43 protein-coding genes and 2 pseudogenes (1 of these 45 running past the window's edge) are annotated in these 57,671 nt (G+C 56.3%); 20 read left to right on the forward strand and 25 right to left on the reverse strand.

Going from position 1 to position 57,671, the window contains the following annotated elements; translation table 11 throughout:
- Nucleotides 1-122: 122 nt before the first annotated feature.
- The 7 genes from B5G42_RS11255 (at nucleotide 123) to B5G42_RS18700 (ending at nucleotide 6,459) form a co-directional block, all read left to right on the forward strand.
- On the forward strand, nucleotides 123-452 hold the full coding sequence (locus B5G42_RS11255) for a DUF5640 domain-containing protein (RefSeq protein ID WP_087270399.1): 330 nt from the start codon (nucleotides 123-125) through the stop codon (nucleotides 450-452).
- Nucleotides 453-511: 59 nt separating this feature from the next.
- Complete coding sequence (locus B5G42_RS11260; RefSeq protein WP_087270403.1) at nucleotides 512-1,564, forward strand: DUF5067 domain-containing protein; 1,053 nt, start codon at nucleotides 512-514, stop codon at nucleotides 1,562-1,564.
- A gap of 99 nt (nucleotides 1,565-1,663) precedes the next feature.
- Nucleotides 1,664-2,800: a hypothetical protein gene (locus tag B5G42_RS11265; protein WP_087270406.1), complete on the forward strand. Its 1,137-nt coding sequence runs from the start codon at nucleotides 1,664-1,666 to the stop codon at nucleotides 2,798-2,800.
- A 19-nt stretch (nucleotides 2,801-2,819) separates the two neighbouring features.
- Nucleotides 2,820-4,190, forward strand: a complete 1,371-nt coding sequence (locus B5G42_RS11270; protein WP_087270408.1) for a TPM domain-containing protein — start codon at nucleotides 2,820-2,822, stop codon at nucleotides 4,188-4,190.
- 15 nt (nucleotides 4,191-4,205) lie between these two features.
- Entirely contained in the window at nucleotides 4,206-5,360 is a 1,155-nt protein-coding gene (locus tag B5G42_RS11275; RefSeq protein ID WP_087270411.1) for a hypothetical protein, read from the forward strand.
- Between the two features lie 47 nt (nucleotides 5,361-5,407).
- Nucleotides 5,408-5,977 (forward strand): DUF6935 domain-containing protein, encoded by a 570-nt coding sequence (locus tag B5G42_RS11280; RefSeq protein ID WP_087270414.1) that lies wholly within the window; start codon nucleotides 5,408-5,410, stop codon nucleotides 5,975-5,977.
- Between the two features lie 104 nt (nucleotides 5,978-6,081).
- Entirely contained in the window at nucleotides 6,082-6,459 is a 378-nt protein-coding gene (locus B5G42_RS18700) for a hypothetical protein (RefSeq protein ID WP_242961208.1), read from the forward strand.
- 367 nt (nucleotides 6,460-6,826) lie between these two features.
- On the opposite strand, the gene B5G42_RS18185 is transcribed toward B5G42_RS18700, so the two are convergent.
- Nucleotides 6,827-7,006 carry a hypothetical protein gene (locus tag B5G42_RS18185; RefSeq protein ID WP_162611092.1) on the reverse strand — a complete coding sequence of 60 codons (180 nt, stop codon included), beginning with the start codon at nucleotides 7,004-7,006 and terminating at the stop codon, nucleotides 6,827-6,829.
- Between the two features lie 443 nt (nucleotides 7,007-7,449).
- On the opposite strand from B5G42_RS18185, the pseudogene B5G42_RS11290 reads away from it, so the two are divergent.
- Nucleotides 7,450-8,394: pseudogene (locus tag B5G42_RS11290) on the forward strand (glycosyltransferase family 2 protein); the annotation flags it as partial.
- A 481-nt stretch (nucleotides 8,395-8,875) separates the two neighbouring features.
- Here B5G42_RS11290 and B5G42_RS11295 read toward each other — a convergent pair.
- The 8 genes from B5G42_RS11295 to B5G42_RS11340 all read right to left on the reverse strand — a co-directional run bounded on the left by B5G42_RS11295 (nucleotide 8,876) and on the right by B5G42_RS11340 (nucleotide 15,005).
- Entirely contained in the window at nucleotides 8,876-9,181 is a 306-nt protein-coding gene (locus B5G42_RS11295) for an RNA polymerase sigma factor (RefSeq protein WP_162611093.1), read from the reverse strand.
- A 598-nt stretch (nucleotides 9,182-9,779) separates the two neighbouring features.
- A complete protein-coding gene (locus B5G42_RS11310; RefSeq protein WP_001255868.1) occupies nucleotides 9,780-10,646 on the reverse strand; it encodes an aminoglycoside 6-adenylyltransferase AadE in 867 nt (288 codons plus the stop codon).
- 156 nt (nucleotides 10,647-10,802) lie between these two features.
- Nucleotides 10,803-11,042 (reverse strand): aspartate/glutamate racemase family protein, encoded by a 240-nt coding sequence (locus B5G42_RS11315; RefSeq protein ID WP_071585656.1) that lies wholly within the window; start codon nucleotides 11,040-11,042, stop codon nucleotides 10,803-10,805.
- Nucleotides 11,039-11,770 (reverse strand): class I SAM-dependent methyltransferase, encoded by a 732-nt coding sequence (locus B5G42_RS11320; protein ID WP_022582627.1) that lies wholly within the window; start codon nucleotides 11,768-11,770, stop codon nucleotides 11,039-11,041. The genes B5G42_RS11315 and B5G42_RS11320 overlap by 4 nt, the downstream gene beginning before the upstream one ends.
- A gap of 96 nt (nucleotides 11,771-11,866) precedes the next feature.
- Nucleotides 11,867-12,412 (reverse strand): AAA family ATPase, encoded by a 546-nt coding sequence (locus B5G42_RS11325; protein ID WP_087270423.1) that lies wholly within the window; start codon nucleotides 12,410-12,412, stop codon nucleotides 11,867-11,869.
- A gap of 199 nt (nucleotides 12,413-12,611) precedes the next feature.
- On the reverse strand, nucleotides 12,612-13,388 hold the full coding sequence (gene ant(9), locus B5G42_RS11330) for an ANT(9) family aminoglycoside nucleotidyltransferase (protein ID WP_002578722.1): 777 nt from the start codon (nucleotides 13,386-13,388) through the stop codon (nucleotides 12,612-12,614).
- A 24-nt stretch (nucleotides 13,389-13,412) separates the two neighbouring features.
- The gene (locus tag B5G42_RS11335; RefSeq protein WP_002578723.1) at nucleotides 13,413-14,183 is read right to left on the reverse strand and encodes a nucleoside phosphorylase; all 771 of its coding nucleotides are present in this window, start codon (nucleotides 14,181-14,183) and stop codon (nucleotides 13,413-13,415) included.
- A gap of 24 nt (nucleotides 14,184-14,207) precedes the next feature.
- Nucleotides 14,208-15,005 carry a helix-turn-helix domain-containing protein gene (locus tag B5G42_RS11340; RefSeq protein WP_087270425.1) on the reverse strand — a complete coding sequence of 266 codons (798 nt, stop codon included), beginning with the start codon at nucleotides 15,003-15,005 and terminating at the stop codon, nucleotides 14,208-14,210.
- A gap of 470 nt (nucleotides 15,006-15,475) precedes the next feature.
- On the opposite strand from B5G42_RS11340, the gene B5G42_RS11345 reads away from it, so the two are divergent.
- The 5 genes from B5G42_RS11345 to B5G42_RS11370 all read left to right on the forward strand — a co-directional run bounded on the left by B5G42_RS11345 (nucleotide 15,476) and on the right by B5G42_RS11370 (nucleotide 19,324).
- On the forward strand, nucleotides 15,476-15,889 hold the full coding sequence (locus B5G42_RS11345; protein WP_007215983.1) for a cysteine-rich VLP domain-containing protein: 414 nt from the start codon (nucleotides 15,476-15,478) through the stop codon (nucleotides 15,887-15,889).
- A gap of 110 nt (nucleotides 15,890-15,999) precedes the next feature.
- Complete coding sequence (locus B5G42_RS11350) at nucleotides 16,000-16,395, forward strand: replication initiator protein A (protein WP_007215984.1); 396 nt, start codon at nucleotides 16,000-16,002, stop codon at nucleotides 16,393-16,395.
- 183 nt (nucleotides 16,396-16,578) lie between these two features.
- On the forward strand, nucleotides 16,579-17,523 hold the full coding sequence (gene mobV / locus B5G42_RS11360) for a MobV family relaxase (RefSeq protein WP_007215985.1): 945 nt from the start codon (nucleotides 16,579-16,581) through the stop codon (nucleotides 17,521-17,523).
- Nucleotides 17,507-17,722, forward strand: coding sequence for a hypothetical protein (locus B5G42_RS11365; protein WP_007215986.1), 216 nt, complete (start codon nucleotides 17,507-17,509; stop codon nucleotides 17,720-17,722). Before mobV ends, B5G42_RS11365 begins: the two co-directional genes overlap by 17 nt.
- Before the next feature lie 90 nt (nucleotides 17,723-17,812).
- On the forward strand, nucleotides 17,813-19,324 hold the full coding sequence (locus tag B5G42_RS11370) for a recombinase family protein (RefSeq protein ID WP_007215987.1): 1,512 nt from the start codon (nucleotides 17,813-17,815) through the stop codon (nucleotides 19,322-19,324).
- A gap of 60 nt (nucleotides 19,325-19,384) precedes the next feature.
- Here the strand turns inward: B5G42_RS11370 and B5G42_RS11375 are convergent, their stop codons facing one another.
- Both B5G42_RS11375 and B5G42_RS11380 read right to left on the reverse strand, forming a co-directional pair.
- Nucleotides 19,385-19,615 carry a sigma-70 family RNA polymerase sigma factor gene (locus B5G42_RS11375; protein ID WP_087270428.1) on the reverse strand — a complete coding sequence of 77 codons (231 nt, stop codon included), beginning with the start codon at nucleotides 19,613-19,615 and terminating at the stop codon, nucleotides 19,385-19,387.
- 21 nt (nucleotides 19,616-19,636) lie between these two features.
- On the reverse strand, nucleotides 19,637-20,398 hold the full coding sequence (locus B5G42_RS11380) for a DUF4367 domain-containing protein (RefSeq protein ID WP_087270430.1): 762 nt from the start codon (nucleotides 20,396-20,398) through the stop codon (nucleotides 19,637-19,639).
- A gap of 376 nt (nucleotides 20,399-20,774) precedes the next feature.
- Between B5G42_RS11380 and B5G42_RS11385 the strand changes: the two genes are divergently transcribed.
- From B5G42_RS11385 to B5G42_RS11400, 4 genes are all read left to right on the forward strand, one after another.
- Nucleotides 20,775-22,199, forward strand: a complete 1,425-nt coding sequence (locus tag B5G42_RS11385) for a glycosyltransferase family 39 protein (RefSeq protein ID WP_162611094.1) — start codon at nucleotides 20,775-20,777, stop codon at nucleotides 22,197-22,199.
- Between the two features lie 338 nt (nucleotides 22,200-22,537).
- Nucleotides 22,538-23,761 (forward strand): YibE/F family protein, encoded by a 1,224-nt coding sequence (locus B5G42_RS11390; RefSeq protein ID WP_087270436.1) that lies wholly within the window; start codon nucleotides 22,538-22,540, stop codon nucleotides 23,759-23,761.
- A 152-nt stretch (nucleotides 23,762-23,913) separates the two neighbouring features.
- Nucleotides 23,914-28,917 carry a choice-of-anchor I family protein gene (locus B5G42_RS11395; RefSeq protein WP_162611095.1) on the forward strand — a complete coding sequence of 1,668 codons (5,004 nt, stop codon included), beginning with the start codon at nucleotides 23,914-23,916 and terminating at the stop codon, nucleotides 28,915-28,917.
- A gap of 36 nt (nucleotides 28,918-28,953) precedes the next feature.
- The gene (locus B5G42_RS11400) at nucleotides 28,954-36,489 is read left to right on the forward strand and encodes an S-layer homology domain-containing protein (protein ID WP_087270442.1); all 7,536 of its coding nucleotides are present in this window, start codon (nucleotides 28,954-28,956) and stop codon (nucleotides 36,487-36,489) included.
- A gap of 414 nt (nucleotides 36,490-36,903) precedes the next feature.
- Here the strand turns inward: B5G42_RS11400 and B5G42_RS11405 are convergent, their stop codons facing one another.
- Nucleotides 36,904-37,599, reverse strand: a complete 696-nt coding sequence (locus tag B5G42_RS11405) for a hypothetical protein (protein WP_087270446.1) — start codon at nucleotides 37,597-37,599, stop codon at nucleotides 36,904-36,906.
- A gap of 376 nt (nucleotides 37,600-37,975) precedes the next feature.
- Nucleotides 37,976-38,434: pseudogene (locus B5G42_RS11410) on the reverse strand (IS110 family transposase); the annotation flags it as partial.
- Between the two features lie 285 nt (nucleotides 38,435-38,719).
- Here B5G42_RS11410 and B5G42_RS11415 point away from each other — a divergent pair.
- Nucleotides 38,720-39,079 (forward strand): metal-dependent transcriptional regulator, encoded by a 360-nt coding sequence (locus B5G42_RS11415; RefSeq protein WP_087270449.1) that lies wholly within the window; start codon nucleotides 38,720-38,722, stop codon nucleotides 39,077-39,079.
- A gap of 90 nt (nucleotides 39,080-39,169) precedes the next feature.
- A complete protein-coding gene (locus B5G42_RS11420) occupies nucleotides 39,170-40,099 on the forward strand; it encodes a helix-turn-helix transcriptional regulator (RefSeq protein ID WP_242961209.1) in 930 nt (309 codons plus the stop codon).
- A 105-nt stretch (nucleotides 40,100-40,204) separates the two neighbouring features.
- Here the strand turns inward: B5G42_RS11420 and B5G42_RS11425 are convergent, their stop codons facing one another.
- From B5G42_RS11425 to dpaL, 8 genes are all read right to left on the reverse strand, one after another.
- Complete coding sequence (locus B5G42_RS11425) at nucleotides 40,205-42,298, reverse strand: NlpC/P60 family protein (protein ID WP_164475023.1); 2,094 nt, start codon at nucleotides 42,296-42,298, stop codon at nucleotides 40,205-40,207.
- Nucleotides 42,299-42,328: 30 nt separating this feature from the next.
- Complete coding sequence (locus B5G42_RS11430) at nucleotides 42,329-44,707, reverse strand: VirB4-like conjugal transfer ATPase, CD1110 family (protein WP_087270454.1); 2,379 nt, start codon at nucleotides 44,705-44,707, stop codon at nucleotides 42,329-42,331.
- Nucleotides 44,700-44,942: a PrgI family protein gene (locus B5G42_RS11435; protein ID WP_242961210.1), complete on the reverse strand. Its 243-nt coding sequence runs from the start codon at nucleotides 44,940-44,942 to the stop codon at nucleotides 44,700-44,702. The genes B5G42_RS11430 and B5G42_RS11435 overlap by 8 nt, the downstream gene beginning before the upstream one ends.
- Before the next feature lie 2 nt (nucleotides 44,943-44,944).
- Complete coding sequence (locus B5G42_RS18705; RefSeq protein WP_242961211.1) at nucleotides 44,945-46,036, reverse strand: FAD-binding protein; 1,092 nt, start codon at nucleotides 46,034-46,036, stop codon at nucleotides 44,945-44,947.
- A gap of 237 nt (nucleotides 46,037-46,273) precedes the next feature.
- On the reverse strand, nucleotides 46,274-46,762 hold the full coding sequence (locus B5G42_RS11445; protein WP_087270456.1) for a winged helix-turn-helix transcriptional regulator: 489 nt from the start codon (nucleotides 46,760-46,762) through the stop codon (nucleotides 46,274-46,276).
- Between the two features lie 115 nt (nucleotides 46,763-46,877).
- Nucleotides 46,878-47,579 (reverse strand): hypothetical protein, encoded by a 702-nt coding sequence (locus tag B5G42_RS11450; RefSeq protein WP_140399849.1) that lies wholly within the window; start codon nucleotides 47,577-47,579, stop codon nucleotides 46,878-46,880.
- 17 nt (nucleotides 47,580-47,596) lie between these two features.
- Complete coding sequence (locus B5G42_RS11455; protein ID WP_087270460.1) at nucleotides 47,597-48,631, reverse strand: ornithine carbamoyltransferase; 1,035 nt, start codon at nucleotides 48,629-48,631, stop codon at nucleotides 47,597-47,599.
- Nucleotides 48,632-48,807: 176 nt separating this feature from the next.
- On the reverse strand, nucleotides 48,808-50,022 hold the full coding sequence (gene dpaL, locus B5G42_RS11460) for a diaminopropionate ammonia-lyase (RefSeq protein ID WP_206406186.1): 1,215 nt from the start codon (nucleotides 50,020-50,022) through the stop codon (nucleotides 48,808-48,810).
- A 134-nt stretch (nucleotides 50,023-50,156) separates the two neighbouring features.
- Here dpaL and B5G42_RS11465 point away from each other — a divergent pair, with 134 nt between their 5' ends.
- Complete coding sequence (locus B5G42_RS11465; RefSeq protein WP_087270466.1) at nucleotides 50,157-50,780, forward strand: TetR/AcrR family transcriptional regulator; 624 nt, start codon at nucleotides 50,157-50,159, stop codon at nucleotides 50,778-50,780.
- Between the two features lie 56 nt (nucleotides 50,781-50,836).
- Here B5G42_RS11465 and B5G42_RS11470 read toward each other — a convergent pair whose 3' ends face one another.
- The 4 genes from B5G42_RS11470 to B5G42_RS11485 all read right to left on the reverse strand — a co-directional run.
- Nucleotides 50,837-51,427: a TetR/AcrR family transcriptional regulator gene (locus tag B5G42_RS11470; protein ID WP_087270469.1), complete on the reverse strand. Its 591-nt coding sequence runs from the start codon at nucleotides 51,425-51,427 to the stop codon at nucleotides 50,837-50,839.
- 123 nt (nucleotides 51,428-51,550) lie between these two features.
- Entirely contained in the window at nucleotides 51,551-52,897 is a 1,347-nt protein-coding gene (locus B5G42_RS11475; protein ID WP_087270471.1) for a transglutaminase-like domain-containing protein, read from the reverse strand.
- Nucleotides 52,898-52,912: 15 nt separating this feature from the next.
- The gene (locus B5G42_RS11480; RefSeq protein WP_087270474.1) at nucleotides 52,913-53,404 is read right to left on the reverse strand and encodes a hypothetical protein; all 492 of its coding nucleotides are present in this window, start codon (nucleotides 53,402-53,404) and stop codon (nucleotides 52,913-52,915) included.
- A 148-nt stretch (nucleotides 53,405-53,552) separates the two neighbouring features.
- A protein-coding gene (locus B5G42_RS11485) for a hypothetical protein (RefSeq protein ID WP_087270477.1) crosses the window boundary here: on the reverse strand, nucleotides 53,553-57,671 show its 3' portion. 372 nt of this gene lie beyond the right edge of the window; only the last 4,119 of its 4,491 coding nucleotides appear in the window; its start codon lies off the right edge, out of view; the stop codon is at nucleotides 53,553-53,555.

A 57,671-nucleotide genomic window follows, 5' to 3' on the forward strand; every position in this document is an offset into this window, starting at 1 on the left:
CCTTTCTTGAGCCATCTTGTGGTAGGAGATGATCACCAATCCACAGCATCCCTTACAGTGTAGCACAGCCCTTGGAGAGGGGCTTTAATAACTACTACTCTATAATACAAGGATATGATGAGATGAAAAAGTTTACAGCCTTGCTCCTGCTTACCGTGACCCTCCTGACCCTTGCCGCCTGCGGCAGCAAAGATCAATTGGCCGGTACCTGGTCGGCTGAATTTGAGTATGACGGCGTGATCACCTGGACCTTTGACGGAAAGGGCAAGTGCAAGATGGAAAACAGCTTTATCGACCAGGATGGCACCTACACCATTGAGGGCGATCAGCTTACGGTGCTACTGGAACTGTGGAGCGAACCTTCCACCTACACCTTCTCCGTGAGCGGCAACAGCCTTACGATGGAGGAGAACCGGGGTTACGGTATCAGCGGCACCTTCACCAAGCAGTAGTCTGCACAGTCTATTTTCAGCTGATTTATCTATCTCAGACCAGATTGGAGGAGAACAGGATGAAACAGAGGAAAAGCAGACTTGTTTGCCTGCTTCTTGCAGGGGTGATGCTGTTCGGTCTGGCTGCCTGCGGAAAAGAGAAGCCAAAAGATCCATCAAAAGATACGCCGCCGCAGCCGACGGAAGATCATCGCCAGCTAACGGTGGGGCCCTTTGAGCTGCGCTACAAGGACGCGAAGATCCTGGAAGCATCTGACGGGAAGGATATCCTCATGCTGACCCTGGATTTTACCAACAACAGCAAAGAGACCATTTCCTACCTCTGGGCGGTCCTTGATTGGGCGGAGCAGGATGGAGCCGATCTGGACTATGCCCACGCCAGCACCTATGCCCTTTATGAGGTGACCGAAAGCCAGGATGAGGAGGTTGCTCCGGGCAAGACAGTTGAGGTCCAATCCGCCTTTATCCTGGCGGATCCCACAAAGCAGGTCAAAGTGAGCTTTGAAGAGATGGACGGCGGCAAGAGCGATACTATTACCATCGATCCATCCTCCCTCAGCCGGGAGCCTGCCAGCGGCGATACCCAGTCCCCCGCCCAGACCGGCGAGACGCTGCTGGACTGGTGGAACGGAGACTGGTACGGCTGGTGGACCATGAATGGCTGCTGGGGTGTTTACGAAGAGCTGGAAGGCCAGCGATGGGATATCTGCGGCACCATCGACATCGATGAGGACTATACGGGTGCCGTGGAACTCTGGGACGAGGACTATGGGCCCGGAGAGGTCATGGCAGCCGCATCGGTCACCCTGAATGAAGCCGGGGTGGGCACCCATGGCACGATCATGTCTGAGAGCGGCTGGTTCTCCGACATGGCGCTGGAACACGCGGACTGGATTGTGGATCCCGGCCTGATGGATTACGAGGACATGATCTGCATCGACGGCTACTATGAAAACGGCGAGGATGAATTCCACTATGAAATCTATCTGCGCCCCTGGGGAACCAGGTGGGATGATGTGAATCCAGAGGATATGCCCAAGCTCTATGATGACTGGTATCTGCCCCTGATCGAGGCATGGGAGCCCATGCCGGACAGCATCATGGGGGGCTGAGGTGTCCCCGGGGATACGCAGGCGTAACACAGATTGCTTCCGGCGCTGCGCCTGGATCGCTGACAGGCGCAGCGCCGGCATGGGAAGCGAGGGAGTCAAATGCCAGCACAGGTAACCAACTATCAATGCCCCGGCTGCACCGGTCCGCTGCACTTCTCAGGCGCTTCCGGCAAACTGGAGTGCGAGTACTGCGGCGCCAGTTACGACCCGGCGGAGATCGAGGCCCTTTATGCAGAGAAGGAAGAAAAGGCGGCGGCCGCCCAGCAGGCGGCAGAGGAAGCCCGGGACCAGCAGGCTCCGCCGTCCGGCGATGAAGCGGCGTGGGATACCTCTGGCTTCAGTCAGGACTGGGGCGCCGAGGGGGACGGTATGCGATCCTACAGCTGCCCCAGCTGCGGCGCGGAGCTGATCTGCGAGGAAAGCACGGCGGCCACCTCCTGTCCCTACTGCGGGAATCCCACGGTGGTGCCGGGACAGTTCTCCGGGGAATTGAGGCCGGACTTCATTCTTCCCTTCAAGCTGAGCAAGGAAGATGCCGTCAAGGCCCTCAAGGCCCACTACAAAGGGAAATTCTTCCTCCCCAAACGGTTTACCGAAGAAAACCATGTGCAGGAGATCCGGGGGATCTATGTCCCCTTCTGGATGTTTGACGGCCAGGCGGAGGGCGACGCCCATTATGAGGCCACCCGTTCCCACATCTACCGCCTGGGCGACTATGAGATCACGGAGACGGAACACTACGACATCTACCGGGCCGGGACTGTCACCTTTGAGAAGATCCCGGTGGATGCCTCCAGCAAGATGCCGGATGACCACATGGACTCCATCGAGCCCTATGACTATCAGGAACTGAAGGTATTTTCCACCGCCTATCTCCCCGGCTTTCTTGCCGATAAATTCGATGTGACCGTGGAGGCGTGCCGGGAGCGGGCGGATCAGCGCTGTGCGGGCACCCTGACCTCCGCCCTGCGCGATACCGTAACGGGCTATGATACCTGTATGCCCACCAGCAACAGCGTCAATCTGAAGCGGGGCAAGGTACATTACGCCATGATGCCCGTCTGGATGCTGAACACCAAGTGGAAGGGGAAGGACTTCCTCTTTGCCATGAACGGGCAGACCGGGAAGCTGGTGGGTGATCTGCCGGTAAGCTGGGGAAAGGTCTGGGGGCTGTTTGCCGCCATAGCCGCCCCCCTGTCGGTGCTGGGTTCGCTGCTGGCGGTCTTTGTGCTGTGAGAAGGAAGGTGGAGCAGATATGAAGAAACCAAGCTGGGTGTTTGCCCTCGTCCTCCTGCTTTCCCTGTCTCTCTGCCCGCCCGCTGCGGCTGTAACGGAATACGGCGTGATCTATGATGAAACAGAGTCCCTGGGCTCTCAGACGCTGGGTATGCAGGGCGAGGAGACCCTGCCCCAGCTTACAGAGGCCCTGGGCATCGACCTGCGGGTGGATGTGCTGACCCTGATCGACGATGACAACATCGGCGATGCCGCCGCGTGGCTCTACGAGGAATACGGTTACGGCTATGGTGCGGATCGGGAGGGCGTCACGCTGACCATCCTGATGGAACCCCTGGATGTGGAGACCTACACATACGCCATGCCCACCCACAACGGCTGGTACGTCTACGCCAATCTCAGCGAAGCCCGGGGCAGCAGCCAGGAGCTGGCCGACGCCGTCAGTGATGCGGTGGCGCCCTATATGGTGGAGCGGGCGTGGAACGGCGAGGACATGACCATGAGCGCCACGGCCCTGACCCAGGCGGTGGACGCTATGGCAGTGGCAGCGGAGGACTATATCCTGACCTACTGCCCGCCAGGCACCTCCGGCGAGGAGCCCGGTACCGAGACAGCCGAACCGTCCAAACCGCCCCAGGTACCCGCTCCCACCGAGGACCCGGAAATACCCGAAAGCCCTGAACAGGGCAGCGTCAAAATGCAATATATCTTTGACATCAGCGACCTGCTCTCCTACGAGGAGTGGGAGGAACTGGAGGCCCGGGCCCAGGATATTTCCCGGCGGCACAACTGCGGCGTCTATTTTGCTCTGGTGGACGACTACACCGACTATGGAGACGGCAGCGTATATGAAGTGACCTGGCAGCTCTACCACGGCAGTGAGCTGGGTATGGGAGAGAGCCGGGACGGCATCATTGTACTGCTGAGCATGGCGGAACGGGACTATGCCATGTTCGTCTACGGCGAGGACGCCGAGTATGCCTTCAATGAATACGGACAGGAGCAGTTGGAGGAAGCCTTTCTGGACGATTTCGGGGACGACGACTGGTATGGCAGCATATCCCACTACCTGGACGCCTGCGATACCTATCTGACCCAGGCCGAAGAGGGTGAACCGGTACGCCCCGCCAGCTGGCCGAAGATCCTCATGGCCACAGGTATCGCCTGCGCGGTGGCAGGGACGATCTGCTTCATGCTTATGCGCAGTATGAAATCGGTCCGTCAAAAGGCGGAGGCCGATACATATCTCACCCAGGGCGGTCTGCAGCTGACAGAACAGTATGACCGGTATACCCACACCACCAAGACCCGCACCAAAATCGAAAAGAATGACTCCGGCAGCAGCCACAGCGAAAGCGGCGGCGGCAGCGGCCGCAGCGGAAAATTCTGAGAAGGAGGACGGACCATGAAGAAGGTGAACCTGCATCGATTCCTCCCGGTGCTTCTGTGCATGGCACTGGCCCTGAGTCTGGCTGCCTGCGGCGGACAGGACAAGCAGCCTGCAGATGATCAAACGGACCAGGCAACCAGTACCCTCTCCGGCAATAAGGGGGAACTGGATGTTGAACCCACGCCGACGCCGGAACTGGAAACGGAAGAAGGGACGCAGTCCCTTGCCATGCTGCGCGACAGCATGACCAACAGCGACCAGATCGCCGGAGCAGTGGCCTACCTGGGCTACTGGGAGCAGGGAGAATTTGGGACGGTGACGGACTGGCTGCAGGCAAATTGCCCCGCGCTGGTAGAGGAGCTGCCCTTTTTGCTGGAGATTCCCCCTGAGCGCATCCTGGGCGGCGGCGTCGGCGAATTGTACTGCACCGTCCCCCGGGATGAAAACACCAGCCTGGCGGTCAACCATGTCACATGGGAGTCTGTGGGCGACGGCAGCCAGCCGGTGGCCGATGAGATCCTCTACCGGGAGGAATTTGCCCAGCCTGTACTGGTGGTGGTAGATTATGAGGAGTGGTATGAGGAGCCGGACACCCAGATCGTCCTTGTGACCAACGACGGTGTGGAGGTGACCTGGTGTCCCCTGTCCGACTTCGACGGTGTTCCCATCATACCCACCAGTGAGGACGGGGTCCCCATGCTGATGGATTTCGCCATTTGGGGATATACCACCGGACTGGACTATCCTGATGGGTGGGACCCCTCGGGGAGCGAGGATCCTCCGGGGGACTGCTGGCCCCTGCCGCCTACCGACCTGGGCCTTGCGGACACCAGCTGGAGCTGCGGCAACTGGATGATGGACCTGAACTGGGGGGACAGCTCCTGGGGGGGCAGCGCCTCTCCGGGCTATTCCGGCAGCGTGGAGCTATACTACCATGAGGACGGGCAGGCCTATGAGCTGACCTATGTGGGCGACTGGTACATGGAGGGTGACTGCCTTCGGCTGGAACTCTTTGACGGCGCGAGCTACTGCATAGAAGGCAATTTCCCGGTACTCATCTCTCCCTCCGGCGAGTATCTCCACATGGAGCAGGACCGGGAGACCGGTGAGTGCCCGCCTTTCTTTGGCGAGGGCGATACTTGTGTGGACCTGGCGCTGGTCTATGGCTGAGGAAAACAGGCCTATGAACCCACTGGGAACCTAAAAGGAGAATTTGTATGGGCATTTTTGACAAACTGAAAAACTCCGCAATGGATACCGTCCGGGCGGCTGCTTCAGCTGTGGGGAATCAAAGCGAGAGCTTTACCTTTGCGGCCCTCCCGGAGAGCCTTGCCGAGATGCAGGCGCTCCCGGAGGCGGCCCTGAACACCCCCTTTCAGACGGCGGCTTTGACTGTTCTAGCTCTGTGCGCCTACGCCGCCGACCGGCAGATCGGGCAGGATATGCTGAATTGGCTGCGGGGGCCCCGCCCTCTGAACGGACAGGACATCTCCTTTCTGAATGACCGTTTCCGGGACGGAAAGATCTACCTGCCCTTTACCTACTTTGCCGGCTCCACCCCTGACAACAGCTACACCCCCACCCAGCCCTATACCATTCGGGTGGAAAGCAACCACGTTTCCGGCGAGGAGCAGGGCTATATGAAGCTGTTTATTCCCTGCGGCGGCGCAGATGCGCCCCGGCCCATCAAGCTGCGCCAGCGGGGGAGCGACGGAAAGTGGTTCCTCTGGGAGCAGTATTTGCTCACCGGTGTCCGTACCCCAAAAGCCGCCGATCCGTGGGCGTAGCCCCCAAGGAATACTGGCGCTGGAACCGGATCTGGTAACGGAAGGGCAAAGCGCACAGCGGACACAGCCGGAAAAACATTCGCATTTGACAGAGGGTGCCCATTATGAAAATAGTTCTGTTTATATCGTCCAATAAAATGCTTGGTCAGGGACTATCGGCGGCCGTTCAGTCAAAATCAAAGCTCGATTTCAAATGGGCGGCCCAACTTAATTATCCCCAAGCCATCGTCGGTGTGGATATTTTCCATGCTGGTGTGGTGATATTGGATGCTGCGGATCAGGCGGATATGGAGCAGGCGGTTGAGATTTGCCGTTCACTCCGGCAGAGAGAGCCGAACGTGAAGATCCTGCTTCTGGTCAGGCCGGAACAAGCCGTTGTGCGCGAAGTGGCTGTAAATGCCAAAAATGCAGGTCTGGCTGATGATTTCGTCTTTTATGACAGTTCCCCGACCTATCTGCTGGCAAAGCTGGAGGCCTTATGAGGACTGTTGACTCAAAGCCGGCTGTGTAAAAATAGCCGATGCTCAATCTGGGGTTCCTGTTGGTACGGGAACCCCAAATAATCCGTAGGCCATTTCTGATGATCCTCCATTCCCGATCGACCTTGACAGCCGGGAGTTTTCCATTCTGGATCATCCTGCGGATCTGATGACGGCTGGTTTTGAGCATGGTAACCGCCTCTTTGTCAGTCAGAATATCGCTTATGCCCAGGGATCCTGCCGGAAGCTGCTGCCACTTTTGGACTGATAGTCTCGCGGCTCTTTATAGATGGCATTGTGCCGTTACCGAACATTTGACTTCAGAAAGCTCCAGTGCACTTGAGTTCAAATTACCGTTCCTTATGTTATCTTATTTTACATCATCCCTGCTTTTTGTTTCAGATGATGCAGAAATCGGTTCCTTTTTTGCGCCTTCCTGGCGCATCTGGTCTGTGACGTGACCGTATGTATCCAAGGGGAAGGATGCTGCATAGTGGCCCAAGTTTTCCTGAACAGTTTTGATATTGCAGCCGGACTGCAGCGACAGCACGGCACAGCCGATTTTACTCCGGCGGTAGTGGTTTCCCTTATAGTTTCCCTTTTAGATAGATTTTTCACAAATAGCACGCAGAACGAAAAGGTTCAATAAGCAAAGCAGGTATATAAAATGAGTTCAGTTCTGCAACAAAAGAAAGAGCTTAAAAACACTTCACACGAATTCGAGTCCCTTCGGGCGTACCACGAAGAAATCCTGTAACCACAAGGGTTACAGGATTTCTTTTTTTGATTTTTTGGAAAAAACGCTTGTTGCTTATCTGCTTTGGTTGATTAGATGATGCCGATCATTTCTTAGCCTTTGCAAAAAAGCGGTCTGGATTTCCTGTGTCCAGGCCGTTTTTTCTGTTCTCACCGACGATGCCGGTTGCACTTTGGACTGCATTTTGTCTTCTTTCATAAAGAACTATTTATGCTGGATAAGGAGACAATCTTAAAATGGCTGATATTCTCTATATTGTAGTGCCCTGCTACAACGAAGAGGCCGTGCTGCCTGAGACCGCCAGGCGACTAAGGGACAAACTGGAGGCTCTGATGGCGGCGGACAAGATCTCGGAGAAGAGCCGGGTACTCTTTGTCAACGATGGTTCCAGGGATAGTACCTGGCGCATCATCCAACAGCTCCACAGGGAGAATCCGCTGTTCAGCGGCGTGGATCTAAGCCGCAACCGGGGACATCAGAATGCCCTGCTGGCGGGACTGATGACAGCGGCTGACCGCTGCGATATGGCCATATCCATGGATGCCGACCTCCAGGATGATGTGGACGCGGTGGATACCATGGTGGAGCAGTATGAGAACGGCTGCGACATTGTGTACGGGGTGCGCTCTTCCAGGCAGAAGGATACCTTCTTCAAACGATTTACCGCTGAGGCGTTTTACCGGCTGATGAATTGTTTGGGTGCAGAGACGGTATTCAATCACGCCGATTACCGGCTCATGTCCAGAAGGGCGCTGGAGGGCCTAAGCCAGTTTCATGAAGTCAATCTGTTCCTCCGGGGCATCGTGCCTATGATCGGCTACCGTACCGGCACGGTGGAATACGAGCGGGGACAGCGGTTTGCCGGTGAGAGCAAATATCCCCTGAAAAAGATGCTCTCCTTTGCCATGGAGGGAATTACCTCTCTGTCGGTCAAGCCTCTCCACATGATCACCGGGCTGGGATTCCTGGTTTTTCTGGTCAGTGTGGCTGTGTTGATTTACTCCGTGATTCGCTGGACTATGGGGGACACCATTCTGGGCTGGGCCAGCGTGATCTGCTCCGTATGGGCTATCGGCGGGCTGATTCTCCTGTCCCTGGGTGTGATCGGGAAGTACATCGGAAAAACCTATCTGGAGACCAAGGGACGGCCTCGGTTTCTGATCCGGGAGGTGCTGGAGGACCGGTATCTTGCCCAAAGATCACCGTTAAAATTACCGTCCTCGATGAGCTCAAACCCATCTGGAACCAAGGAGGGCTTCACATCCTCCAGCGGAGTGGGAATATCATTGGCAGAAGAGGAGAAACCAAAGCTGACCCCGCCATTCAAGTTGTCTTTTATCATATTCAGTGTCCCTGCCCGGAACTCCGGAAAGGCCGCAAAGGCGATGGAGAGGACCAGAATCCCCAGCAGCGCCACCAAAGCCACGGTTTTGAGGATTCTTACTGTGGTGTACCTAGCAGTTTGGGCATTTTTCTTCCGAAATGTTCGGTTGATGGCCTTCAGGCAGGCCCGGTGGATGTCCTGGGGCACCTCCGCGTCCGGGTCCTCACGGAGAGCTCGGTTTTCCTGCAGGGCCTGCTTGCCGTGAAGCTCCGCCACATGGTTCATCAGCAGGGTGAATAATGCGTCTTCGTAGGCCTCCTGCAGTTGTTCCTGCCGCTTCATAGAGAATGATCCGCCTCCTCGTTCATCAGCTGGAAGGCGCGCCGCCGGGCTCTGGTCAGCTTCATGCGGATGCTGCTGGCTTTACAGCCAAGCATATCGGCCAGTTCAGTATCCTCCTGGCCCAAAATGTACTTTCCTTCCAGAAGAAGCTGATCGTCCTCTGGAAGCAGATCCCAAACCTCCGCCAGACGTTCCAGACGCTCAGTCTGCAGAAGATGGTCGTCCAGGGAGGGCCCAGGCATGACCACATCCTCATCCTCCAGATTGCTGCATTTGCCGGTTACCCTACCTTGTTTTCTCAAATGATTGATAGCGGTATTTAGGTCAGTTTACAAGGAACTACACGCAGACCGTGAAACGGGCTGCTGACAACAAACGGCGGTATGCTCCCGGAGAGGGCAGCATACCGCCTGTTTTGTTGTCCGGGGTTTCCAAAGGGGTGCCCCCTTTGGCACACGACTTTGCTTGCAAAGTGTAGTGTGTTATACCTGCTGGCGTGGCTGACGGGGGAAACGGGGTGCGGTGCTTCTTGCGCCCCGTTTGCTCCGGCAGGAAAACAGGCTGAATTTTTGCGAATGGGAATGAGCAAAAAATCGGCCTGTTTTCAGAGAACGGCGGCAGGTATATGAAAGCCCCCGTCCCTCGTCCTACGCTCCGACTTGTGGACAAAGTGTCCCGAAGTTGTGGCCACACTCCCGGAAAAGTAGCAGGACAGCGGGCAACCGTCAAGGCTGAAATGAACGGGGTTACACCCGGCCTTGACCGCCGCCCGCCGCCCCGCTGGATGGGTGGACAAGGCGGCCAATCCCTCAAAGTGCTTGTCCGCGCTCTTTCTGATTTTGAGGTATTCAGTTTTTCAAAATTGAATAATCAAAATAAATTTTTTCGATTGAAAAAATTTTATTTGTTATCATCTTCAATGCCATATTTTTTCTTTTGCCGAATCACATAATTACTGATTTTTTCATCATATAGTGGATACTGGTAATCCAACTGGCATGCCACTTCTGACGAAACCTCCCGGAACAATGCCATACATTGTTCAAAGGATTCCCACATATGGGGATAGGAATCCATATTATAAGTGGACATAAGTCGTTCCCACAATTCCTCTGGGACATATTGCTTCATAAATTTATAGTTTTTTCCCAAACTGAAATGAAATCCCTGTTTGATACCAATCAGCCAGGAAATCATGCGAAGCAATTCTTTTCGTACTATATCATTCATATGGTCAATAGCAAAAAGAATTTCTTTGCGGCATAAGCCCTTTACTACATATGTTGTAGTATTCCAAAATTCATTACAGCAATCGTCAAACATTCTTTGAGTAGGCTTCTGCAAGTGGTAGTCTATATCCGTTGGTATTGGCGGCTTTACGATACGGTTGTCTTTATCCAACAGTAACTTTACCAGTTTATCCCATGTAAAATACTCGTCTATCAGTTCCAGCGGCAGCAAAGTTAAATCTATCTTAACATCATCAGTAAACAGCATTAAATATGAAAATCCCTTTTCTACAGCTGGAAATAATTCCATATCTTCCGGCTTTTGCAGAATCAACCTTTCACCAAATATATCTAGCCATTTATCATCACTTGTGAAGCTGTCCATATCCGTAACAAAAAAAGTAATATCAAAATCCTGAAAATCATCAGGCGGAATATTTGTATTTGTTCTAGATCCTTCCAAAGTAACCATGCGAATGCGTTTGTCTGTTTTTGCAAAATTCAAAACAATATCATAAACTTCCTTTTCTGATCTCATTTTTATCTCCTCCAATTATTGAAATAGGTGTGAAGCCATTTTAGGGCTTTCCCGCCTTGATTACCCTTTAGCAAAGACGGGCGGGGCTGTCAACGGCGGCGCATGAAATGCGCCGTTCATCTTGACCGTTGACTGGCTCGGCTGGCTTTGCTATTTTTATCGAATTGCATATTGGTAAATTGCATTGATATGTACTTGGGTTGTATTCACGATTGGCACATTAACATCTTCGGGCTTTATGGCAAGTGGCAGCTCCGTACAGGCGAGAATGAGTGCATCTACATTTTCTTTTTCAATGTATTTATTTGCCAGTGCAATCATTTTCTCTTTATCACTAGGAATTACTATGCCATTCTCTAAATTGGGGTATATCAGTTTTCCTAATAGAGATATTATTTTTTCGCTATCGCCTTTACAAGTAACATCATCGGGCGGCGAAGTTCATCTTCCATACCCGGAATATCCATCATCTCTTTAGGCGGTTCTGCTTCCTCTACAACTTTAAGCTCAAACCCATTGTTCAGCAATCCCATTATAATCTGTGTAAGTGTGTGATGTTGTTTTACTACATCACATCCTAAAAAATGTGTATTTCGTTCTCCTGTTATAAAGTAATTATCAATCGCCCAATATTGCGGTTTCCCATCATCTGTATAAATCCAATCCTGCCCAACTCCTGCGGTAAAAACAGGGTGTTCGATATTAAAAAGAAAAATTCCACCTGGTTTTAATGTCCTATACACTTTTTGAAATATTTCCACTATGTCCTCTATATAGTGCAGAGCTAAATTAGATATAACACAATCCCATTCATTTTCTGGATAGTCATATTCCTCTAATCCGCTAATACGATATTCAATTTGATTTCCTGAATTGCGCTTTTGGGCTTCCTCAATCATTTTCTTACTTAAATCGATCCCTAATATTTTTGTAGCTCCTTGTTCTTCTGCGAACTTGCAGTGCCAGCCATATCCGCACCCCAAGTCAAGAACAGATTTTCCTTCTAACGAAGGAAACAAAGGTTTTAATTGATGCCATTCACCAGCAGCTTTTAACCCCTCTTTACTGCGGGACATCTTTGCATATTCTTCAAAAAACTTCTCATTATCGTATTCATTATTCATAACCTTAACATCTCCTATTTTATCCTTCGGCACCGCCGCCTCCAGGCGGCTCCCCAACTTCATCTGCTCGATAAATGGGAATTGCACCAAAACAATCTAAGACAACAATGCTGCCCTACTTGCGATTTTTTCTTGTACTGCGGAAACAGTTTCTTGAATGGAATAATTGGTCGTATCTATAACATTCGATTCATATATCCCCAAATTACAAAATTGCTCCCACATTGTTTCTACTAATTCAACATTTGTTTTTCTGTCTAATTTTGAACGTTCCACAGCTCGTTTCATAGTTTCTTCTTTACTGGCTCTTAAAACAATATAGTGTACTTCATAATCTTCTCGAACAAGGGCTCTCCATGGTTCTAAAAACCACGGCCCGACAATTCCATCTACAATTACATCATATCCGCCGCGGGCATAGCGCTTTGCAGCTTCTAAAAAGGCTTCAATGACAACTAAATTTTGTTCGTTGGACTCTGGTAAATGCGGCGGTATTGCTCCTTTGCTTAAATAATGAAAAAAGTCGTCTGTGTGCATATGCACAGATTTATCCATGTTCGATTCTTTTGCGACAATCGACGCAGTTGTTGTCTTTCCTGTTCCCGGCGAACCTGTAATCACAATAATTCTTCCTTGATTCATCTACATTCTCCCTCGCAATTCAGATTTACCGCTCTCTTTCTGATTTTGGAGCGTTTCTTCTCTCAAGATTGAAATGGGCGGGAAGCCATTTTAGGGCTTTCCCGCCTTGATTGCCCATCAGCAAAGACGGGCGGGACTGTCAACGGCGGCGCATTTATGCGCCGTTCATCTTGACCGTTGATTGGCCCCGCTAACTTTGCTACTCTGTTCTAAGTAATTCCTCAATTTGTTTTTTCATATATTCTACAAGTGCCATCGCTTCCTTTTCTACTGTCTCCCATTCATCAGACAAATTTCCCAAATAAGCTTCCTTTGCCGTTGTTAGCAGGGGGGGAAATCTCTCCGGCAATTTTAAAATTACCCATTTTGCGGCAACATCTTTTGTCGTGATTTCTTCTGTTACTAAAGTAAACCACATTCGTGATAAGGTTAATAACACATTTCTTTCATCACCCTTAAAGCTGGAAATCAAACCAGGTAAAGAAAACCGAATTGCTTTTTTAATTTCGTGAAATGGGATAGCGGGAATAAGCTCTTTGCTTTCCGCCCCCTTCAAAGTTATGCTATTTTTTCTTGCTTGCCATAATAAAATCATTATATCTGGGTCATTGCAGGCTTGCGGATATTCTCCTGCTTCCATCTCTCCCCTTAGCCATTCACCATACATATACTGACATTTTGGCGGAAATTGCAACGGAACAATATCAGATTGATTGATAATAGTTACCTCTAAAGGTCTTTTTTCAATACAGCCTACGGAGCCAGAAATTTTCAATAATTGCTTTGTTAGATCTGCTCTGATTGAATTACTCAATTCTTGTTTAGTAATTATCAGTATATCTATATCACTATCTGGACGCAGCCCATTCATTGTTGCTGAACCATATAAATATATCCCCAATATTTGACCTTGTAATATGGTTTCTGCTATTGAAATAACTTGATTTACTTGTTGTGGAAATTCATTTATATTCATTGTAACTCCTATATGTATTTATTTTTACTCCTCAACAACTGATAAAACAGCGTCTAAGGCTAATTCTAAGGCTATGGATATACTTGTTTTTCCCCATTCTCTTTCTTGGTATTTATGAGGGTCTGCAAGAGTATCGGCTGAAAAAAGCAGCATAGCCCATGTAACTTTTCTAAATTTTGCACACGCCGCCAATGCGGAACATTCCATTTCTACTACTTGACATCCCTCTTCTTTCCGATACTGAACCATTTCTACTGTTTCTCGATAAAAACCGTCTGTTGTCCATGTTTTAACTTCCCAATATGGTATATTCTTTTGGCTTAAAGCAGATTCAATCGCATTTATACCAGCCTTTGAAATCTCTACTTCTCGGGAGGGAGGAAGATAATGGTAAGATGTTCCCTCATCTCTCAATGCAGAAACAGGTATCAAAAATCTATTTTCCGGGATGTCTTCCAATACGCCACAGGAGCCGACGGAAATAATCTTTGTTACACCCCCTGCAATTAAATATTCTAAAACTTGGACGGCAGCAGCACTTCCCACAGGAGCCGGACATAGACATATTTTCTCCTGATTATAAAGACATTCATAAATAGGATATCGTCTTGTTGCACTTTCAAATTCATCTATCTGTATTCCATCATGGGTATGTGCATAATTTTCAACCTCGTCTCCTAAAAAAGCAAACACTGCTTTTGCAGGAAAACATTTTTTCCCATTTCCCGGCTGAAAAACAGCTTTTGATGCGGTATCGTACTCTAAAACAGGGTAGTCATGCTTTACTAATGGCATATTATTATCTCGAATAACAGGCTATTATTCTATTCCTTTCATCATCTTTTTTGCCAACTGCTTGAACAGGTCGGCAGTTTCTTCATCCATCGGCGTAAGCTGTCCGATCTGTCCGGCAACCATCGCCGCTACATCGTCAATGGAAAGCGGGTTTTGCTTCTGTTCCGCCAATGCGTCCCGCATGGCTTGGAACATCGCGGCGGTCACAGCTTCTCCCGGCTGTTCCCCGTTGTCAATGTCTTTCTTAATATCCCGCAGGATAGCAAGGAACACATTTTTGATTTTCTCAATCTCCGCCTCATGTTCCCCCATCTTTTGGGCGTTCAAAAGCTGTAAATCCTGCTTCGCTTCTGCCCGGTGTTCCGGGTGTTCTTTCATCAGGTCGGACAGGGAAGCCGTTGCCATCTCGATAAGCTGGTTTCTTGCTGTTATGCCCTTTGCCGCCGTATCCTGAAAATAAATCCGTATCAAATCTATCAGCTTGGGAAAATTCCTGTGTTCCAACAGACGGTTGAGGATTTGCACATCAACAGCACCCGTCACAAGCCCCCTCACGGCCCCCTCTGACAAGCCTAATTCAGAAATATCGTAACTTTTACGGACGCTCACGGTAGACAAGCCCAGTATGTAGTCTGTCGATACCTTAAATTCCTTTGCCACACCTATGAGAATATCACTGCTTACCGTTCTTGTTTCGCCGCTGACAATGCGGCTCAATTGGGAAGCGGAAACGCCTATCTTCTCCGCAAGTTCCTTTTGTGTGATGTGGTTCCCGTTGCATAAATCGGAAATCCGCTGTCCGGGTGTTCCGGGTAAAGCCATAGACACGCACCTCCTCCGCATACTTCCATTATACAAGATAATTGCAAAAATGCAATTTCCAAAGTGTAAACTTCATCAAAATGCAATTCTCGCAAAAAGCCGGGATTTGCATTTTTTTCGTGTAGACTTAGGGTAGTTCATCGATGGACAGCACCTTGAAAACAGAATGACCGTCCGAAAAGAGAATACCACGGCTGGGGAAGCACCGCCAGGAGCCGGACTTTTGGACACTTTGTCCAGAGGTCACTTCGGGACAAAACGTCCCGAAGCTGCGGGGAGCGTGCCAACGCCGGAATACGCCGCTATTGTCGGGGCCCCCGCAAAGCCGCATGGCTTTGTGGGGAGAGGAGGAGCAGCGGAGCGAGTGAGTTTTGCCGCTTGCGGCGAAACGAGCGATACGCAGCTTGCGACGACGAGGCAGGAAACCTTTTCGGGGAGAACGGCAATGGAAAGCAAAATGGAGGGAACGCATGAGAGATAACCCCTATAAAGACTTGCCGCCGCTGGAACGCAGGCCGGACGGTTCCCTTTACCGCATGACACCGGCGCAGAAGAAACAGGCGGCCAGCCTGATACGCCGGGAGTGCTGTTGCTGTGAGGACGGCAACTGCATTGTCCTTGACGATGGGGACGCCTGCACCTGCCCGCAGACGGTTTCTTTCTCGGTCTGCTGTAAGTGGTTCCGCTGGGCGGTCTTGCCGCTGGACGGGACGCTGAAAGCGGAGATTTTCCGGGATAAGGACATGAAACGCTGTGCGGTTTGCGGCGGCGTGTTCGTCCCCAAATCCAACCGGGCTAAATACTGCCCGGACTGCGCCGCCAGAGTTCACAGGCGGCAGAAAACAGAAAGTGAACGGAAAAGGAGGTCTGCTGTGGACAGTTAGGAGCGGAAAAGCCTTGATTTATAAGGCTTCGCAGGCCCCAAACCGGGGCAGGTGGTATAAAGTATCGCCCGCCCCGGAAAACGGGCTTCTAACCGTCCACAAAACACGATATGACAAACACGATTTACATTCACCAGCCGGAACAGGCGTTCAGCTTCACCCGGCTCCCGAATTTTCTCTTTGAAGCCCCTACATTCAAGCCCCTGTCCAACGAGGCAAAGGTGTTGTACGCCTTTATCCTGCGCCGGACAGAGTTATCCCGCAAGAATGGGTGGGCGGACGAGTACGGGCGGATTTACCTGTACTATCCCATCTGCGAGGTAGTTGACCTGCTCCGCTGTGGGCGGCAGAAAGCGGTAAATACCATGCGGGAACTGCAATATGCCGGACTGGTGGAGATCCAGAAGCAGGGCTGTGGAAAACCCAACCGCATTTTCCCAAAATCCTATGAAGCGGTTCCGAACACCGACTTCAAGAAATCCCGTTCTGGTACGCCGGAGGGCTGAAAACCGTACCCATGAAGTACGGAAATCACTCCTGAGAAGTACGAAAACCGGACGGTATATAGAAATACAAAGATTAAAAAGATTGATTTATATTCTATCCATTCCAATCCTATCCGAGCTATTTTCTGCGGGATTTTCCCTGTGGAAAACCCCGGATAGGAAAGGAATGGGGAAAGGAGCAGAATGGCACAGCACGCAATTTTGCGTTTTGAGAAGCACAAGGGCAACCCGGCAAGGCCGCTGGAAGCCCATCACGAACGGCAGAAAGACCAATACGCCAGCAACCCTGATATTGACACCAGCCGGAGCAAATACAACTTCCATATCGTCAAGCCGGAGGGACGCTATTACCACTTCATTCAGAGCCGGATTGAGCAGGCCGGGTGCCGAACCCGCAAGGACAGCACACGGTTTGTCGATACGCTGATAACCGCCAGCCCGGAGTTTTTCAAGGGGAAATCCCCAAAGGAGATACAGGCGTTTTTCCAGAGGGCGGCGGATTTCCTCACCCACCGGGTAGGGCGGGAAAATATCGTGTCGGCGGTGGTACACATGGACGAGAAAACGCCCCACCTGCATTTGACCTTTGTTCCGCTGACAAAGGACAACCGCCTGTGCGCTAAGGAGATTATCGGCAACCGGGCAAACCTGACGAAGTGGCAGGATGATTTTCACGCCTACATGGTGGAGAAATATCCCGACTTGGAGCGTGGGGAAAGCGCCAGCAAGACAGGCCGGAAGCATATCCCCACCCGGCTTTTCAAACAGGCGGTTTCCCTCTCCCGGCAGGCAAGAGCCATTGAAGCCACACTGGACGGCATTAACCCGCTGAACGCCGGAAAGAAAAAAGAGGAAGCCCTCTCCATGCTGAAAAAGTGGTTCCCGCAGATGGAGAATTTCTCCGGGCAGTTGAAAAAGTACAAGGTCACAATCAATGACCTGCTGGCAGAAAATGAGAAGCTGGAAGCACGAGCCAGAGCCAGCGAGAGCGGCAAAATCAAAGACCGCATGGAGCGGGCAAAGCTGGAAAGCGAACTGCACGATATGCAAAGGCTGGTTGACCGTATCCCGCCGGATATACTGGCGGAACTGAAACGGCAGCAGCGGCAGTATGGAAAGGAAAGGTGATTTTATAAGTAACAATATCAGATACAAAAAGGAAACAGAAGTCGTGACTTTTCAGGGAAAGGAAATCACGCTGGAAAACCTCTCCCCGGTGTTCACGCCGGAGCAGGAAGCGACCAAACGCCGGGAACTGGAGCAGCAGCTTTATGAGGTGTTCCGCAAATATGCCGATAAGCGGCAGAAAGAGGAAGCCGGGGCATAAATCCCGAAGCCATCGTTGATTTGCGGGGCTGCTGGCGGTATAATAGAACTGTCAGCAGCTCCGTTTCTTTTTAAGAAAAGGAGCGACAAAATGAATAACAGGATAGACGCGATCTATGCAAGGCAATCGGTAGACAAAAAGGACAGCATTTCCATTGAAAGCCAGATTGAGTTTTGCAAATACGAATTGAAAGGCGGGAACTGTAAGGAATACACAGACAAAGGGTACAGCGGCAAGAACACAGACCGCCCGAAGTTTCAGGAACTGGTGCGGGATATTAAGCGGGGCTTGATTGCAAAGGTCATTGTTTACAAACTTGACCGTATCAGCCGTTCCATTCTGGACTTTGCCAACATGATGGAACTGTTCCAGCAGTACGATGTGGAGTTTGTGTCCTCTACGGAGAAGTTTGATACCTCCACCCCGATGGGGCGGGCTATGCTGAATATCTGTATCGTGTTCGCCCAGCTTGAACGGGAAACGATACAGAAGCGGGTGACAGACGCTTACTACTCCCGCAGTCAGCGGGGCTTCAAGATGGGCGGGAAAGCCCCTTACGGCTTCCACACCGAGCCTATCAAAATGGACGGTATCAACACAAAGAAGCTGGTGGTAAACCCGGACGAAGCGGCCAATATCCGGCTGATATTTGAGATGTACGCCCAGCCCACAACCTCTTACGGGGACATTACCCGGTACTTTGCCGAACAGGGGATTTTGTTCTACGGCAAGGAACTGATACGCCCCACACTGGCGCAGATGTTACGCAATCCCGTCTATGTGCAGGCGGACTTGGATGTGTACGAATTTTTCAAAAGCCAGGGTACGGTTATCGTCAATGACGCCGCCGACTTTACGGGGACAAACGGCTGTTATCTGTATCAGGGGCGGGATGTGAAGCCCAGCAAGAAAAACGACTTGAAAGACCAAATGCTGGTGCTGGCTCCCCATGAGGGCATTGTTCCGGCGGATATATGGCTGGCTTGCCGCAAGAAGCTGATGAACAACATGAAAATCCAGTCCGCCCGAAAAGCCACCCACACATGGCTGGCGGGGAAAATCAAGTGCGGGAACTGCGGATATGCGCTTATGAGTATCTTCAATCCGTCCGGCAGGCAATATCTCCGCTGTACGAAACGGCTGGACAATAAAAGCTGTCCGGGCTGTGGGAAAATCATCACTTCCGAACTGGAAGCGGTGGTTTACCAGCAGATGGTGAAGAAGCTGGAAAAGCACAAGACGCTGACGGGCAGGAAGAAAGCGGCAAAGGCCAATCCCAAAATCGCCGCCCTGCAAGTAGAGCTTCTCCATGTGGACAGCGAGATTGAAAAGCTGGTGGACAGTCTGACGGGCGCGAACAATGTCCTGCTCTCCTATGTGAATGTGAAGATAGCGGAACTGGACGGGCGCAAGCAGGAACTTGTGAAGCAGATAGCCGAGCTGACGGTGGAAACCATCAGCCCGGGACAGGTCAACCAGATTTCCGGCTACCTCGACACATGGGACGATGTATCCTTTGACGACAAGCGGCGGGTGGTGGATTTGATGATTACCACCGTTGCCGCCACAAGCGACAGCTTGAACATTACATGGAAAATCTGACGGGCGGTAATCCTCCCGTCAGACCGTTACCCTGTGTAGTCCCTTGTAAACTGTACTTTCTCACCGTAGAGACCACAAACTGGCTTTGATGCAGTTCTCCTGCTGCCGCAGGAATGAAATTTTAGGAATGAGTTTGAGCACATTTTCCTGCACGATATCCTTGATTAACTCTGGATCGGAAAGATTTTTTCGTGCAGTAGCGTACATCAGCCGCTCGTATTCCAGGTAAAACTGAGTCATAAATTCCCGGTCATCGGGATCCTCGATGGCTGCACAGATCAACGCTAGCATAATAGTTTACACCTCTACATTTTAAAAAATACTTTCTGCAATTCGAATGATGTCTTCACGGTCGATAAGAATGGGAGCATTGATAGCATAAGGCTGTGATACAACGCTGAGTACATATCCCTGGGATTCATTGACGACAATTATTTTGAGAATACCTCTTTTATCGCCGGTGGTATTGGTCTGGTCGATCAGAAATGCAGGAAGGCCACAAATTTGGATATGCTCAACTTCGGTATCCTCCGTATCTACGGTTATATTTGGGCTCAAATCAATATTGAGACGATCTCCATTTTTTGTGCGGTATCGTACCCACGAAGAATGAGCGAGACTGTTTTCCTCTATCAGTTCATATCCATCGGGAATCCAAGCGGGTTGGAGGTCTTCCAACGTGGTCCAGTCCGCTGGGGAAGTGTTTGATATTTCAAAAGTAACGCCATCGTGAAAGGTATCCATAATCATATTCAATGTCCCGGCCCGGAACTCCGGAAAGGCCGCAAAGGCGATGGAGAGGATCAGAATCCCCAGCAGCGCCACCAGGGCTACCGTTTTGAGAATTCTCACCGTGGTACGGCCTGCGGTCCGGGTATTTTTCTTTCGGAAAGCCCGATTGATGGCCTTCAGACAGGCACGGCGGACTTCCTGGGGCACCTCCGCATCCGGGTCCTCGCGGAGCCTACGGTTTTCCTCCAGCGCCTGATTGCCCTGGACCTCCGCCACATGGTCCATCAGCATGGTAAACAGGCTGTCCGCATAGTTTTCTTCCAGTTGTTCACGCCGATTCATAAGAAACTGTCCCCCCTTGGCTGGAGTAAGCTGCGCGGCAAATGATCAAAACATATCCTATTTTGTAATAGACGCATATGGCCCAGTTATGCAACAGGAAAATGTGCTGAGATCGTTCGTTTTGATCCATCATAGCAGAAAGGGCTGTTATCTCAATGCTCAGGCGTTGAGATAGCAGCCCATATTATTTTACTATAAATCCTGCCCTTTGCCTATCTCTTTGTCGGAAAAGAACCATTTCTTTTGCATCCTTATAGGTATCACGGTTCCTTTGTGCAGCAGCAGATCAGCGGATAACCTGTTGCAAAACGGAGAAGAGGCCGTCTTTCTAAAAAAACAAATAGGGTGTGGGAGTATGGGAACCTGGGCAATACGATTGAGCGGATTCTCACAGAGGCTGGTGCTGATGTTTTTCCTGCTGCTGTGCGGACTGGGGCTGCTGGCAGGGGTGATTCAAGATTCCTTCCATGGGCAGGCGTTTCTCCTGGCGGTGGTGTGTCTGGTGCTTACGTGGGTAATTTTGCCCAGAGTGACCGCCCTGTTGGAACGAATGGGAGCTAAACGGTGCTGCCTGCTGCTGATCTGTCTCTGCTTTCTGGTCAAGCTGGCGTGGGTGCTGTTGGTACAGGCTCCCATCGAGGGGGACTATGCCACCTTCTGGGGGTATGCCAATTCCCTTGCCACCCACGAGGTCATTGACAGCGGGCGATATATTGCACTCTTTCCCCATATCTTCGGCTATGCGGAGTTTCTCAGCCTCTTTCTTGCACTGTTCGGCAGCAGCCCCTGGGTTCCTGTACTGCTGAATGTGCTGCTGAGCGTTTGCTCCGGGTATCTGCTCTTTCAGCTCTGCCTGGACTGGTTTGGGCAGAGAGCCGCCTGCGGGGCTATCCTTTTCTGGACCTTCTGCCCCTCACAGACCATGTATAACAGCCTGATTCTGTCCGAACCGCTGTATACCACGCTGATGTTGGCCTTTCTGCTGCTGGTTTCCCGCCTGACTGCCTGCACAAAGCGTGTTCGTATGGCAACAGCGGGGGTGCTGGCCGGCGTGCTGCTGAGGCTGATCCAGGCTACCCGTCCCATCGGTGTGATCTGGGCCATTGCAGTGGTGCTGTGGCTGTTGTTCCTTGCTTTGCCGCACTGGCAGAAGGGGGAGGGGAGAGCGCTCTGCTCGATTTTCCTGCCGGTTATGCTGGCGGTCTATGTGCTGACCGGGCTGCTGTGGCAGGCGCATCTGGAGGCACGGATCGGGGAACAGCCCTCCACGGTGCCCGGCTACAGTCTTCTGGTAGGTTTCAACCAGGAATCCGCCGGATGCTGGAATCGGGAGGACAGCGACCGTCTGTATCAATACAGCGATCAGCCTGGAGCAACAGCCCAGTGGGCACAGGAACAGATGAAGGCGGATGCGCTGGAGCGCATCACTTCGGGAGACATCCAGTATCCGACGCTGATATATGAAAAACTGCGGGGGCTGCTGGGGAGCGACGACAGCTGCGTGGGATATCTTACCAGCGTAGTGCGCCATGTCCAGTTTTTCCGGCTGATTTGCAATGGATACTATTATTTGCTGCTTATGCTGGCACTGGCCGGGGCGGTCCGTCTGTGGAAGGACCGGAGCGGGGGAGCCTGCCTGCTGGTCCCCCTGTACTGCGAGGGCCTGATTCTGGCTCAAATGCTGGTGGAGGTGGCGGGCAGATATCACTATTCTCTGATTCCCATGCTCATCCTGTTGGGCTGGTTCCAAAGGCAAGAACGCCTGGATCAGAAGTTGGTTCGAGCGTTTAAAAGAGCCTAATGAACATCCGATAGACAACATTCGGAGCTAGAAGAAAAGCCCTGTAACCGTAATAGTCCGGCCGCACAGGGGTATCACCGAAACCGTCCGGAGCAAAAAAGACTGTTGCACGAGTGTTAAGCCCATAGGTACACAATGTGTACCTATGGGCTTAAGCCGTGTATGGGGAGAGAACGATTTTGCGGAACAGATGCTACATAATAGCTCTAATATGTCATGTCAAAAGTCAAGAACTAGGGTAGCCTTTTTATTGCCTGACTGTTTTATATAAATTTTACTTATATTTTTCGTCACCTGTATAGATACGACGACAGAGGTGTTTTATACTCATTTTATCTATGACATATACCGTCCCGGCTGGGACGGATTCCGAAAGAACCGGAGAGATTTCCATGACCGACCCCAAATGTGCATCTGTCCGCCAATGGATTCTATGCCTGATCGTGCTGGCGGTCACGGTGCTTTTATTTCTGCCTCAGGGCCGCCAATACTTTCAGGCTCTGGCCACAAACGGCATCTCCCATGAGCCGGGGACAGTGAAGACTGTTTTGTCTGAGGAGCTCTCGGACAGCGATTTGAAAGGCGGGCAGCAGCTTGGGGTTCAGGAGCTGGAGATTCTCATGGACAGCGGCGAAACCATCCGCCTGACCAATTATTTGACCGCTACTCACAATATCCTGGCGCAGACCGGTTCCCGAGTGATTGTCTGCGTGGATGCGCCGGAAAATGTGGAGCCCTACTACACTCTCTACAACTATGACCGGACGGGCGGAGTGGTGGCGATTCTGACGGTATTTCTGCTGCTTATGGCGGCTGTGGGCGGACGGAAAGGACTGGCGTCGGCACTCGCGGTGGTGTTCTCCCTTGCCTTCTTCCTGCGGGTGACGGTGCCGGCTATCTATGAGGGAGCCTCTCCGCTCCTTATGGGCATGACGTCTGTACTGGCAGCCGCGGTGGTGACCATCCTGCTGCTTTACGGTCCAACGTTCCGTGGCGCTATAGCCGTGGGCGTGACGCTGGCCGGAGAAAGCACGGCCTGCCTGTTGTTCTGGGTGTTTTCGCGGCTTCTGCACCTGACCGGTTTTCAGACCTCTGACGCTGAAAGCCTGCTTGTGGTGGCACAGAACACGGGACTTAATCTCTCCACAGTGCTTTTTGCCGCCACTATGATTGCCTCCCTTGGTGCGGTGATGGATGTGGCCATGTCCCTGCTGTCGGCCCTGTGGGAGCTGTGCGATGTGGGAGAACGGACTCCCCGGGAGCTTTTCCGCGCCGGACTGAATATCGGCCGGGATATGATCGGTATCAACTGCAACACGCTGATCTTCGCTTTCGCCGGCAGTTCGCTGATGACCATACTGGTACTCTATTCCTACGGCACCCAGGCCAATCAGCTGCTGTCCTCCGATTATCTGGCCCAGGAGCTGGCTCAGGGGCTGTGCGGCACCTGCGGAGTGATCCTTACGGTACCTCTGGCCGTGGCCGCGGCAGCATGGCTGTTCCCCAAGATAAAAGATCCTGGCACAGCTAGTTTGCATAAAATAAAACCTGCCCGGCGATAATCGCCGGAGCGCGGCCGGACCGGCAAAGGGCGCCCTTTGCGTTGCTCTATTGAAAAATAGAGCAGGGTGTGCGCTGCCTCTGCGGCCGCCCGGCGGAGATGCCCCTGGCGGGAAATCCACAGGAAAGGATGTTATTTGTCTTGAAGAAGTGTGTGAAACGAAATGCGGCCCTGTCCCTGCTGCTGGCGCTGACCCTGACGCTGCAGCTGGCCCCGGCGGCATCCGCCGTTGGGCCCGCCGCCGCTGCGCCCGCCGCCGCTGTGCCGGCGGAGATCAACGCTGAAACGGTATGGCGCTACCTGGACGACGGCTCCGACCCGGCCGCCGGTCTGACCGACCGCACCGACTGGGCCGACCCCACCTATAACGACTCCGGCTGGGAGACTGCCAAGGGCAGCTTCGGCGCCAAGAACGGCGGCGCCGATGGCATGGACGGCGGCCACGCCATCACCACCCTGCTGGACCAGTACAAGGAGGACGGAAAGACCGACAAGGAGGCCTTCTTCTTCCGCACCACCGTCCAGGTGGAGGAGCCGGACGCGGTAACCCAGATCACCGGCAGCCTGCTCTATGACGACGCGGCCACCGTGTACCTCAACGGTGCCAAGATCGCCGGCTTTGACGACAGCGATATAACCAGCAACCTCCAGTACGGCGGCTCCAACGATTCCGCCCCCAAGACCGGCGAAATCAGCGTAACCGCCCCGGAGCTTCTTGAGCTGCTGGTGGAGGGGGAGAACACCGTGGCCGTGGAGCTCCACCAGGGCCGCGCCAGCAGCTCCGACATCTACTTTGCGTTTACCTCCCTGGAGTTCAGCACCGAGCCTCTTCCCGCGGTGGCCGCCCTGCTGGACGGGGAGACGCAGTGGAGTTATCTGGACAACAACACCGACCCCGCCGGCGACCCCGAGGGCGCGGGCTATGACCGCACCAGCTGGACGGCGGCCGACTTCGACGACAGCAAGTGGGAGACGGCCTCCGGCCCCTTCGGCTCCAAGCGGGGCGCCGCGGAACTGGAGAGCGGCTACACCGCCGAGACCGTCCTGGACGGCTGCGACGGCAGCAGCGACACCCCGGCCTACTTCTTCCGCACCACCTTCAGCATCCCCTCCCTGGATGGGATGACCAAGCTGGTGGGCACCCTCCAGCACGACGACGGCGTGATCGTGTACATCAACGGCCAGCGGGTGGCGGCCTTTGACGACGTCGCCTGCGATGCCAGCGGAAACTCCCTGGGGCACGGCTTTGACGCCAACCTCCAGTACGGCGGCGCCAATTCCGGCACCCCGATCACCAGCACCTTTACCCTCACCGACCTGACCCTGCTGCAGGTGGGGGAGAACACCATCGCCGTGGAGCTGCACAACGGACGCCAGAGCAGCTCCGACGTGTGGTTCCACTTCACCGACCTGCACCTCACTGACGAGCCCATCTCCTCCGACGTGACTGACATCTCCCTCTTCGTGGGCGCGGACGAGACCGAGCGGAACCTGACCTGGTATACCGGCTACAGCCAGCCCGGCCAGGTACTGGTGGCCAAGGAGAGCGAGCTGACGGACGGCCAGATGCCCGAGAGCGCCGCCTGCTTTGATGCGGTCTCCAGCCTGTCCAACGACGGCGGCCTGTACTCCAACCAGGCCACCATCACCGGCCTGGAGGCCAACGCCACCTACGCCTATCAGCTGGTAAACGGCGAGGTGAGCAGTGAGATCCACACCTTCACCACCGGCGAAACGTCGGATGGCTTCTCCTTCGCCCTGGCGGGCGACCCCCAGATCGGCGCGGGCAGCACCGCCAGCGACATCGAGGGCTGGGACAAGACCCTGGGCCTGCTGGCCTCCGACCCCGCTTTTGACGGCCTCGACTTCCTCCTGTCTGCCGGCGACCAGGTGAACACCGCCAACAACGAGGAGGAGTACAACGGCTATCTGAACCACGAGGAGCTGACCGGCCTGGCAACTGCCACCGTGGTGGGCAACCACGATTCCTCCAGCGCCGCCTACAGCCAGCACTTCAACGAGCCCAACGTGAGCGGTAAGGGCACCACCACCGCCAGCAGCGACTACTACTTTGTGTACGGCAACACGCTCTTTATGGTGCTCAACAGCAACAGCATGAGCACTGCTGAACACAAAGCTTTCATGGAAAATGCCATCGCGGCCACTGCGGGTCAGGGCATCCAGTGGAAGGTGGTCACATTCCACCACTCCATCTACTCCGTGGCCAGCCACGCGGTGGAGGGCGACATCCTTCAGCGCCGGGAAGAGCTGGTGCCCATCTTTGAGGAGCTGGACATCGACGTGGTGCTCATGGGCCACGACCATGTGTATGTGCGCAGCTATATGATGAACGGCCTTACCCCCATTACCGAGAGCGACAAGTACACCGACGCCGACGGGAATGGCGTGCCCGAGGCGGTTTACGCCCCCAACGGCATCCTGTATGTGACCGCCAACTCCGCCTCCGGCAGTAAGTTTTACAATATTCAGACGAATCTTGAATTTCCCTATGCCGCGGTGATGAACCAGGAGCGGGTGCCCAACATCTCCCGGGTGGATGTGACCGACGACAGCTTCACCGTCACCACCTACCGCACCAGCGACATGAGCGTGGTGGACACCTTCACCATTTACCGCAACGCACGCCCGGCGGAGGATCTGACCCCGGCTAAGGGCTTTGCCAACGGAGAAACCGATCTGAATGTGACAGCGATCGGCCGCTACACCTCCGGACAGTATGACGTGGACGGCGGTGTCATGGAGATCGTGGCCTACAACACCGCCAACCGGCACGCCTACGCCGTCAACGGCAAGAGCGGCGTGCTGGCCATCCTGCCCATGGGCAGGATGGAAGCCGGCGATACGCTAACCAGTCTCAGGGGGCGTACTTTCGACGTGAGGGCCGCAGTGAAGGCGATGGATGAAAGCTTCCAGTACGGGGACATGACCTCCGTGGCCGTCTCCCCTGACGGCAGCACCCTGGCGGTGGCCCTGCAGGCAGACAGCTATAAGGAAGCCGGCCGGGTGGCACTGTTTGCCTGTGACACCGACGGCGATCTGGAGCTCACCCGCGTGGTGGAGGTGGGCGTGCAGCCCGACATGATTACCTTCGCCGACAACAACAGCACCGTCCTCACCGCTGACGAAGGCGAGCCGCGCGAGGGCTATGGCAGCGGCACGTCCGACCCCAAGGGCTCCGTGAGCATTGTGAACGTGGCCGCCGGCGAAGCCACAGTCGTGACCTTTGATGACTTTGATACGCAGCGGGAGGAACTGGCCCAGGCCGGCATCGTGCTCAAGAAGGGAACGGCACCCTCCGTGGACTTTGAGCCTGAGTACATCGCCGTGTCCGGCGGCAAGGCCTACGTCACTCTGCAGGAGGCCAACGCCATCGCGGTGCTGGACATCGCCTCCAAAACCTTCACCGGCGTGTATTCCGCGGGCTTCGAGGACTACAGCGTTACCCCCGTGGACATCGACAAGGAAGACGAGAAATACAATCCCCAGAGATATGAGGGCCTGCTGGGCATCCGTATGCCTGACGGAATCGCTGCCTTTGAGGTAAACGGCACTACCTATCTGGTCACCGCCAACGAGGGCGACAGCCGAGAATGGGGCGATTATCTCAATGAGAACGAAGCCAAAAAGGGAGCTGCCTCCCCCGCCGGCAACATCAAAGAGGATCAGGTAGGCGGCAAGGTGGTCTACTTCGGTGAAGAGGCCGAGAATGAGAGCGCCAAGGGATACGACGGCCTGGACAAGACCAAGGATTACCTGTTCGGCGGCCGCTCTTTCACCGTGTATGAGGTGAACGGGGACGGCATCACCGAGGTCTTTACCAGCGGCGACGATTTCGAGCGCCTTACCGCCCAGTACCTGCCCGAGTACTACAACTGCTCCAACGACAACGCGGTTCTGGACGACCGTTCCGGCAAGAAGGGCCCCGAGGCCGAGAGCATCACCGTGGGCACGGTGGACGGCCGCACCTACGCTTTCGTGGCACTGGAGCGCACCGGCGGCGTCATGGTCTACGATGTGACCGAGCCGGCGGACAGTGAGTTCGTCAATTACATCAACTCCCGCGACTTTGACAGCATCGTTCCCGGCTCCGGGCAGTACGAGGACGGGGAGCTGGACAAGTGGGTCACCGGCGGCGACGTAGCCCCCGAGGGCTTGGCTTTCATCCCCGCCGATGTGAGCCCCACGGACAAGGACCTGTTGCTGGCCGCCTGCGAGGTGAGCGGCACCGTGGCGGCGTATGAGCTCACGCCCAATCAGGCGCAGGAGCCTGACGACGGCAATCAGGGCGGCGGAGGGGGCGGCTCCGGTTCCGCCACCTATTCCGTGACGGTGCCCGGCGACATCGCCAACGGCGCTGTGACGGTGACGCCCAGCCGGGCCTCCGGCGGCCAGACCGTGACCGTCACGGCGACCCCGGAGGAGGGGTACGAGGTGGAGCGGGTCACCGTCACCGACAGCAGCGGCAATGAGATCGCGGTGAGCGAGAAGGGCGACGGCAAGTACAGCTTCATCATGCCCCGGGGCGGGGCGAGGGTGACGGCGGAATTCGCCCCCATCGGCGAGGAGCCCCAGCCCGCCGGCCTGCCCTTCACCGATGTTTCCGAGGGCGCGTGGTACTACGACGCGGTGGAATACGCCTATGAAAACGGGCTGATGAAGGGCACCTCCGCCGCCACCTTCGCCCCCGGCGGCACTCTGAGCCGGGCCATGCTGGCGCAGGTGCTGTGGAACCTGGAGGGGAACCCCGCCGGGTCCGCCGGGGGGTACAGCGACGTGGCCCCCGGGGCGTGGTACTACGGGGCGGTACAGTGGGCCTCCAACCAGGGCGTGGTCAACGGCATCGGGGACGGCAGCAGCTTCGCCCCCGACGGCAGCATCACCCGGGAGCAGATGGCGGTGATGCTCTACCGCTACGCCCAGTACAAGGGCTATGACGTGAGCCAGGCGGGCATGGAGGTCCGGGAGTTCACCGACTACGATCAGATCTCCGGCTGGGCCCTGGAGGGCATGACCTGGGCGGTGAACGCCGGCATCATCAGCGGCGTGGGCAGCAACACCCTCAACCCCCTGGGCACCGCCTCCCGCGCCGAGGCGGCCGCCATACTCATGCGCTTCTTGGAGGCCGCGGAGCGGTGACCCTTTCATCTCTTTTCAAACAAGCGAGGGAATGATATGAATTTTAAACGAATGGCCGGTTTTATGCTGGCACTGGTTCTGATTTTGTCTCAGCTTCCCGCCCAGGTCCTTGCGGCCGGCTTCGTGCCGGCCGCGGGCCCTGCGGCGGTAACCGGCTTAACCGGCGCGGGGACGCAGGAGGATCCCTATCAGATCTCCAGCGAGGCGGAGCTGATCTTCGCCGCGGAGCAGCTCAACGGGAACAATTCCGCCTATACCGGCAAGACCTTCCGGATGACGGCCGACATCACCATGTCGGATGACAGCTTCCCCATGATCGATGAGTTCACCGGGGTCTTTGACGGCAACGGGCACACCATCTCCAACCTGACCATCAAGGACGAGACTACGGGCACCGTCAGCGGGTACGGCGTGGCCTTCATCCGGGTGAACAGGGGCACGGTGGAGAACCTGACCTTCCGGGGGGCGGACATCTCCACCCAGGCCGATTCCAGCGGGGACGGCTATTCCGGCGCCGCCGTGGCGGTGGCCGAAAACCAGGAGGGCGGTGTGATCCGCCGGGTGGCCGTGTACGATTCCACGGTGAACGCCCCAAAAATGAGCAAGGCCGCCGGCATCGCGTCTATCAGCGGCCGGGATCCCGGCGTCCACGCGGAGATCACCGACTGCCTGGTTGCAGACAGCAGCTTCACCGCCGGCCCCCGTTCTGCGGGAAATGGGACCGGTGTGATTCTGGGCGGCATCGCGGGCTACAGCGCCACCAGCGTGCTGGAGAACTGCTACGTCTCCAACGTTACCCTGACCGGGGCCTCCGCCACCGACAGCCCCTTTAACGCGGGTCTTATCTGCGGCTACGCCAACGAGGTGGATATGAACGGCAACGTGGCCGTGAGCGGTGAAATTATCTATGTGGACGGCTTTAACGACATCTACGCCGGCGCCATCTGCCCCCGGATCATAGAAGAGGGCGCCCAGACCCACGACAATCTGGCGGTGAACGGCGGACTGACCATCGAGCCCGCGGGAACCCCTATCTGCCACAAGCCGGGGACGGCTGTAGAGGCGGACGAACTGACCAAGGAGAAGTACGCGGAGATCGGCTGGAACCTGGACGCCACCTGGAAGCTGGAGGACGGCGTGCCGGTTCTCCGGGCGCCCGGCGACATGGCTCCGTTGGAGCTGGCGGGCAGCGGCACGGCGGGCGACCCCTATCAGATCGCCGACAAGGAGGATCTGCTGTACGCCGTGGGCCTGCTGAACAGCAGAGACGTGCGGATCCAGGGCAAGTCCCTTCTGCTGACTGCGGACATCGATATGTCCGGGGAGAACTTCCCCATGATCGACGAATTCACCGGGGTCTTTGACGGCGGCGGCCACAAGATCTCCAATCTGACCATCAATGACGACACCACCGGTAAGCGCACGGAGTACCGGGTGGGCTTTGTCCGCGTCAACACCGGCTCCATCCAGAATATCGTGTTCGATCACCCGGTGATCACCTCCACCGCCGACTGCGGCGAGGACGGCTACTCCGGCGTGGCCGTGGTGGCCGGCGAAAACGGTCACGGCGGCTCCATCCGCGCCTGCGCGGTGATCGACGCGGAGGTGACCGCCCTTAACGCCAGCAAGGTGGCCGGCATCACCGCCCTCAACGGCCGCTATGAGGGGATCAACGCCTCCATCAGCAACTGCTTTGTCAGCGGTGACTTCACCTGCGGCTCCCGCTCCGGCCAGTACGGTCCGCAGCCTGCCGGCATCGCGGGCTACAGCGCCACCAGCAGCATCCTCAACTGCGTGGCCGACGTGGACATCACCATTGAGGGCGACAGCGATCAGGTCTATGCCGGCATCATCTGCGCCTATCCCAATACCGTGACCCTCCGCGGCAACGTGGCCTACGGAGGCAGCATCACCACCACCGGGGAGAACGCGAAAGAGGATTTCGGCCGCATCTACGCCTTCACGGGCTTCCAGAGTTCCCTCACGCTGAGCAATAACCTGGCCTGCGAGGAAATCACCTTCAATGACATCCCCGCCGGCTCGGAAATCCAGAACGGCCGGACGGTCTCCGCGGACGCCCTGGGGGAGCAGGCCACCTATGAGGACATCGGCTATGACTTCACGCTTATGTGGAAAATGGAGAACGGCCACCCCATGCCCCAGCCCTTTTCCTACGGCAATGACCAGGTTAACCGCCTGACCGCCACCATCTACGGCGATCCCGCCACACAGATGGGCTTCACCTGGTACTATGAGAGTGGTGAGGACGCGGTGCTCCGGGTGAGCGCCAGCCCTGACATGAGCGAACCGATGGAATTTGCAGCCGTAGCCCTGGAGACCGAGAACGGCTGGCGCCTCCAGTCCGCCGCCCAGGGACTGCAGCCCGGCACCCGCTACTACTATCAGGTGGGCAGCACCACGGATAATGTGTTTTCCGCCGTGGGTTCCTTCACCACCGCGCCGGAAGACGGCGGCTTTACCTTCCTCAGCCTCTCCGACACCGAGGCCAAGGATTTCACCGGGGCCGAAACCGCCGCCATCTCCATGGCGTCGGCGCTGCAGGCGGCGCCGGACGCGGCCTTCCTGCTTCACAGCGGCGACTTTGTGTCCGCCGGACGCGGCGAGGAGGGCTGGCAGGATCTGCTGTTCCAGAGCGCGGACCTGCTGCTGGATCTGCCCCTGGCCCCCACCGCCGGAGACGAGGACGGCGAGGGCTTTGCCGACCACTTCTATGTGAGCCGGGCGGCAGAGGGGAAGGACTACTACAGCTTTGACTACGCCAACGCCCACTTTGCCGTGCTGGACACCAACGACGACGCCGTGCAGTGCCTGTCCGAGGCTCAGCTGACCTGGCTGAGGCAGGACGTGACGGCCGCCCGGGCGGAGGGTGCTGACTGGATTATCCTCAGCCTTCACAAGGGGCCCTATACCTCCGGTGCCCACGCCGACGATGCGGATATCGCCGCGCTGCGGGATGTGCTGTTGCCAGTGATGGAGGAGCTGGAGATCGACCTGGTGATCCAGGGCCACGACCACATCCTGGGCAGGACCTATCCGCTTGCAAGCGGCGGCGCAGATGACTGCGCCACCTATACGGAGACCGTCAACGGCAAGCGGTTTGAGTACAGCATCTCCCCGGAGGGCACGGTCTACCTGGAGCCCGGTTCCGCCGGGACGGAGCGGGACAGCCAGATCGGCGCCATGACCACTGAGGAACTGGACGCGTATATCTCCGGCTTTGCCCGCAGCGACCAGAGGGGCGTGCCCACTTTCGCTGTGGTGACGGTGGACGGCGGCCGCCTCTGCGTGGGCATGTACGAAATCAAAATGGAGATGTGCCCCACCATGATCGACGGCTTCGGCATCGACAAGGAGGTCTCCACCGTGGAGGCGCAGATCGCCGGCGGGGAGATGGCCCCGGCCCGGCAGGCCTATGACGCCCTCAGCGACGACCAGCGCCGCCAGGTGTCCAACTACCATCTGCTGGTGGAGGCAGAGGCCCCCGGCCTGGCGGAGGACGGCGGACTCTGGCTGGACGACACAGCCGCACAGCGGCGGGCCGTCACCGTCCGAAATGACACGAATCTGACCTTCACCGACGTGCCCGTTCTGGTGCGGCTGGAGCAGGCCCCCTCTGAGAGGATGCAGTTCTATACCGCCGAGGGCGAGCGGCTGCCCAGCGAGGTGGAGACCTACGACGCCGACGGCGTCACCACCGTCTGGGTGCGGGTGCCCGAGGCGGCCGCCGAAAGCGTCACCGGGCTGTGGGTCTACTTCGGCGGCAGCGACGGCGAGGATCCTGCCGCCGTGTGGAACGACGATTACCGCCTGGTGGAGCACTTCGCCGGCTCCTCGGAGGACAGGGGAACGCGGACCGACTCCACCGGCAGTCAGACCGGCACGGTGCGGGGCTCCCTTGCGTCCGTCACCGTGGACGGCGACGCGGCCGCGCAGTTTGACAATGCCAGCATCACCTATGCCAGTATCGGCGATGATTACGACCGGATCAGCGTCAGCGCCGTGTTCTCCATGACGCAGGAGGATCTCCAGAAGATCGAATCCACCGGCGCGCTGGTCTCCAAGTACCTGCAGGGCGACCCCACCGGCCACAATGCCTATCTGCTGGGGGTGGCCTCCGACGGGGATCTCTACACGGACTACACCTGCCGCTGGTGGCGGAGCAATGCCACGCAGCATAAGACCTACCGCAACGACCTCCCCGCCCCGGACGGCACGCCCCATCTGGTGACCCTGACCTACGACGGCTTTACCGTCGGCACCTATCTGGACGGCGAGCCCGTTTCGGAGGAGACGGTGTTTATCGAGAGCGGCACCTTCCTGGACCGATCCATCCCCACGGTCATCGGGGCCTTTTCCGACGGTGCCGAAGGCGGCTTCCACGGCACAATCCATGAGGTGCAGATTACGGGCGAGCGCACCAACGCCCAATGGGAGGCCTTCCGCTACGCCTGCTATCTCGGCGACGCCGTGACAGTTGGCCCAGCCGAACAAAAGGAGGGCGGCCTGACCCTGGCCGCCGATGCCGCCGGACGCGGCGAGACCCTGGCCGCCGGTCAGGTACAGATCGCCGGCGTGGCCGGCCGGTCCGGGGCGCTGACGGCTGATGTGGACGGCACGGCGGTTGATCTGGGAATCGTCCCCGCCGGCGCTTTCAACGTAGAGCTGCCCCTGAACGGCACCGGCAGCCACAGGGTGACGCTCCGGCTTGCCGCAGACGGGCGGACAGCCCAGTGCGCTTTCCAGCTGGAGACCGCCGACACAGCCGCCCCGACTCAGCCCACCCTGTCTACTGAGAGCGGCGAAGACAGCCAAACGCTCACTGTACAGCCGGCGGCGGAGGAGACCGACATCATCCAGGTGGAGTTCTACCAGGCGGAAGCCGCCCCGCTCACCGGCGAAACCCTCCGGGTCTGCGAGGGCAGCACCAGTGATACCGTTCCCGGCAGCGACATCGATCCAAGGCAGATGGAGTTCGCCCCGGCGGACAGTGTGCAGCGGACCACCACCGGCGAGGACGGTAAAAATCCCTATCAGATCTACGAGGTGACGCTGACGCTGGATCAGCTCTCCGCCGGGACCTACCACTTCGCATGGCAGGGCCAGTCCGACCGCCAGGTTCACGCCTACGCCTACAATTTTGACACCGGAGCATGGGATAAGGTGGCCTCCACCACCGGCGCCGGTGCGCTGACCATGGATGTCACCGTGGAGGGCACGGAGTACACCGAGGACAGCAGGCTTTACCTGATGCTCTTCCGGGGCCTTGGCATGGATCCCGCCGACCGGGACGGCTATGCGCCGGAGGAGGGCCAGTACGACTTCACCATGTTCTGGAACTCCGACACCCAGTATCAGTCCCAGTTCTATCCCGAGATGTTCCTGGAGCAGTACCAGTGGATTGCGGACAGCTATGAGGAGCTCAACGGCATTATCACCTTCAACACCGGCGATGTGACCAACCGCTCCAACCTGAACTATGAGTACAACTGGCGGGTGGCGGACGACGGCTACCAGCTCCTGGAGGAGGCCGGGGTGCCCTACACCATCGCATGGGGCAACCACGACTACCGCTACGACGGCAAGCCCAATGAGGAGCGGCTCTACGAAAAATACTTCCCCCTGTCCCGCTTTGAAGAGAACGCCGGGTCCTGGACGCTGGCGGGCAGCTGCAACGGCACCGACGGTATGGCGCTGACCGGTGAATTCCAGGGCAGCAAGATTATGCTCCTGTCCCTGGGCTACTATCTGGATGCGGAGGTGATCGACTGGGCGGCAGACCTGGTGCCGGAGTATCCGGATTACAGCGTCATCATCCTCACCCACAACTTCTCCAGCGGCGGGCAGATCACCGGCCTGAATACCAGCCTGCTCAAAACAAAGGTTATCGACCCCAATGAGAATGTGAAGCTGGTGCTCTGCGGCCACATCGACGGCGTGGATCTCATCGCGCCCTATGGAAGCAGCCGGCAGTTCTACAGCATCCTGCAGGACTACCAGGGTGAGGGAGGCAACCCGCCCCATGGCGGAGACGGCCTGATGCGTATCATCCAGGTGGACCTGGAGAACGATCTGGTCTACTTCCACACCTATTCCCCGGTCACAGGAGCGACGATCTCCAACTGGGGCAGCGGTATGTATAACCAGGTGGACGGCCTGTACCAGAAGAACAAAGATGAGTTTGCAATTCGGCTGGATCTGGGCGGCGGCACAGAGCCCCGCAGCTTTGACACCGAATCCCTGTACCTGTACGCCGGCGACGCCGTGCAGGTGGGCGCGGCCCAGGCGAGCCCCGGGCAGACGGCCTCCTGCGCAGGAAACGGCGCCACCCTCTGGTATGCCGTTCTCACCGACAGCAGCGGAAACCGCACCGTAACGCCGGTTCAGCCGGTTGCCGCTGCGGAGGCGCAGCCGGTTCTCCAGGCTGAGGGTGGCAGCGGGACAGTGACGCTCCGCTGGGAAAATCTACCTCAGATTGCCGCTGGTATCACCGTGGAGATCACGGCGGACGGCCAGCAATGGCATACCCTGTCTGACGCGCCCCTCTCTGCCGAAGACGCCTGCAGCGGCGCTTATCTGGCGGCTGCGGCGGAAGGCGCCTCCGGCACGGTTAAGGTTTTGGGGCTGGCCAACGGCACTCAGTACACTTTCCGTGTGACTGCTGCTGGAGTCAGCTGCATCGCCTCGGCGGAGACTGACAGCCCGTCTGGCGGCGGTTCCGGCTCCGCCACCTATTCCGTGACGGTGGCCGGCGATATCGCCAACGGCGCTGTGGCGGTGACGCCCCGCCGGGCTTCCGGCGGAGCGACCGTAACCATCACGGCGACCCCGGAGGAGGGGTACGAGGTGGAACAGGTCACCGTCACCGACAGCAGAGGCAATGAGATCGCCCTTACCGATGCCGGAAACGGAAAGTATAGCTTTATCATGCCTCGGGGTGGGGTAAGCGTGACGGCGGAATTTGCCCTCGTTGGCGAAGAGCCCGAGCCCTCCGCTCTGCCTTTCACCGACGTTTCTGAGAACGCATGGTATTACGAGGCGGTGAAGTATGCCTATGACAACGGGCTGATGAACGGCACCAGCAGCTCCGCCTTCAGCCCGGAGCGCACCATCACACGGGGCCAGATTGTCACCATCCTGTGGCGGCTCTCCGGCAGCCCTGTGGTCAACTACCTGATGGATTTCTCCGATGTTGATACGGCCACCTACTACGGCGAAGCGGTGCGCTGGGCGGCCAGCGAGGGCGTCGTGGACGGCTACCGCGGCGGGCTGTTCGGCCCGGACGACCCCATCACCCGTGAGCAGCTGGCTGCGATGCTCTACCGCTACGCCCAGTACAAGAGCTATGACACCACCCAGGGCGGCATGGCGATCCGGGAGTATGCGGACTATGATCAAATCTCCGACTATGCGCTGGAGGCCATGGATTGGGCCGTGAATGCAGGGTTGCTCAACGGCACCGGCGCTGCCATGCTCGACCCGAAAGGCACCGCCACCCGCGCTCAGGCGGCAGCGATGCTGCAAAGGTTTTGCGGACAGTACGAAGCGAACTGAGAGAGGATAAATCCATTACATCTGCAAAGAGGGGGTGGGCATAACCCATCCCCTCTTTGCCGTAAGAAAGCGAATCTATGTAAAGCAACGGAGTCCAGTGCCGGTTATTGCTGAAACTTTTCTTAGAGCAGACAGAGGAACTCCACTATATACTATATGAGGCCATCCGTGATGCTGAACAGATAAATCTCTCCACTTTCGGCAGACAGGCCCTTGTATGAGTCGCAGCAGCAAGCTGACATCTTACAAACCTGAGGAGAAGGTCTGTGATCATGTTATCTGCCGTTCTGCATTTTTGCTAACCTATCACTGTCCACCCTGTTCCGTATGGCATTGGTTCTGCTTCACCACCCGCTCCGGCATCATGCCGGGGCGGGCGTATTTGTTACCGAACGGGTTAGCACCTGGCGCAGTCTATATTGCTCCCGTGTCAGTTCGATAGGTTGCCTCAAAGCTATCGTTTGGTTGACCATACAGCTTTAATACATCTTCTCTGGTTGACCATCCCAGCATCAACCCGCAGGGAATGCGTAGTTCCGTACCGGAAAAGTCGTAGTTACCATATATTACATGAATGCCTCCCACCGTGCTCTCGGCGACGGATATCGTGCTTTCAGTGGTGTTGAAGACACAGATACTAACAACCTGTTCGCGGTCATTAGTCAACGAGATCCATTCCCATTCATAGGACGCATTTGGGCCAACCGCGCCAGCCAAAGAAAGCCCGGCATCCTCCTCGGAAATCACCCACCCGTCGTCAAGGAAAGCCGCAAGGGGAACCGGTAATGTATAAACCGTATCATTGATCTGGATAGAAAAACTTTCCCAATCATTCGGGAGTTCAGGGGATGGCGGGTACAATTCTGCCCCTGCCGTGTCGAGTTCTGTCATAAATTCGAGCGTCATCAAGGTGGAGGTGTGCGGCAGGTAGGTGACTTTCGCAAACAGATTGTAGTCGTTCTCGCTCCACAGCCCACGCCCGTCCTCGAAGCTCTTTTCACTGATATCAAACGAATGGCGTTCACCGGTCATATCTACGCCGCGCAAATAATAGGAGTCTGAACCATAGTCCCCGATTCCCCTCTCATAATCAAATTCCAGCCGTTCCAAATATGCGGCTTCCGGGTGCTCGAGATAGGGTATATCCAAGATTAGAGGGCGGACAAGGAAAAAAGCAGCACCCACACACAATGATTACAACCGTTCTTCCAATTATTTGCTTGAACGATTTATTTGGCTGAGCCAGTTTTACCATAGAAACGAGGGCTATAATCACGGCCAATAGTCCCAAAACGCCATTGACAATTACAGTTTGTATGTATCCTGTAATTCCGATGGCAAGAGCATCGGAACTCGCAAACCAATCCAATACTGCAAAGGCAGTAATAGGTAAGAAAATAAGGATTACAAGCGACAAAACAAATAGTTTTATCCCTTTTTTCTCTGATTTGCAGTTGTGCTTTTCTTGATTAATTCTATCATCGTCCATAAGGTTATTTTTCATCATCGTCTTGGCCTTGGAGTACAGCCCCTGCTGCCGGTTCAGCGTTTTCAGCTGCATACGAATCGAGTCCATAGGTGTATGTTGGCGCAATTCTGCCCAGTTGTCAAGTCCATAGCGGGCGATCTTCCGGGTATCCGCCTTGTCTGTTTTCACTTTGCGCAGGGAGTTGTTTCCGTAATCCTTAATGAGTTTCGGATTGACCGCGCTGACAAAGATGCCCTCCTCATGGAGAAAACGGGCCACCGGCTCATAGTACCGCCCAGTGTGCTCCATGACCACCCGTGTCTCACCGTCCAGGCTTTTCAAGTAGTCTGCCAGCTCCTTGAGTTCACTGCCGGTGTGACCAACAGAAAACGGCTTTGCCACCACTTCCCCAAAAGGGCGGAGAACAGATACTACGCTTTTCCCTTTGGAAACATCGACCCCTGCCACATTGTTCATGTGAATCGTTCCTCATCGTGGATTTGTCTTTGGCGTCCAGCCATTTCATCATTGCCTATCCAATCTATTTGATGACACGGGCGCACCGATGTGGCGGCTCAACCTGCATAAATCGAACGCTGCGAACGAGAGGCTGGCTGACGGACTTTCAAACGGACGCAATAGTCCTTGGAGGCACACATCAGGCCAAGACTCTCTCATTCTAACAGCTTTGGCAACGATGCGGAAAAAGACACGGCTGGCTGCCGTGCCTTGAACCGTAAATATATTGTAATAGGAGGAGTTATGGGACTTCATACATCTGGGGAGGACTATCTGGAGGCCGTGCTGGTACTCCAAAAGGAAAAAGGCATGGTGCACTCCGTGGATGTGGCCCGGTACCTGGAGGTCACAAAACCCAGCGTGTGTCATGCGGTGGCGACCTTGCGGGACGGGGGATTCCTGACGATGGACGGCGACTATTTCCTGCATCTGACCGACATTGGCCGGGAAGTGGCGGAACAAATCTACGAAAAGCACCGTTTCTTTACCGAACGTCTGATTGCCGCCGGTGTGGATCCGAAAACCGTAGAGGCAGATGCCTGCCGGATTGAGCATGTTATCAGCGATGAGAGTTTCCAAAAATTAAAGAAACAACTCATGTAACCTGTGGAAATCGATCTCATTCCGCCAAGAGTGTCTTTGAAATTGAGGATGACCAACATGCAAAACGATCCACGCTCACGAATTCTCCTATTGCTACAACTTCTTTTGGAACAGACGGACGAGCACCACTATGTGTCCGGCACAGATATTCTGCGATTTTGGGCATCCCACGGCATCCAAGCCACCCGGAAAAACGTCTACAGCGATATTCGACTGCTCATGGACTCTGGCGTGGACATCATCTGCATCAAAAGCACGCAAAACCGCTACTTCATCGGCTCCCGCCTGCTGGAGCTGCCGGAACTGAAACTGCTGGTAGACGCTGTGGAGTCCTCCCACCTCATCACGGAGAAGAAAAGCGCCGCCCTCATCGAGAAGTTGGGGCACCTCACCAGCCGGCACAACGCCGCGCTCCTGAACCGCCCCGTCTACATGGACGGTACGGCCAAGCCGGACAACGAGGCCGTATACTATGCCATTGATACGATCCAGACGGCGATCCATGAACAGCGGGCCATCTCCTTCCAGTATTTCGAGTACACGCCGAAAAAGGAAAAGGTCCTGAAACACAAGGGCTATCGCTATGGGTTCAGCCCCTACGCACTCATCTGGAACCGGGATTTCTACTATACGGTGGGCTGGTCAGAAAAGCACGGCAAACTGGCCCAGTTCCGGGTGGACCGCATGACGGCCATCCAGGAGTCGGATACCCCCTACATAGCAGACCCGTCCTTCGATCCGGCGTCCTACATCCGGGAGGCCTTTGGCATGTACCACGACATGCCTCGGCGGGTGACGCTGCTGTGTGAAAACCGCACCATGCGAAGCGTCATAGACCACTTCGGAGAGGACGTGGATACGGAGGTGGTGGACGCCAAACACTTCCGGGCTACCGTGGATGTGGCGCCCACCCCGCCGTTCTTCTCATGGGTATTCACTTTCGGCGGCGCCATCCGTATCGAAGGGCCTGCGGAGGCTCTGGCGCAAATGAAGAATATGGCCACGTGGCTGCATACATAAAAGCAAGAGGGATCCGCCCAGGAAACGCTGGGCAGATCCCTCTCACCTTTATAGAGCAGGAGGGCCGCTGCGGGGAATGTATCCCCGCAGCGGTCCCTCCTGAGTTCAGTCAGAAAAATAGACCGGCCTGCCGATGGAGGTGAATCCCTCCAGGCCGGTAATGACTACGTTGTTGTATCCGCTGGCGCAGTGGATGATGAGCAGATTACCGCTCTCGTCCCTGCCGCCCACGATGCCCACATGGGAGTCCTCTGGGTAAAACACCAGATCGCCGGGCAGCGCCTCGTCCCAAGAGATGGTGGTGCAGTAACTGTGCTGTGAGGATGCCCCTCCCCCGTGGCCGATGATGTACTCGCCGCCTGTGGCGTTATAAAATACCCAATCAACGTACCCCGAGCAGTCCATTCCGTAGGGCCGGTAGGTGCCGGTGGTGGAGCTGCCCGCCGCAGTTACCTGCATGGTGGTGCCCCAGCGGGAATCCCAGCCGAGGACGAGGCTTTTTCCGCCCCAGAAGTAGTTGACCTTACCCACCAGTTGGCAGGCGGTTTCTATGATCTCCCGGCGCTCGGCGCTCAGGTCCGCCGGCAGCGAGGCAAGCAGTTCTTTGGCGTCGGCCTCCGTCACGGCCAGATTCCCAATGGCCCCGCCCAGCAGGTCGAGGTTCTCTAACAGGTCATCCAGCATGTCGTTCTGTTCGTCGGTAAAGGCGTAGTGTTCCCGCATCTCGTCCACGGTCTTTACCGTGACGGAGATGGTCAGGATGGTTTCCGTCCAGCTGTCGTCCTCGCCGTCGTCCGGGTCGCTGTCCGGGTGGTCTATGGTTTCCACCGCGGATGAGAGGGATGTCATTTCCCAGAACACCTCCTTCAGCCGTGCTACCCGGTCTGCATCCAGAGTGACCACATCCACGCCGTCATTAGTCCCCGCGGTTTTCACCGCAAACACCGCCACGATCTCCCGCCAGTCCGGCGGGGCGCCGTCTATGATAATCTGGTCGTAGTCCCCCTCCTGCAGTTCCTCCAACTTATCAGCGTATTCCACATTGCTCTGGGCGATGGCTGTACTGAGCGCCACGGAGCTGCTGTCTGCAGGCTCGTTGGCGAACAGAATGCCGAAGGGCGAGGCAATGAGCATGCCAATCAGGCAGATGAACACCAACAGGGCGAGGACAACGGAACCGCCGGCGGCCGCTGCGGCGATCAGGCTCTTGGCGGCGGCATAGATTGCCCGCAGGGCGTTTCCAGCCTTGGCAGCGGCCTTTTTCGCCGCACTGCCGGCCTGCTTTGCCGCCTGGCGGGACAGGACCGCCTGCTGCTGCGCCGCACGGGCTGTCCGGGCACTCTGTGCAGCACGGGCGGCACCGAGTCCCGCCTGGGCGGCGGTCCTCCCGGCATGGCCCGCTGTCTTTACCGCCTGTCTGGGGGCGCCGGCAGCCGGCTTTGCGTGATGCACCACCTTGCTCCGGCCCGCCTCCTTTATGGCAGGTGTTTTGCGTTTCCCTTTTGGCAGGGGGGCGGCATCTTGGGCAGGCCCTGTTTTTGGCCGCATGGGCGATACAGTCCCGTCCCGCCTGCCCCCATTCCCAGGCGCAGTTCTGCCGGGAGGCCGGCGATCTCTCACAGGCTGAACAGGCTCTTGCCCGCTGCCTGCCGGCTGCCGCATCCGCTCGGCTCTGTCCTGCGCGGATCTCTGCGCCGCCTGCCGTCCGCGCTCCCGGATGAAGGGCTGCTGGCCCTGGGTGCGCTCTGGTGACAGGCCGGAAACCTGCGTTTCCGTTTGAGCGCGCAGGTATGCGTCCTTGGTCTTGATCCGCTGCCCGACTTTTCCGACCGGTTCCGCCGGCTGGTCTGCCGCTGCGGCGTTGACACGGCTTTCATGCTCCCGTGTGCGGATTTCCGGCACGGGATCCACAGCGGTGGAATCCGCAGAACTGCCGTCGCGGGAGGCACGGTTCTTCCGTTTCTCTTTGATGAGCTTTTCCGCACCGCACTCCATGCGGCGCATGCCACCCGCAGCGGTATCCTCGATCTGGTCGCCGCCGTAGTCATCCCGCCGCCCCTGCTGGGCGGCGTCCCGGAGCTGCGTCCGCAGGCGGTCTGTCCCATCCTCCAGGCCGCGATGGACCAACTCCTTCGGCGCGGCCTTGATCTTCTCCCGGACGGAAGTTGCCGCCTGGGGTTTCTCCTTGATCTTATCCATTTGGCCGCCTCCCCATGAAAGCGGGCCGCATTACGCAGCCCGCCCCGGCGCATGACCGCCGTCCGAGTCAGACGGCTTGGTGGTCATCAGGCGGTACAGCCGGTTTTTGGGAAAGTTATCCATAAAGGGCACGATGGCGCTGCCGCACTTGATGAGGCCGCGTCCGGAGTCCACATTGGTGATGTAGGAGAGCTGGTTATCCGAAATGTTCAGCAGCCGGGCAAGCTCCGTCCGGTCCGTGGCCGCCTGGTTGAGCATGACGAGGAACTCGCTGTTGGCCAGCATGGTCCGGGCGGTGTGGGATTGGAGCAGGTCGTCCACATTCTGCGTGATGCCGGTGCAGCAAGCCCGATACTTGCGGACACGCTTCCAGAGGGTGAACAGGAAGTTTGCACTGTACTCATGCTGGAACAGCAGATAGATCTCGTCGATGTAGATCCAGGTATTCCGCCCCTGCTGCCGGTTGCGGATGATGCGGTTGAAGATGCTGTCCAGCACCACCAACATGCCAACGGGCAGGAGCTGCCAGCCCAGGTCCCGGATGTCATAGCAGAGGATGCGGGCGTCGGTATCCACATTGGTGGGCTTGGCAAAGGTGTTCAGGCTGCCCTCTGTGAACAGCTCAATGGCCAGCGCTACATCCCGCGCCTCCGGCTCCGGCTGGCGCAACAGTTCGGCGTGGAAATCCTGCAGGGTGGGCACTGCGCCGGTGTAGCCCCTGCGGATGTACTCTCGGTAGCACTGGGCGGCGCAGCGGTCGATGATGGATTTCTCCTTTGCAGACAGTTTCCCGGATCCCATGAGCTGCTCACACAGGGACAGCAGGAACTCGGACTTCAGCACCACCGGGTTCTCCCCGTCGCCGTAGCCCTGCTCCATGTCCATTGCGTTGATGTGGTTGGGCGAGGTGGCGGACACCTCGATGACCTCGCCGCCTAAGCCCTCGATGAGCGGCCGGTATTCGGATTCCGGGTCGATGACAATAATATCGTCCGGTAGGCCGCCCGCGCCGTTCTCCGCCGCCAGGGCCAGCCCCACCATCTCGCGCTTGGCGGTGAAGGACTTGCCGGAGTCGGACACGCCGAGAACAAAGCCGTTGGCGTTGAGCAGCTCCCAGCGGTTGGCGAGGATGAGGTTCTTGCTGATGACATTCTGCCCGTAGTACACGCCGCCCTGATGGCGGATCTCCTGAGCCTTGAAGGGCATGAGGACGGCCAGGGCCTCGGTGGTGAGGGTGCGGAGGGCGTCGATGCGGCGCAGGCCCAGGGGCAGCGCCGTCACCAGCCCTTCCGCCTGCTGCCAGTTAAGGGTGGAGAGCTGGCAGAGGTGCTTGCGGGCGATGGACTGGAGGGTTTCCGTGTCACTGTCCAGTTCCTCTTTGCTGTCCGCCAGATGCACCAGCGTCACCACGGCGCACATCATCCGCTGGTCGCGGGTAGTCAGGTCATCCAGCATCTCGCGGGTTTCCTTGCGCTGCTGCTCCAGATCGTAGGGTACTACGGCGGAGAAGTTGTTGTTGCTGTTCTGCCGGCGCTGCCAGTTGGTCACGTTGGTTTCGACACCCAGCAGGCGGTTCTGCATCTCCCGCACCGCCTCGTCCGTGGGGACGGGGATCACGTCGATGGACAGCATGAGCGTCCGGTTCAGCTCCGTCAGTTCGTTGATCATGGAGTCCTTGATGTAGGAGGCAAACTCCTTGAGGAACAGGACCCGCCCAAACTGATCGCCCATGACGAAGTGGTCCTTCTTAAATTCCATGCTGTCCGGGCAGATGGCGTCCTTGTAGGAGGCCCCCTTCCGCATGCTGTCTTTCAGGTCAAAGTGGAACTCTGTTTCCTCACCTACCCGGTAGAAGTCGTGGAGGATCCGCAGGCGCTCGATGGCGTCCAGTTCCTCGCTGTGGGAGTCCAGTTTATTGAGCCGGCTGGTGATATCATTGGTAACGCGGTCAAAAAAAGTTCTGGCCTCATCTACATTTTTCTTGTGGGTGGAGACGGTGATGTACCGCTCCTGCACCACGCTGTTGGACGAGTCGGTGACCTTGTCCGTGAGCATGGCGTTGTACTCAGCCCGGTAGCCGTCCAGGAAATCCCCGCGGGGCGGGAGGAGGATGGTTTTCTCAAAGTTCTGGCGGTTGAGCCGCTTGTTGTTGATGGTGATCTTGGTGGTGGAGCCGGTGTCCAGCGCGTTGAGCAGTTCGGAGTAATTCAGGAACATCGCCGTCTTGTCCTCTTTGGAGGCGATGGCGTAGTTGATGTCCGAAAAGCGGATGCACTTGGAGAACTTGCTCCCAAACTGAAAGATCCCATCCGGCCAGATACGGCGGATGGGGATGGTGTCCTGTACTGATTTTGGCACGGTAAATTGTTCTTTGTCCTGCTTTAATGTATTTTGCAGGGTTTTAATCAATCTTCAGGGCCTCCTTCATACTCGAACGCTCCATGAGTTTTGCGTACAGGTTGTCCGATTTGAAGACGAGCCGGTGAGGATATATAAATTCCGTGCGGATATAAGCAAGTAGAAACTGCTCCAGCGACATGCCGTTGTACTGGAAAAAGCCGCCGAGGGCGAAGGGAAAAGCGCACAGGACGCAGACCCATCCGATCTCGGCGGTCGCCAGCACGGAGCGCAGGCCAAAATACACGCCTAGGAGACGTCACCAATCGCAAACAGGCCGGGAACATTGGTCTGCATATCGTGCCCCACCTTCACAGGGGACTGCTCACCGATCAGAGTAGGAACAACCTCCGGTTCATCGCCGCTCTCAGCGCACTTGCGGAAGTTTGTCTCCCAGAAAGGCAGGCCGTAGGGACGGTCCCACAAGGTGAACATCATGGTTTCATTTTTGGTTTCGCCGCTCTCCTGGGTGTGAAGCACTACAGGGCCCCGACCGGCGCTCATTTCGTTGTACCACTCGGCAATGGCGTTGGAGTTGATATCGGGTTCCCGGAAGCGGCGGAAGTTCTTGGTGATATTTTCTCCCAGACCATTGTACATGACGTTCTCGCCGAATACGATCTCCTGATGGGTGCGCTTTTTCAGCAGCTGGGCAAAGTTACCAAACTCCGGGTTGCGCATTTCGACCCCCGCACGGTAGGCGGCAGCGATACCATCGCCACGAGCAGAGGACCACATGGGTACCAGCCGGTAATCCTGGCTGCCGGTGGCCAGAACCACGGCCTTGGCAGAAACGGTATAGAAGGTGCCGTCCAGAATGCTGTAGGCGGTGGCGCCTGCAATCTTGCCCTCAGCAGTAAGCAGGTCGGTCATGGTGATCTTGTCCATGATACGCACCCCCAGTCGGGTAGCGGTGGCGCGCACTTTCAGGGTGATATCCAGGTCCACGCCAATCATGCCGGTCATGGGACCGGTACGAACTACCCGGAAGCTGCCCTTCTCATCACGGGGTACTCGAACACCCCAGGACTCCAGCTTTTCCAGCATTTCATGGTTCATGGAGACATAGCGAAGCATCAGATCCTGATCCCCAAAGAATGCGCCGACCGTATTGGCATGGAAACCCACAAAATCCATCGGGTTCATGTGTTCCAGATCAAAATACTGCAATACGCCGCCGCCCTTATTGGCCTTGCCGCTGTATCCGGCGGTTTGCTTTTCCAGAATGAGTACATCTACATCGGGATTGCATTCCTTGATGCTGCAGGCAGCAGTAAGGCCGCCAATGCCGCCGCCGATGACCAGTACATCGGCGGAAAGATTCTTGCGCTCTACGTTCATTCTCGTTTCCCCCTCAGCGATATTGGTCAAAGGTCTGATAGACTCGTTCGGCACTAGTGGCCTTTTGGACAGTACTTTCCACAGGGTAAGCGCAAGGCATTCCATAAATTCAGAACGGGCTGCCTTTCCGAGAAAAGCAGCCCGTTCTAAATCAAAAAGTCATATTTGAGATTATAAAAAATGCAAAAAGGAAAAGGAGAAGTGAAAGGAAATTGTATGGTTTGTACATACCTGTGGCTATTCCGAATCAGATTCGCCTTGCTTTAACCAATCCTCCGGCCAAAACTTTTTCAACTTGGAAGGAGAACGCCAGTTGTCTTGACGGGCCATAATATGCCCTAGGTGTTCCGTGTATTTTTCATCCTGATGCGCAAAAAAAGCATCCGGATCAATGGGCAGGCCCAGGTTGTCCAGCCGTTTGACGCTCCAGATATAGAGTTGATCCAAGGCTTGGATCAACTCCATGCCCCACTGAGTCAGCTGGTATTCGGTACGGGGCGGAATGGTATCATATTGTATGCAGGTTACCAGACCGTCATCTACCAGTTCCCGCAGTTGTTTGCTGAGTACTTTTTCGGAGACCTGAAGATTCTTAGCGGTTTCATTGAAGTGAACGCTGTCATATAAATGAATATCATGAAGTATGGTCATTTTCCACTTTGCCCCGATGACATAGCGGACGTATTGATAGGGATTGATGGGATACTTCAAGGTTTCGCGCTCCATTCGAAGGCCTCCTTTCTTCAAACTTAACATAAGTCAAGATACACACATATGATAGCAGGATGAGGCAAGTTTTACAAGTTTCAAGTTAAGCAAATGATTGGTTGTGCATTTTGAATTATAATTCTAAGTTTTTATTAAGCTGCAAGTTACCCTTCTTCCGTGTATCATATCTGAATCTAGTAGTTCTGTTTTGGGGACACAATGTAGCTGCATAGCCGTCGGCCGTACCGATTAGGGGACGGCGGTGCTCAATGTCGATGACCATATTGGGCCCCAGAGAGGTAATGGCCACGATTCCGTCCGCGCCGCTCTCCCGGCAGGAGGCGGCAAAGCCTACGGGATCAGAAATATTGGCGTTCATTTTGACCCAGACGGGCTTTTTGGTGAGGCCCCGCAGCACTGCCACGATCCGCTTGACCTCGTCGAAGTCCTTGCCCACATACCGGGGAATGTACTCATATCCGGCCACCAGCGGCTCCAGCTGAGGGACCATCTGCTTCAGGTCTTCGTCGTCGTACCCCACACTGGCAATGATGGGCGTGTCACACTGATTGCGTACCTCGGGGAGGTATTCCCCGATCCATTGGGATGCGGGATGCTCCGACCAGGCTTCGGAATTGAAGATCATGGTCCGGTTGCCTGCGATACAGGGGCGGCCCACCTCCGCTGCTTCAGGGGCAATGGTCTTTGTTACGATGGCGCCCAGTCCCTGCCGGGCCAGATAGAGAATCCGTTCGGCGTCTCCAGTCAATGGGCCCGAGCCGGGGAGCAGGGGAGAAGAGAGCTTCAGCCCGGCGGCATTCGTGGAGATATCCATGAAAACTCCTCCTTTACTCAGCGTCTGCCACCCATGGTCAGATCCATAACAGCCTTGACTGTATGCAGTCTGTTTTCGGCCTCCTGATAGATGATGGAGTGAGGACCATCAATGACGGAGTCCTCTACCTCGTTGACCCGGTCGGCGGGCAGCGCGTGCATATAGATGCTGTTCTCAGAAGTGAGATCCATCAGCTCCTGGGTGCACTTCCAGGACTTATTCTTTGCCAGACGCTCCAGCTCCTCCTGGGTCAGGGTGGTGTTGCCCGCGCGCTTCTCATCGGTGGGAACCTTCTTGCTGTCGGCGTACCAGCTGCCCCAGTTCTTGGGGATCACCACATCGGCCCCCTCAAAGGCCTCACGGATGTTGTGGGTGATGCGGATGGTGCCGCCGTTCTTCCGGGCGTTCTCCTCCGCCTGAGCGATCACCCAGTCGGGCAGCTCGTAGCCCTCGGGATAGGCCAGGGTGACCTCCATCCCGTAGCGGGGGAAGAGCAGCGCCTGGGTGACGGGCACAGAGATGGGCTTTTTGTGGGTGGTGGCGTAGCACCAGATGATGGAGACCTTCAGGCCCTGGGTTTTGGTGCGGCCAAAATGCTCCTGAATGGTCATCAGGTCGGCCAGACCCTGCATGGGGTGGTACAGGTCGCACTGGAGATTCAGAACGGGCACTCTGGAATACTTGGCCATCTCACGGATGTAGGCGTTGCCCACGCCCCAGCCGCAGTGACGGCAGACAATGGCGTGACCGTAGCTGGAGAGGATCATCGCCGTATCCTTGGCGGAATCGCCGTGCTGGATCTGCATCTTGCTGGCATCCAGGAAGTGGGCGTGGGCGCCCAGCTGGGTGGCGCCGGCCTCGGTGGAGTTGCGGGTACGGGTGGACTCGTCAAAGAACATCATAAATACGGTCTCGTCCCGCAGGCTTGCGTGGGGAATCTTCCGAGCGAATTTCAGTTTCAGATCATAAGCTGTGTCCAGGCAGGTATCGATTTCTTCGTTGGTCCATTCCTGCAGAGTGATCAGGTGCTTGCCGCCCATAGAAGTTACCATAATATTTCCCTCCGTTTTAGACTGACTGATTGATCAAATTTGAGGCCATTTAAAACGAGCCTGTGGCTCGCATTGGTTTGATTAGTCAGTCAGATTTTCTGCGCTCATTATATGACAAAGCTCTTTTTGTGTCAATCTTCTATTCTGGACAAAAAAATCAAAAGAAATTTAGACATTCAGACGGAGATATCGGCCCCGTTCCATACGATATCGCGATAACGCTGGGGATCAGTGTCGCCCTCGGTAGAAAAGAGAAGTACGCTGGAGGTTTCATCAAGGCCGATCGCCTCCCGCAACTCGCGGTACTCCGCGTTCTCCATCAAAGTGGACAGCAGGCCCATTCCCACTGCGCCGCTTTCTCCGGAAACCACCTGGGGATCGCCTTTGCAGGGGGCGGACAGCATTCTCATACCTTTGGCAGCCACCCAGTCCGGGCAGGAGACAAAGAAGGAAGCGTGATTGCGCAGAATGTCCCAGGAAATTGTATTGGGTTCTCCGCAGGCCAGGCCCGCCATAATGGTTTGCAGATCGCCGTCCACGGTACGTAGCTGTCCGTCACCTGCCACGGCACCCCGGTAGAGGCAGTCGGCGGCCTGGGCTTCCATGATGATGGTTTTGGGGGGATTTTCGGGGAAAAGATTGTGGAAGAGGCCTACCACTGCACCAGCCAGGGAGCCTACCCCCGCCTGCACAAAAATGTGGGTGGGACGGGCGGCACTAAGGCACTTGAGTTGCTCGGCGGCCTCCATAGCCATGGTTCCGTAGCCCTGCATGATCCAGGCAGGGATTTCTTCGTAGCCATCCCAGGCGGTGTCCTGCACTACGACGCCGCGCTGGGTTTCCGCGGCCTCAGCGGCGGCAATACGTACACATTCATCATAGTTGACCTCCTCAATGGTGGCCTTGCCACCTTCCCGGGCAATGTTGTCAAAGCGGGACTTGCTGCTGCCCTTGGGCATATGGACAACGGCCTTTTGTCCCAGGCGGTTGGCAGCCCACGCCACACCGCGGCCATGGTTGCCGTCTGTGGCGGTAAAGAAGGTGGCCTGTCCAAATTCTTGCTTGAGCTGGTTGCTGGTCAGGTAATCATAGCTCATCTCGTCTACAGATTTACCAAGTTCTTTGGCGATGTACCGGGCCATGGCAAAAGAACCGCCCAGGACTTTAAAGGCATTCAGACCAAACCGATAGGACTCATCCTTGACAAACACATCCTTCAGCCCCAGCTGTCCGGCCATACGGGAAAGCATGGCAAGAGGGGTAACAGCGTATTGGGGAAAACTCTGGTGAAATCTGCGGGCCCGCTGCACCTCATCCAGAGCCATGACGCTCAGCTGCTGGTCCCCGCTTTTGGGCATTTTGTTGGCGCTCCACTTGATGACTTCCATAATGATCCTCCATTTCTGACGGCTTTGTGCCGGTGTATGGCAAATATATCACATCCCAGAGAATAAATCAACTAATCAGTCAGCTTAATGGATTTGATTTTTTACGACCGGTTTGATATACTGATGATACGAAATGGATGGCAGAAAAGAGGATGCCGATCATGGAATATAATCCTATGGAAGAAACGATCCTGGCTGCGGCGTTTGAGGTGGTAGACAGGGAAACACTCAACGGGACCCGTATGCGTTTGATCGCAGAGGAGGCCGGAGTGGTGCAGTCCAATCTCCACTACTATTTCAAGACAAAACGGGACTTGCTGCTGGCCCTGCTGCGTTATATCCAGAAAAACTTTTCAGAAAAGCGAGAGGCGGTACTCAACCAACACTCCAATACCCTGGCAGATAAGTTGGCTGGTTTCTTTGAGCAGAAAAAGCAGATTATTGAGGAAGAACCTCAATATGACAGAACACAGTTTGACTATTGGTGCATGGGACGGGTGGATCCTGAGATCAACGAGGAGTTCTATCAGTCTTATGAGATCTGGAGAAAGCATATTGCAGAAACCATTCGTCTGTATGATCCTGCAGTAGAAGCAGAAACGGCCGCCCTTCTGGCTCATATCATGGTTTCCATGATGATGGGAGAGTCCCTTCAGGTGCTGAATTCCAAGCTGACAGTAGATTTGGACCTGTATGCGTCCCTCTGCTGCGATATGCTCATGGAATACCTTCACACCGCTCCATCAACTGTACAGGCATGATAAAAGCGCCCCCGGAAAGAATCTCTTTCCAGGGGCGCTTTCTGTGTAGGAACCAATCAACCTGCTTGATGCAGCTTGTTTAGCTCCAGAAGGATCAATTTTGTGCATACCTCAAAATAGCGATCCAAATCAAAGTCGGCACGATTCATGATCTGCATGACGGCGCCTACGAACATGGATACCATAATATAGCCCAGTGCCCGCTGGGTTTCGGCGGGAATTTCGGGATAAGCCTGCGCGATCAGGCGGATGGCCTGTTCCCGCCAGCCCTCATAACTCTCGTCAAACAACTCCTGCATCTCCGGCTCTGTATGAGCATACAGCCAGAAATCGATCTGTACCGTTTCATAGCGCCAGTCCTCGTCCAACAGGCGTCTGGGCTCCTGGAAGAAATGCGCGATCTGACTTTCAACGGGTGTGTCCGGATCCACAGCATCCTGCTTGCGACGCTCTGTAAACGTATCCTGAATCATGCAGAAGAGTGCCTTCATCAGTGCATCTTTTGTTTTAAAGTGATAGTGCAGATTGGACTGGGACATCCTAGCTTCTTCAGCGATCAGGCGCATCCTGGTTCGGCTGATGGTTTCCCTTGCTACGACCTCCAGGGCCGCGTCCAATATGGTTTTTTCCTGTGGTGTAACCTTCATCTTTCCCACGCCTTAGTTCCTTTTTTTATTATTTTATCGTTTTAGGTGAAGCCTGTCAAGGAGCGGGGCCCTGGTTACAATGGCCCGGAAGGTCGGATGAGTCCTCCGACAGTAGGATGCCTATCAGGTTTCTCCGGGCAGCAGCTCAAACTCCAGAAGATCCTGGCTGGTCTCCCGCTCCGAGGCATCCAGTCCCCGACCGCCCACCATCACTTCGCCTACCTGATTGTCATAGGGGTCCTGCCGCCAATCCTGCACGGGTGGCGTCAGAGACGCCTGGAAGGCGCTGTTTGCCACCATACGCCAGGGGTCCAGGCTGCCGAAGTAGTGCCGGCGGCGCTCGGTCTCTCCATTGCGCCGGGCCGAGGAGCCAAAGGAGCAGTCTGCCCACAGCCAGCCATGGGGCGCCAGATAGAACATGGCCCAGTCGTGGGGGCTAACACTGTCCGGCCGGACGGCCAGGCCGCTCTGCCAACGAGCGGGGATGCCGGAGATGCGGCACAGGGTGATAAAGAGCAGGGCAAATACGCCGCAGTCTCCCCGCAGGGTCTTGGCGCACTGGTCGGCGATACAGTCTAGTTGGAGGTAGGCGGGTTGGTAGCGGTAGTCCACTTGGCCGGTCACATAGTCATAGATAGCCCGGGCTTTTTCTGCCGGTGTGGAGCACCCCCGGCAGATGTCTTTTGCCAGTGCCCGCAGGTAGGGGGTAAAGACGATGTGGGGAGCTTGCTCCTCCAGATCGAAGGTGGGCTGAACAGGGTCCAGCGGCAGTGTCATGGGGTCGGTATACTGGGCCCGAATGAGATAGCGGTAAGTTACGGAGAATGTATCCACCCCCTGTGTCCGCCACCACATGGTGCGCTGAGGGGCACATTCCGGAGCGGCTATGCCGCCGGGTGTGTGGTCCAGAATCTGAATCTGGCTCTGCTGGGGACAGGCGGCGGGGATGGGCAGCCAGGCCTGAACCTCTTGCCCGGTTACCGGCGCCAGGGAGCGGATGGTGGCCCGCAGCGTGATGCGGGCAGCAAGGGCACCCTCAGCCTCCATCCTGGCCAACACGGCGTCCCGGGCGGAGTGATCCTGGGGCTCCTGTATGAGACCGGGGGCTTCTTTGGGGTATATACGAAGGGACTCCAGGAACCGCTCCTGACACCGCAATTCTCCGTCGATCATGCGCCAGTCAATGCGCCCGTGGTCCACCAGAGTGTCAAACTGTTCCTCCGTGCACTGGGGCCACTCTGCCTGGATCATAGCCAGGGCCTCGGCACGGGAGTAGGGGTAGTCGTGAGGCAGACGGGTCAGCCGCAGCCGCTCCGCCTCCAGGCGGGGAGCCAGCAGAGGCTGGGTATGGCTGGCCAAACGCTGGTCGATGAGCCGGATGGCGCCTGCCAGGTCGCCCATCTCCTTCCGGCGGGCGATGTCTGCCGGCAGCAGATCGTTCAGGTGCAGAAAAGCGTCGTTTTTGGTCATATGGCAGGCCTCCATTTATGAATCTTTGGTGATATCCAGTCCCTGTATTCCAATGTCTACAGAGCCGTCCTTCAAAGAGATAAAGGGGGAAAATTCCACTGTCTCGTCCTCGTAGGTCAGACGGATGGTTGCGTCGGCGAAGATATCGCTGGCGTTGCACTGGAGGATAAAGGGCTCACAATCCGGGTCCTGGTAGATCAGAATAGGTTGGGAGGTCTCCAGGTCGTTGCGGTACAGGGACAGCTCCATACCCGTATATCTGGGGATCACCAGATAGTAGTCCCCGGCAGAGAGGTAGTGAATGGGCAGGCTGTCATGATCCAGATAATGCTCCACATAGTAGTCCAAATCATCGATTTGCTGATATCCCAGATAGGCCACAGCATAGTACTGTCCGTCCTCAAAGGGAATGGTATCCTGTTTGGAAGCCTCAGGCTGAGAGGTACAGCCGGAGAGAAGGCCCAGACAAAGGAGAAGAGCGGAGAGGCCACAGGTCATTTTTTTCATAGCGCATCCTCCAAATCTGCCAGCTGGCGGCATCATTCTGATTGATGTGGGCAAAGCCATTATAGCAGGAAAAACAGCGCTTTACAATGATAAAGAAACACACCCCCTGTACAGCAAATTGCCGTACAGGGGGCGTGTTTTCACTACCTTAAAGGGGTTTTTGCTTGTCGGTGAAAGGGGTTTGACCGGGCAGCTGCACGTCGGTGGAGAGCGGATATCGGGCCAGATATTTGTTGAAGCCGCGGCCATACTCGTCGTCCCGCATACGGGTGAGCAGCTCCTCACGCTTGCCCAGAGCCCGTTCGCCGATGAGGTAGGCATATTGGATCTCGCCCCATTTTGCCATGCCCTCATAGATCTCGATTTCCTGGGCTTTGCCGTACAGTTTCAGGATGGCTTTGCTGTCCCAGTTGAGGTATTGCCAAATGTGGATCAGCTCATGGGCGATGGTCATGGTGGACTGCATCCGGGGCGCGCCGTTTTCCACCAGTATGGTATAGCCCTTTTTGTCCCGGATGGCTACGCCCAGCACTCTGCCGTCGCTCTTTCCGGTGGGAACAAAGCGCTTGCCCAGCCGCCGATGGAGCTTTTGCGCGTTGACCATCTCCACCCGGACCGACGCCGAGATCTTAGCGCCGTAGAAGATCTCCAGGTTTTGCACCACGGTTTGGTAGATGGCCCGGAATTCTTCCTCGGTTTTGACTGCCGTTCGGCTACAGGTAATACAGCGGTCCCGGCCGTCCGAGAGGATCTCATACTCGGTTCCGGTCAGCTCTACGCCGCAGAAGTCGCAGCAGCGGCTGCCGTCCCGCAGGATATCCTGGCCGATCCGTTCGGCGGTGTCCCGGCCCGCCCGGGCCTGCTTAAGCTCGCTGTTGCCAAAGCCCAGGGCCTCCAGGTAATCTCTGGTACCCTGTACGTCGATCTGCTCCGGCACCTGGATACCGCCGTAGAGCAGATAGCAGCGCAGGTGGTAGGGCTTGCGGGAAATGGGGCTTCCGCCGCCGGCCTGTACCTGTTCCGGCTCAAAGTGAAGGGAGTTCTGCTCAACCGGAGCCGGATTCTCTTGGATGGGAGCCGGGTCAGCATCTTCGGCAATTTCCTCGGCAGGAATATCCTGGTCGGAAACCTTGTCGCCAGCATCAGGAACAGCGGCTTTCGTCTCGGCAGGTTGGTCAACGGGGGGCTCCTCCGGAAGGAAAGAGGTGGATTCCGGTTCAGCAGCAGGAACATCCTGATCGGAAACCTTGTCACCAGCATCAGGAACAGCGGCTTCCGCCTCGGCGGGGTGGTCAGCGGACGGTTCCTCCGGAAGGGGAGAGGTGGGTTCTGGCTGTTTTGTCACAGAGGTATCGTCGGAAGGTGGGGCTTCGGTACCCAAACCTCCCGGAGCGGTGCTCATGAGAGGCGGCATGGTGTTTTCCTTGGGCTTGCGGCGGAACAGCTTCCGGAAGAAGTTGCCGATCTTCTGGAACAGCCGTCTGAAGAAGCCCTTTTTCGGCTGCGGCTCTTCCTCGGCGGGAGGCGCAGTAAAGTCGGGGGGCTCCTGAGCGGGAGGGGGATTCATGCTTAGATCCATTGCCTCCATGTGCCAGTCCAGATAATCGCAGAGTATGGAGAAGATACGGTTGAGGCTGCGCTGTACCGTGACCAGAAGGCCCAGGTCCAGCTGACTGTCCTCAATGATGTAGATGCACCCGTCCTCCAGCTCCGTCCCGTTTTCACCCTGCAGGCTGTAGGTGGTGGGAGCGGCAGCTTCACCGGGCATGACTGCAGCGATGTAGGGCTGATTTTCCGCGAAGAGGGTGCGGAAGATCTCGTTGAAGAGGAGCGCCACCGTGCCCCAGATCTCCTTGGTCAGCATACCATCCCGGTCCGGCAGGGTAATCCGCAGCAGCTGCTTGGCCTGATAGACCCGGTTGGGCACGCCGTTGATAGAGACCACGCTTCCCCCGGCGAAGTTGTTGTATTGATCCAGCTTCCAGTAGGCCGGGGTTTCCACCCGAATGTCAGCGTACTGCCGGACGATGTGCATCCCGGCAATGTCCATCTGGTCGCCCATGGCCTCGGAATCCACCACGTTGGAGAGGTAGTAATTCCGGATCTGGCGGTAAGCGGGACGGCCGGTGATGTGGTCGGCGGCGCGGCGTACCAGCACCTGACCGGCGCTGGTGACCCGGAGCATTTCGTAGTACTTGCCGCCGAAGGTGAAGAACTGGCCGGGCAGGTACTTTTGGAACACATGGCCCCGCAGCTCCGCGCCCAGGTAGTGCTTCTCGCCCTTTTCGTCCTCGGCGATGTAGCCGGCGTTGCGGAGATCGCCAAGCACGATGGAGATGAACTTGGGATCTGTGATGGAGTACAGCAATTCCATCCGGCCCTGCTCCAGGGAGTATTTCTTTTTGACCTGCAGGGTATCGATCCCAAAGACGGTTTCAGCCTCTCCGTGGGAGAAGACCAGACATTCGTTGCCAGCTTTGTCAGTGCGGCTGATACCGCGGCTGCCGCAGTACAGGCAGATGTTATGCCACAGGCTGCCGGGCAGTTCTCCTTGGTCCATGTCTCCCAGTATCAGCTCCTGCTGGATGTCCGCCTCTTTGACCGGCCCGGTGCTCATCCGCAGGCAGAGCCGCAGGATGATATTGCGCTGGGTGGAGGCATAGTCGGCCACTATATAGGGGATGGCCTTGGGATCGGCGTTGAAAATGCCGTCGTTCTCCAGCATATAGTCCTTGAGCAAATACTCCGGCGAGATGATGTTGACAAAGCCCTGGTTGCGGGCCCGGGTGGAGAAGAGCCGCTTCATCTCGAACATATTGTTCCCCTCATCCTCTACGGTGAGGAAGTGGTTCTCCCGGATCCGGGCGTTCCACAGGTTGGGGGTGGTCTGGAAGTATTCGTCCATGGCCTCCTGGGAGGTGGGCAGCTCCGCATAGTGCAGCAGATCATAGTAGTACTGCTTGGCGATCCAGTGGATATCCACCACCGGGAAGCTTTCGCCGCCATACCATTCGGTTACAGGCACCTGATTTTTCAGCGCGGCGAAGGACAGCTCGGTGCCTACGCCCAGATAGCGGGAGAGGTTGGGCAGCAGGCGGTGCTGCAAGTGGTCGCCGTCTCCGTCCCAGCACATATAGGAGGAGACCCCCTTGTGGTGCTCTGTGGCGGACACCTCAGTGAAGCTGGACAGCAGGATATGGGACAGGGCATCTACCAGGCCGTCGCAGTTTTTATCGGTGGAGCAGAAGGTGATCTGCTTTCCGTCCTGGCGGCAGCGGCGCATGATGGAGTTCAGACCGATCTGGGCAGTGGTCACTAGCTTGGAGGGTTCCACCACCACCACGAACTCCACGTCCTGGAAGAAGGCGTCGTTGGCCTCATGGAGGGCCAGGTCGTGGACGCTGGAGCGGCTGATGATGCCCACATCCAGCGCCTGGGGGGCGTCGGAGAGCGCGCCGATGTTCCACATACCCGGAATGTTGGAGATGGAGGCCAGACCCTCCTGGCACCAGGCAATGATGTCGTCCTCCACAGAGTGGCGGCCCAAAATAATGAGTACCTTCTTGCGGCGGAGCATGACCCGGTTCATGGGGTAGAACACATAGGGGATAAGATCGTAGTAGAAGGGATTGTTGAACAGGATACTGCGCTCCTGCAGCAGCTCCAGACCGGAGGCCAGGTAGTTGTGGTCCAGCTGAAGGCCGCTGTGCACCTTCTTCCGCATAAAGCGGCCGTAGGCCTCCACCTTGGGGTCGTCGCTCTGCTCCAGCTGCTGGAGCAGGGCGTCGTTGGTCCGGGCTGCCAGCAGACCGGAGTCCACCGTGGTATTTTCCGCCCCCAGCTTGTCTCCAAACAGCTTGGAGAGCACCTTCCGGAGCAGGACATAGTTGGTAACGCTGTTGGCGTGGTCCGCCTCGCCGGTAAGGTAGCTGGTCAGCTCCTGGCGGTCCAGTCCATCCGCGAAGAAGTAGATCTCGCCCACAATCAGCAGGCCGAATACGGGATAGAAGGGGACAGAGAGCAGGTCGTTGCGATAGAGCTCGCAGGAGAAGAGCACCAGTGCGGCGGACAGGGCCATGGCGGCATAGTACATGGTTTTCAGATAGGTGCGGGCCTGGCCGAAGTGGCTGCGGACATACCAGAAGGAACTCTCCTCGTCTTGCTCGTAGAAGAGCTCCGCGCACAGGTCGTGGAGACTACCGCCGGATTTGAAGACCACTTGGAAGATGGAGATCAGAATCCGTTTCAGCAGGATGTGGACCAACAG

Source organism: Flavonifractor sp. An91 (assembly GCF_002159225.1).
GTDB lineage: Bacteria > Bacillota > Clostridia > Oscillospirales > Oscillospiraceae > Flavonifractor > Flavonifractor avicola.

What these genes read in the sequence shown, in the direction of transcription:
- B5G42_RS11255 (WP_087270399.1), top strand. Translation starts at nt 123, where the DNA reads ATGAAAAAGTTTACAGCCTTGCTCCTGCTTACCGTGACCCTCCTGACC.
- B5G42_RS11260 (WP_087270403.1), top strand. Translation starts at nt 512, where the DNA reads ATGAAACAGAGGAAAAGCAGACTTGTTTGCCTGCTTCTTGCAGGGGTG.
- B5G42_RS11265 (WP_087270406.1), top strand. Translation starts at nt 1,664, where the DNA reads ATGCCAGCACAGGTAACCAACTATCAATGCCCCGGCTGCACCGGTCCG.
- B5G42_RS11270 (WP_087270408.1), top strand. Translation starts at nt 2,820, where the DNA reads ATGAAGAAACCAAGCTGGGTGTTTGCCCTCGTCCTCCTGCTTTCCCTG.
- B5G42_RS11275 (WP_087270411.1), top strand. Translation starts at nt 4,206, where the DNA reads ATGAAGAAGGTGAACCTGCATCGATTCCTCCCGGTGCTTCTGTGCATG.
- B5G42_RS11280 (WP_087270414.1), top strand. Translation starts at nt 5,408, where the DNA reads ATGGGCATTTTTGACAAACTGAAAAACTCCGCAATGGATACCGTCCGG.
- B5G42_RS18700 (WP_242961208.1), top strand. Translation starts at nt 6,082, where the DNA reads ATGAAAATAGTTCTGTTTATATCGTCCAATAAAATGCTTGGTCAGGGA.
- B5G42_RS11310 (WP_001255868.1), bottom strand. Translation starts at nt 10,646, where the DNA reads ATGAGATCAGAAAAGGAAGTTTATGATATTGTTTTGAATTTTGCAAAA.
- B5G42_RS11320 (WP_022582627.1), bottom strand. Translation starts at nt 11,770, where the DNA reads ATGAATAATGAATACGATAATGAGAAGTTTTTTGAAGAATATGCAAAG.
- B5G42_RS11325 (WP_087270423.1), bottom strand. Translation starts at nt 12,412, where the DNA reads ATGAATCAAGGAAGAATTATTGTGATTACAGGTTCGCCGGGAACAGGA.
- B5G42_RS11335 (WP_002578723.1), bottom strand. Translation starts at nt 14,183, where the DNA reads ATGCCATTAGTAAAGCATGACTACCCTGTTTTAGAGTACGATACCGCA.
- B5G42_RS11340 (WP_087270425.1), bottom strand. Translation starts at nt 15,005, where the DNA reads ATGGCTTTACCCGGAACACCCGGACAGCGGATTTCCGATTTATGCAAC.
- B5G42_RS11345 (WP_007215983.1), top strand. Translation starts at nt 15,476, where the DNA reads ATGAGAGATAACCCCTATAAAGACTTGCCGCCGCTGGAACGCAGGCCG.
- B5G42_RS11350 (WP_007215984.1), top strand. Translation starts at nt 16,000, where the DNA reads ATGACAAACACGATTTACATTCACCAGCCGGAACAGGCGTTCAGCTTC.
- mobV (WP_007215985.1), top strand. Translation starts at nt 16,579, where the DNA reads ATGGCACAGCACGCAATTTTGCGTTTTGAGAAGCACAAGGGCAACCCG.
- B5G42_RS11365 (WP_007215986.1), top strand. Translation starts at nt 17,507, where the DNA reads ATGGAAAGGAAAGGTGATTTTATAAGTAACAATATCAGATACAAAAAG.
- B5G42_RS11370 (WP_007215987.1), top strand. Translation starts at nt 17,813, where the DNA reads ATGAATAACAGGATAGACGCGATCTATGCAAGGCAATCGGTAGACAAA.
- B5G42_RS11375 (WP_087270428.1), bottom strand. Translation starts at nt 19,615, where the DNA reads ATGCTAGCGTTGATCTGTGCAGCCATCGAGGATCCCGATGACCGGGAA.
- B5G42_RS11380 (WP_087270430.1), bottom strand. Translation starts at nt 20,398, where the DNA reads ATGAATCGGCGTGAACAACTGGAAGAAAACTATGCGGACAGCCTGTTT.
- B5G42_RS11390 (WP_087270436.1), top strand. Translation starts at nt 22,538, where the DNA reads ATGACATATACCGTCCCGGCTGGGACGGATTCCGAAAGAACCGGAGAG.
- B5G42_RS11400 (WP_087270442.1), top strand. Translation starts at nt 28,954, where the DNA reads ATGAATTTTAAACGAATGGCCGGTTTTATGCTGGCACTGGTTCTGATT.
- B5G42_RS11415 (WP_087270449.1), top strand. Translation starts at nt 38,720, where the DNA reads ATGGGACTTCATACATCTGGGGAGGACTATCTGGAGGCCGTGCTGGTA.
- B5G42_RS11425 (WP_164475023.1), bottom strand. Translation starts at nt 42,298, where the DNA reads ATGGATAAGATCAAGGAGAAACCCCAGGCGGCAACTTCCGTCCGGGAG.
- B5G42_RS18705 (WP_242961211.1), bottom strand. Translation starts at nt 46,036, where the DNA reads ATGAACGTAGAGCGCAAGAATCTTTCCGCCGATGTACTGGTCATCGGC.
- B5G42_RS11445 (WP_087270456.1), bottom strand. Translation starts at nt 46,762, where the DNA reads ATGGAGCGCGAAACCTTGAAGTATCCCATCAATCCCTATCAATACGTC.
- B5G42_RS11450 (WP_140399849.1), bottom strand. Translation starts at nt 47,579, where the DNA reads ATGGATATCTCCACGAATGCCGCCGGGCTGAAGCTCTCTTCTCCCCTG.
- B5G42_RS11455 (WP_087270460.1), bottom strand. Translation starts at nt 48,631, where the DNA reads ATGGTAACTTCTATGGGCGGCAAGCACCTGATCACTCTGCAGGAATGG.
- B5G42_RS11465 (WP_087270466.1), top strand. Translation starts at nt 50,157, where the DNA reads ATGGCAGAAAAGAGGATGCCGATCATGGAATATAATCCTATGGAAGAA.
- B5G42_RS11470 (WP_087270469.1), bottom strand. Translation starts at nt 51,427, where the DNA reads ATGAAGGTTACACCACAGGAAAAAACCATATTGGACGCGGCCCTGGAG.
- B5G42_RS11475 (WP_087270471.1), bottom strand. Translation starts at nt 52,897, where the DNA reads ATGACCAAAAACGACGCTTTTCTGCACCTGAACGATCTGCTGCCGGCA.
- B5G42_RS11480 (WP_087270474.1), bottom strand. Translation starts at nt 53,404, where the DNA reads ATGAAAAAAATGACCTGTGGCCTCTCCGCTCTTCTCCTTTGTCTGGGC.